At 72.1% G+C, this 56,242-nt stretch carries 43 protein-coding genes and 2 pseudogenes (1 of these 45 only partly in view); 16 read left to right on the forward strand and 29 right to left on the reverse strand.

The features are described from left to right. From ABGB17_RS10150 to fbaA, 3 genes are all read right to left on the reverse strand, one after another. Positions 1-1,055, reverse strand: the 5' portion of a protein-coding gene (locus ABGB17_RS10150) for a class I SAM-dependent methyltransferase (RefSeq protein WP_347627776.1). The gene continues 139 nt to the left of window position 1, outside the view; the window shows 1,055 of its 1,194 coding nt (coding positions 1-1,055); its start codon is at positions 1,053-1,055; its stop codon lies beyond the left edge, outside the window. A 57-nt stretch (positions 1,056-1,112) separates the two neighbouring features. Beyond that, positions 1,113-2,693, reverse strand: coding sequence for an asparagine synthase-related protein (locus ABGB17_RS10155; protein WP_347627778.1), 1,581 nt, complete (start codon positions 2,691-2,693; stop codon positions 1,113-1,115). Between the two features lie 232 nt (positions 2,694-2,925). Continuing rightward, the gene (gene fbaA, locus ABGB17_RS10160) at positions 2,926-3,945 is read right to left on the reverse strand and encodes a class II fructose-bisphosphate aldolase (RefSeq protein ID WP_347627780.1); all 1,020 of its coding nucleotides are present in this window, start codon (positions 3,943-3,945) and stop codon (positions 2,926-2,928) included. 227 nt (positions 3,946-4,172) lie between these two features. On the opposite strand from fbaA, the gene ABGB17_RS10165 reads away from it, so the two are divergent. After that, the gene (locus ABGB17_RS10165; protein ID WP_347627871.1) at positions 4,173-4,913 is read left to right on the forward strand and encodes a DedA family protein; all 741 of its coding nucleotides are present in this window, start codon (positions 4,173-4,175) and stop codon (positions 4,911-4,913) included. Positions 4,914-4,991: 78 nt separating this feature from the next. Then, complete coding sequence (locus ABGB17_RS10170; RefSeq protein ID WP_347627782.1) at positions 4,992-5,432, forward strand: RodZ domain-containing protein; 441 nt, start codon at positions 4,992-4,994, stop codon at positions 5,430-5,432. Between the two features lie 25 nt (positions 5,433-5,457). On the opposite strand, the gene pyrE is transcribed toward ABGB17_RS10170, so the two are convergent. Then, a complete protein-coding gene (gene pyrE, locus ABGB17_RS10175; RefSeq protein WP_347627784.1) occupies positions 5,458-5,994 on the reverse strand; it encodes an orotate phosphoribosyltransferase in 537 nt (178 codons plus the stop codon). Between the two features lie 287 nt (positions 5,995-6,281). Here pyrE and ABGB17_RS10180 point away from each other — a divergent pair. The 4 genes and pseudogenes from ABGB17_RS10180 to ABGB17_RS10195 form a co-directional block, all read left to right on the forward strand. Next, positions 6,282-6,662 (forward strand): annotated as a pseudogene (locus tag ABGB17_RS10180) (NYN domain-containing protein); the annotation flags it as partial. Positions 6,663-7,941: 1,279 nt separating this feature from the next. Continuing rightward, positions 7,942-8,433, forward strand: a complete 492-nt coding sequence (locus tag ABGB17_RS10185; protein ID WP_347627877.1) for a hypothetical protein — start codon at positions 7,942-7,944, stop codon at positions 8,431-8,433. Positions 8,434-8,615: 182 nt separating this feature from the next. Further along, positions 8,616-8,858 (forward strand): annotated as a pseudogene (locus ABGB17_RS10190) (NYN domain-containing protein); the annotation flags it as partial. Positions 8,859-8,947: 89 nt separating this feature from the next. Next, on the forward strand, positions 8,948-10,690 hold the full coding sequence (locus ABGB17_RS10195) for an HD domain-containing protein (protein ID WP_347627786.1): 1,743 nt from the start codon (positions 8,948-8,950) through the stop codon (positions 10,688-10,690). 14 nt (positions 10,691-10,704) lie between these two features. Here the strand turns inward: ABGB17_RS10195 and ABGB17_RS10200 are convergent, their stop codons facing one another. Then, on the reverse strand, positions 10,705-11,331 hold the full coding sequence (locus tag ABGB17_RS10200; protein ID WP_347627788.1) for a response regulator: 627 nt from the start codon (positions 11,329-11,331) through the stop codon (positions 10,705-10,707). After that, positions 11,331-15,515 (reverse strand): HAMP domain-containing protein, encoded by a 4,185-nt coding sequence (locus ABGB17_RS10205; RefSeq protein ID WP_347627790.1) that lies wholly within the window; start codon positions 15,513-15,515, stop codon positions 11,331-11,333. The genes ABGB17_RS10200 and ABGB17_RS10205 overlap by 1 nt, the downstream gene beginning before the upstream one ends. A 121-nt stretch (positions 15,516-15,636) precedes the next feature. Between ABGB17_RS10205 and ABGB17_RS10210 the strand changes: the two genes are divergently transcribed. Then, complete coding sequence (locus ABGB17_RS10210; RefSeq protein ID WP_347627792.1) at positions 15,637-17,214, forward strand: SpoIIE family protein phosphatase; 1,578 nt, start codon at positions 15,637-15,639, stop codon at positions 17,212-17,214. Between the two features lie 22 nt (positions 17,215-17,236). Here the strand turns inward: ABGB17_RS10210 and ABGB17_RS10215 are convergent, their stop codons facing one another. The 5 genes from ABGB17_RS10215 to ABGB17_RS10235 form a co-directional block, all read right to left on the reverse strand. Next, positions 17,237-19,027: a prolyl oligopeptidase family serine peptidase gene (locus ABGB17_RS10215; RefSeq protein WP_347627794.1), complete on the reverse strand. Its 1,791-nt coding sequence runs from the start codon at positions 19,025-19,027 to the stop codon at positions 17,237-17,239. A gap of 114 nt (positions 19,028-19,141) precedes the next feature. After that, a complete protein-coding gene (locus tag ABGB17_RS10220) occupies positions 19,142-19,963 on the reverse strand; it encodes a putative RNA methyltransferase (protein ID WP_347627796.1) in 822 nt (273 codons plus the stop codon). A gap of 78 nt (positions 19,964-20,041) precedes the next feature. Continuing rightward, positions 20,042-22,132, reverse strand: coding sequence for a 3-hydroxyacyl-CoA dehydrogenase NAD-binding domain-containing protein (locus ABGB17_RS10225; RefSeq protein WP_347627798.1), 2,091 nt, complete (start codon positions 22,130-22,132; stop codon positions 20,042-20,044). Beyond that, positions 22,129-23,328, reverse strand: coding sequence for a thiolase family protein (locus ABGB17_RS10230; protein WP_347627800.1), 1,200 nt, complete (start codon positions 23,326-23,328; stop codon positions 22,129-22,131). Before ABGB17_RS10230 ends, ABGB17_RS10225 begins: the two co-directional genes overlap by 4 nt. 96 nt (positions 23,329-23,424) lie before the next feature. After that, the gene (locus ABGB17_RS10235) at positions 23,425-24,033 is read right to left on the reverse strand and encodes a helix-turn-helix domain-containing protein (RefSeq protein WP_347627802.1); all 609 of its coding nucleotides are present in this window, start codon (positions 24,031-24,033) and stop codon (positions 23,425-23,427) included. Between the two features lie 102 nt (positions 24,034-24,135). On the opposite strand from ABGB17_RS10235, the gene ABGB17_RS10240 reads away from it, so the two are divergent. Then, on the forward strand, positions 24,136-24,771 hold the full coding sequence (locus tag ABGB17_RS10240; protein ID WP_347627804.1) for an NAD(P)H-binding protein: 636 nt from the start codon (positions 24,136-24,138) through the stop codon (positions 24,769-24,771). A gap of 334 nt (positions 24,772-25,105) precedes the next feature. On the opposite strand, the gene ABGB17_RS10245 is transcribed toward ABGB17_RS10240, so the two are convergent. Beyond that, positions 25,106-25,540 (reverse strand): ATP-binding protein, encoded by a 435-nt coding sequence (locus tag ABGB17_RS10245; RefSeq protein WP_347627806.1) that lies wholly within the window; start codon positions 25,538-25,540, stop codon positions 25,106-25,108. A 174-nt stretch (positions 25,541-25,714) separates the two neighbouring features. On the opposite strand from ABGB17_RS10245, the gene ABGB17_RS10250 reads away from it, so the two are divergent. After that, the gene (locus ABGB17_RS10250) at positions 25,715-26,956 is read left to right on the forward strand and encodes a transcriptional regulator (RefSeq protein ID WP_347627808.1); all 1,242 of its coding nucleotides are present in this window, start codon (positions 25,715-25,717) and stop codon (positions 26,954-26,956) included. 94 nt (positions 26,957-27,050) lie between these two features. Then, the gene (locus ABGB17_RS10255) at positions 27,051-27,794 is read left to right on the forward strand and encodes an MBL fold metallo-hydrolase (protein ID WP_347627810.1); all 744 of its coding nucleotides are present in this window, start codon (positions 27,051-27,053) and stop codon (positions 27,792-27,794) included. A gap of 363 nt (positions 27,795-28,157) precedes the next feature. Here ABGB17_RS10255 and ABGB17_RS10260 read toward each other — a convergent pair whose 3' ends face one another. After that, positions 28,158-30,416 carry an MMPL family transporter gene (locus ABGB17_RS10260; protein WP_347627812.1) on the reverse strand — a complete coding sequence of 753 codons (2,259 nt, stop codon included), beginning with the start codon at positions 30,414-30,416 and terminating at the stop codon, positions 28,158-28,160. A gap of 171 nt (positions 30,417-30,587) precedes the next feature. Between ABGB17_RS10260 and ABGB17_RS10265 the strand changes: the two genes are divergently transcribed. Further along, positions 30,588-31,052 carry an NUDIX hydrolase gene (locus ABGB17_RS10265; protein ID WP_347627814.1) on the forward strand — a complete coding sequence of 155 codons (465 nt, stop codon included), beginning with the start codon at positions 30,588-30,590 and terminating at the stop codon, positions 31,050-31,052. A 69-nt stretch (positions 31,053-31,121) separates the two neighbouring features. On the opposite strand, the gene ABGB17_RS10270 is transcribed toward ABGB17_RS10265, so the two are convergent. Next, complete coding sequence (locus ABGB17_RS10270; RefSeq protein WP_347627816.1) at positions 31,122-31,589, reverse strand: MarR family transcriptional regulator; 468 nt, start codon at positions 31,587-31,589, stop codon at positions 31,122-31,124. A 20-nt stretch (positions 31,590-31,609) separates the two neighbouring features. Here ABGB17_RS10270 and ABGB17_RS10275 point away from each other — a divergent pair, with 20 nt between their 5' ends. Further along, positions 31,610-32,896, forward strand: coding sequence for a glycosyltransferase (locus tag ABGB17_RS10275; protein WP_347627818.1), 1,287 nt, complete (start codon positions 31,610-31,612; stop codon positions 32,894-32,896). A gap of 12 nt (positions 32,897-32,908) precedes the next feature. Here ABGB17_RS10275 and ABGB17_RS10280 read toward each other — a convergent pair whose 3' ends face one another. The 13 genes from ABGB17_RS10280 to ABGB17_RS10340 all read right to left on the reverse strand — a co-directional run bounded on the left by ABGB17_RS10280 (position 32,909) and on the right by ABGB17_RS10340 (position 51,658). Further along, entirely contained in the window at positions 32,909-35,212 is a 2,304-nt protein-coding gene (locus ABGB17_RS10280; RefSeq protein ID WP_347627820.1) for a cellulose binding domain-containing protein, read from the reverse strand. 238 nt (positions 35,213-35,450) lie between these two features. Further along, on the reverse strand, positions 35,451-36,410 hold the full coding sequence (locus ABGB17_RS10285) for a UDP-glucuronic acid decarboxylase family protein (RefSeq protein ID WP_347627873.1): 960 nt from the start codon (positions 36,408-36,410) through the stop codon (positions 35,451-35,453). 28 nt (positions 36,411-36,438) lie between these two features. Next, the gene (locus tag ABGB17_RS10290) at positions 36,439-37,119 is read right to left on the reverse strand and encodes an SDR family oxidoreductase (protein WP_347627822.1); all 681 of its coding nucleotides are present in this window, start codon (positions 37,117-37,119) and stop codon (positions 36,439-36,441) included. 111 nt (positions 37,120-37,230) lie between these two features. Next, positions 37,231-38,583 carry a D-glycero-beta-D-manno-heptose 1-phosphate adenylyltransferase gene (gene rfaE2, locus ABGB17_RS10295; protein WP_347627824.1) on the reverse strand — a complete coding sequence of 451 codons (1,353 nt, stop codon included), beginning with the start codon at positions 38,581-38,583 and terminating at the stop codon, positions 37,231-37,233. Positions 38,584-38,615: 32 nt separating this feature from the next. Further along, positions 38,616-39,167 (reverse strand): SIS domain-containing protein, encoded by a 552-nt coding sequence (locus ABGB17_RS10300; RefSeq protein WP_347627826.1) that lies wholly within the window; start codon positions 39,165-39,167, stop codon positions 38,616-38,618. A gap of 4 nt (positions 39,168-39,171) precedes the next feature. Next, complete coding sequence (locus ABGB17_RS10305) at positions 39,172-40,362, reverse strand: glycosyltransferase (RefSeq protein ID WP_347627828.1); 1,191 nt, start codon at positions 40,360-40,362, stop codon at positions 39,172-39,174. Next, complete coding sequence (locus tag ABGB17_RS10310; RefSeq protein WP_347627830.1) at positions 40,359-41,480, reverse strand: glycosyltransferase family 9 protein; 1,122 nt, start codon at positions 41,478-41,480, stop codon at positions 40,359-40,361. The genes ABGB17_RS10305 and ABGB17_RS10310 overlap by 4 nt, the downstream gene beginning before the upstream one ends. Beyond that, the gene (locus ABGB17_RS10315) at positions 41,477-42,436 is read right to left on the reverse strand and encodes a glycosyltransferase (protein WP_347627832.1); all 960 of its coding nucleotides are present in this window, start codon (positions 42,434-42,436) and stop codon (positions 41,477-41,479) included. The genes ABGB17_RS10310 and ABGB17_RS10315 overlap by 4 nt, the downstream gene beginning before the upstream one ends. Before the next feature lie 88 nt (positions 42,437-42,524). After that, complete coding sequence (locus ABGB17_RS10320) at positions 42,525-44,165, reverse strand: carbamoyltransferase C-terminal domain-containing protein (RefSeq protein ID WP_347627834.1); 1,641 nt, start codon at positions 44,163-44,165, stop codon at positions 42,525-42,527. A 107-nt stretch (positions 44,166-44,272) separates the two neighbouring features. Then, positions 44,273-45,526, reverse strand: coding sequence for a PQQ-binding-like beta-propeller repeat protein (locus ABGB17_RS10325; protein ID WP_347627836.1), 1,254 nt, complete (start codon positions 45,524-45,526; stop codon positions 44,273-44,275). A gap of 1 nt (position 45,527) precedes the next feature. Then, a complete protein-coding gene (locus ABGB17_RS10330) occupies positions 45,528-46,748 on the reverse strand; it encodes a serine hydrolase (protein ID WP_347627839.1) in 1,221 nt (406 codons plus the stop codon). A 100-nt stretch (positions 46,749-46,848) separates the two neighbouring features. After that, the gene (locus ABGB17_RS10335; protein WP_347627841.1) at positions 46,849-50,490 is read right to left on the reverse strand and encodes a CARDB domain-containing protein; all 3,642 of its coding nucleotides are present in this window, start codon (positions 50,488-50,490) and stop codon (positions 46,849-46,851) included. Between the two features lie 286 nt (positions 50,491-50,776). Then, entirely contained in the window at positions 50,777-51,658 is an 882-nt protein-coding gene (locus ABGB17_RS10340; RefSeq protein ID WP_347627843.1) for a glycosyltransferase family 2 protein, read from the reverse strand. 137 nt (positions 51,659-51,795) lie between these two features. Between ABGB17_RS10340 and ABGB17_RS10345 the strand changes: the two genes are divergently transcribed. The 3 genes from ABGB17_RS10345 (at position 51,796) to ABGB17_RS10355 (ending at position 54,302) form a co-directional block, all read left to right on the forward strand. After that, entirely contained in the window at positions 51,796-52,584 is a 789-nt protein-coding gene (locus ABGB17_RS10345; RefSeq protein ID WP_347627845.1) for a CPBP family intramembrane glutamic endopeptidase, read from the forward strand. 96 nt (positions 52,585-52,680) lie between these two features. Continuing rightward, the gene (locus tag ABGB17_RS10350) at positions 52,681-53,490 is read left to right on the forward strand and encodes an alpha/beta hydrolase (protein ID WP_347627847.1); all 810 of its coding nucleotides are present in this window, start codon (positions 52,681-52,683) and stop codon (positions 53,488-53,490) included. 365 nt (positions 53,491-53,855) lie between these two features. Beyond that, entirely contained in the window at positions 53,856-54,302 is a 447-nt protein-coding gene (locus tag ABGB17_RS10355) for an HNH endonuclease family protein (protein ID WP_347627875.1), read from the forward strand. Between the two features lie 18 nt (positions 54,303-54,320). On the opposite strand, the gene ABGB17_RS10360 is transcribed toward ABGB17_RS10355, so the two are convergent. After that, positions 54,321-55,337, reverse strand: a complete 1,017-nt coding sequence (locus tag ABGB17_RS10360) for an NBR1-Ig-like domain-containing protein (RefSeq protein ID WP_347627849.1) — start codon at positions 55,335-55,337, stop codon at positions 54,321-54,323. Positions 55,338-55,601: 264 nt separating this feature from the next. Between ABGB17_RS10360 and ABGB17_RS10365 the strand changes: the two genes are divergently transcribed. Further along, entirely contained in the window at positions 55,602-55,940 is a 339-nt protein-coding gene (locus tag ABGB17_RS10365; protein ID WP_347627851.1) for a DUF2690 domain-containing protein, read from the forward strand. A gap of 85 nt (positions 55,941-56,025) precedes the next feature. Here ABGB17_RS10365 and ABGB17_RS10370 read toward each other — a convergent pair. Further along, positions 56,026-56,242 (reverse strand): SHOCT domain-containing protein (locus ABGB17_RS10370; RefSeq protein ID WP_347627853.1); only part of this gene is annotated, 217 nt, incomplete at its 5' end.

The raw sequence follows: 56,242 nt of genomic DNA on the forward strand, positions 1-56,242 counted from the left end.
TCCGCCGAGCAGTGCGGCAGCAGCACCGGCACCGCCGGGTACCGCGCCGCGGCCGCCGTGGCGCCGGGCGGCCCGTCAACGAACACCAGCCCGATCTCGGGGAGGTCCTGCACGGCCCGCACGTCGTACCAGGGGATGCTCTCCCCCTCGTGGGTCCAGGAGGTGAGGGGCGCGAGGCGTACCTCCGCGACGTCCTGGAGGCCGTGGGCGAGGATGAGGTCCCGGGTGGCCTGGGCGAAGCGTTCGTCGTGTTCCAGCGCGACCACGTGGGCGCCGGCGAAGCGCTGGGCGGCGTAGGCGAGCCAGATCGTGGAGGAGCCGCTGCCGCACTCCAGGATGGTCTTCGGGTGGGTGGCGGCGATCCTCTCGACCAGCAGGCGCAGGACGTCGGGGGAGGCGGCCCAGCCGCGCAGCGGGGGCAGCGGGGCGTGAGGTTGCAGCAGGGAGCGCAGGTCGATGAGGGCTTCCAACTGCGCGTAGGTCTGGCGGGTGGTGGCCGTCAGGGCGCCCCGGGTCTCGCGGACGGCCGCGGTGAGCGGGGGCAGGTGCTCGGCCACGGTCCGGACGTCGGCGGCGGTGGTCCGGTGGTCGCGGGCCAGGCCGGCCAGGGCGGCGGCGACGTCGGTGGCCGCGGCGTCCAGCCGGGTGACGGCGCCGGCCAGGTCGGTGAGGCGGCCGGCCTGGGCGGTGAGCTCCATGCGGTCCTCGCCGAGGGCGGTGAGGACCTGGCGGACGTGTTCGCGGGCGCTCTCGTCGAGGCGGGAGGCCAGGCCGTCCAGGGTGGCGGCGACGCGGGCGAGGTCCGAGCCGGTCTGGGCCAGGGCGGCCTCTTGGCGCTTGGTGCGGGCGTCGATGCGCTGTGCCTTGCCGTCGGTGCGGCGGACGTTCGCGACGAGGACCGCGGCGACGGCCAGGGTCACGACGGAGACGGCGAGCTGGACGGCCTGGAGAGGCTCGACGAGTCCGGACGCGGACAGCGGCACCAGCGCGAGCACCGCGAGCCCGGCCGTCGCCGCGCCGGCGGCCAGCAGCAGGCGTGGAGGTGGTGTCCGCATTTTTACCCTTTCTTTGAGAGTTTTCGCAGGCAAAGGGCTATTTCACGATACGGGAATTCAGTCAAGGGGGCGCCATTCGATACGGGACCCGTACCGCGCACGCCACCGCGCGAGCAGCCCGGCCCACTGGAGGACGTACAGCGGCCCGGACCACCGGGCCTGCCGCGCCCGCGTCTCCGGGTCGTCGAGCACGGCGAGCATTCGCGGGCCGAGCAGCTCACGCACCTCGGCGCAGCCGGCGACGTCCCGCGCCAGCGCGGCCAGCGCCGCCGGGCTCGTCGCCCGCCGCGGCCCGGGAGCGGGGCGCTCGCCGGGGTCGTTGGTGGAGGGCAGCCCGGCCACCCGGGGCGCGCCGTACGCCAGCATCGCCCGGTAGTAGGCGTGGTCCTCCCGCGCGGCGAGCGGCACCCGCAGGGCGCCCGCGATGATCTCGGGGTCGGCGAACGGCAGCACGACCTCCGCCTCGGGCCCGAGCAGCCAGTTCGGCGAGGCGTAGATGCCCCGGTACCGGGTGAGCAGCCGGGCGAGGATCGGCAGCGCCGGATGGTCCTCCACCGGCCGCGTCACCCGGTCGAACGCCGCCGCGCTGAGCGCCGCCACGGCCTCGCCGATCCCCGGCGCCCAGATGCCCTCGTGCCGGGGGAAGTGCGGCGACAGGGCCCGCCAGGACACCCGCCGCGCCTCGGCGGGACCGGCCGCCGCCGCGACGTCCCCGTGGTCGGGACGGCGGCGCAGCAGCGCGTCGCCGAGGCAGCCGTCCACCAGCGGCCCGCGCAGTTCGTGGACGGCGCGGGCGTACGGCATGGCCCACCCGTGGTGCAGCGTCTGGTACTGCGTTCGCCGCCACACGTGCCGGTACTCCTCCAGCCACGCCTCCGGTCCTGGCGTCACCACGCGGTGCGGCAGGCCGAGCTCGGCGGCGACCCCCCGGGCACAGGTGACGTCGAGGTCCGTGCCGTCGTCGGTGCTGGTGGTCCAGGCCTGTGCCCGCACGCCGCGGCGCACGGCGAGCGCGGCGAGCAGCCGGGAGTCCCAGCCGCCGCTCAGCCCGACGGTGACCGGCCCCGCCCGGCGCGGGACGCGGGCCGCGATGAGCTCGGTCATCTCCTGCGGCGAGGGCGGCGCCCCCGGCGCCAGCCAGGCGGGCTCGAAGCGCTCGCGCCGGGCGGGCCCGGAGGAACGGGCCGGGACGTGCCACGCGGTGGCGGGCTCCAGGCGCCTGATCTCGGCGAACGGCGTCTCGTCCCCGATCGGGGTCATCAGCACCAGCAGGTTGGCGAGCGCCGACCAGTCGGCGCGCAGCGGCCGGTCGTCCAGGTGGACCAGCGGATCGACGCGGACCGAGAAGTACAAAGCGTCCCCGTGCGCCCGGACGTTCAGCTCGTTCAGCCCGAGCGCGTCGGTGTGCAGGACCACGCCGCCGGGGTCGACCACCAGCCCGGCGGCCAGGCGCCGCTCGGCGGCGTCCCGCCACGAGGAGGGCTGCGGGGGGCCGCCCGCGGCGGGCCACCACAGGTAGCCGGACCGCGACCCGGCCGACCAGTTCTCCGGCTCGCCCGTGGACCACAGGACGGCCGTGGGGGATCGGTGCACCTCGTCGAGGCTCGGGGGAGAGGCGGCCAGCATGCGGTCCGCCACGCGTGCATCCCACTTACCGATGGCACCGCAGACATATGGCCGCGCCCGGTAGGAGATGAACATTTCCATGAGGCTAGCGAGATGATTGGGGCATGAGTCCGCTTATTACCGCTTTTTCCAGCCTTTCTCATGGAACTCACAAGGAAGGGGCAGGTCATGAGACCTGCCCCTTCTCTCGCATATCAGACGCCTTACCGGCGTGGCGCACCGCCCCGCCGGAAGCGCGCCATGATCAGAGCTTGTTGCCCGCCGACAGCAGGTCGTCGCACGCCTGGGCCACCCGGGCGGCCATGCCGGCCTCGGCCGACTTGCCCCACGCGCGCGGGTCGTAGTCCTTCTTGTTGCCCACGTCGCCGTCGACCTTCAGCACGCCGTCGTACTTGCGGAACATGTGCTCGGCCACCGGGCGGGTGTAGGCGTACTGCGTGTCGGTGTCGATGTTCATCTTCACCACGCCGTAGGCGATCGCCTCGCGGATCTCGTCGAGCGAGGAGCCGGAACCACCGTGGAACACCAGGTGGAACGGCTTCTCGGCGCCGTGCTGGGCGCCCACGGCGTCCTGGATCTCCTTGAGGACGCTCGGCCGCAGCTTCACGTGACCCGGCTTGTACACGCCGTGCACGTTGCCGAACGTCGCCGCGAGCAGGTACCGGCCGCGGTCGCCGACGCCGAGCGCCTCGGCGGTGGCCAGGGCGTCCTCGGGCGTGCTGTACAGCTTCTCGTTCATCTCGCCGACGACGCCGTCCTCCTCGCCGCCGACGACGCCGATCTCGACCTCCAGCACGACGTTGGCCTCGCGGGCCTTCTCCAGCAGCTCCTGGGCGATCTGGAGGTTCTCGTCGAGCGGGCACGCCGAGCCGTCCCACATGTGGGACTGGAAGATCGGGTCCTTGCCCTCGGCGACACGCTGCCGGGAGAGGTCGAGCAGGGGGTTCACGAACCCGGCGAGCTTGTCCTTGGGGCAGTGGTCGGTGTGCAGGGCGATCTGCACGGGGTACTTGTCGGCGACGGCGCGGGCGTAGCCGGCCAGCGCCAGGGCGCCGGTGACCATGTCCTTGACGGTGGGGCCCGAGAGGTACTCGGCGCCGCCGGTCGAGACCTGGATGATCCCGTCACTCTCGGCCTCCGCGAAACCGCGGAGCGCGGCGTTCAGCGTCTGCGAGGACGTCACGTTGATCGCCGGGTATGCGAAACCATTGGCCTTGGCCCGGTCGAGCATCTCGGCGTAGACCTCTGGGGTCGCGATAGGCATCGGAAGTCATCTCCCTGAACGGATCTTGATGGCCGCGCACGGGCCAGGACGAGCATTACGGGGCAGACAGCAAGTATTGCGAAGTAGCGGCGAGTCGGGAAACCACGGACCGGCCTGGTGCCGGAGTGCCGTGGCATCCGGCGCCGCCGGAGGCCGGCGCTCGCTCGATATACCTCGTCGTACCCGTTCGCGCGCGGAACCCGCTCGCCAGGATAGTCTCGTCCGTGATGGACCTCACGAATCTTCTGGACGCCCAGTGGTGGATCGTCACCTTCGGGCTGATCGGCATCCTGGCGATCATCTTCGCCGAGACCGGGCTTCTCATCGGGTTCTTCCTGCCCGGTGACTCCCTGCTGGTCGTCGCCGGCATGGGCGCATCCTCCGCCGTGGCGGCCTCCGTCGGCCTCGACGCGCCGTTCCCGCTGGCCGTGCTGCTGATCGGGGCGCCGTTCTGTGCCATCGTGGGGGCCCAGCTCGGCCACTACATCGGCGCCAAGACCGGCCCCCGGCTGTTCTCCCGGCCCGACTCCCGGCTGTTCAAGCAGGAGTACGTCGAGAAGGCCGAGCACTACTTCCAGAAGTTCGGCCCGGCCAAGGCCGTGGTGCTCGCGCGGTTCATCCCGATCGTCCGCACGTTCCTCAACCCGGTGGCCGGCATGCTCCGCATGCCCGCGCCGAAGTTCTTCCTGTGGAACGTGATCGGCGGCATCCTGTGGACGGAGTCGCTGCTGCTCTTCGGCTACTTCCTCGGCAGCTCGATCCCCAACGTCGACCGGTACATCCTGCCGGGCGCCGCGGTGATCATCCTGCTCTCGATCATCCCGATCATCCGAGAGATCATGAAGGGTCGCAAGGAGGCCCGTGCCGTCCCGCTGACCGGGCCCGTGAAGGGCGCCGGGGCCGTGCCGCCCGCCGCCGGCGAGCAGCCCCGGGGGCGTCACCACCGGGACCCCGCCTCTCCCATGTAGCGGGGCCGCGGGCCGTCCGTCAGACGATTGTCCTGATGAGCGGCCGTTCACCGCCACGGAGCGGCTACCCTCCGATATGTGGGACGCCACAGAACCGACCCCATGGGGCTCGCCCGCCTGCTGCTCGCGGGCGTGGCCGTCCTCGTGGTGGTGGCGCTCATCGTGCTCGGCGTGCTGGCCCTCATCGGGTCCCTGAGCTCCGACCCTCCGGCACCGAAGGACGCCGTGTCGTCCGCCCCGTCCGCGAGCGTCCCCTCGGCGCCTCCGGCCACCGGCACGGCCCCCACCCTGTTCGTGGAGTGCCGCGCCGACCGCTGCCCGCTGTTCGTGCGGGTCAGCGGCGGCGACGTCGTGGAGGACCGCGACCTCAGCCGCGGCCAGCAGGCGATCTACGACCAGCCCCGGCTCGACGTGGTGCTGGGCGACGCCGCCGGCGTGTACGTCGAGGTGAACGGCGAGCCTCGCAAGCCCGGCAAACCCGGCGAACGTCAGACCTTCACCGCCGAACGCGACGGCTGATCCGATCCGCCGCCAGGTGAAACGTTCAGGACAGACCGAGATCGGCGAGGGTGTAGGCGGTGCGGTAGGGGAAGCCGGTGGCCTCGATGGCCGCGGCGGCGCCGCGGTCCACGATGGTCGCCACGCCGGCGATCTCCGCGCCCGCCTCGCGCAGGGCCTCCACGGCGGTCAGCACCGAACCGCCGGTGGTCGAGGTGTCCTCCACCGCGAGCACCCGGCGGCCCGCGACGTCCGGGCCCTCGATGCGGCGCTGCAAGCCGTGCGCCTTGCCCTCCTTGCGCACCACGAACGCGTCCAGGCGCCGCCCGCGCGCCGCCGCCGCGTGGAGCATCGCCGCGGCCACCGGGTCCGCGCCGAGCGTCAGGCCGCCCACGGCGTCGTACCCGAGGTCCTCGGTGAGGTCGAGCATCACGCGGCCCACCAGAGGGGCCGCGGTGCCGTCCAGCGTGATCCGGCGCAGGTCCACGTACCAGTCGGCCTCACGGCCGGAGGACAGCACGACGCGGCCGTGCACGACCCCCTTTTTGATGATTTCGTCCAGCAGATTCGCACGGTCGTTCATGGGGCCAGCCTAGAGAACACCGCCGTGTGGGGGCCGTCCGGGCACCGCCTAATCACTGCAGGTCGGGCTTAAAGAACAAACTGGTACGGTCGGCGTGGACGTCCATAGATATGGTCATGCGCGGGCCGAATCGCCGGGATTCACCCGCGCGCGATCAGAGGCTTCATTACCCTGAGATAGGGCCGGGCTTCGGCTGCCACCGGGCCTGACCCACGTAGAAAGGGCGGTGTCGCGTGGATCGCTGCGCGCTGTTCGTTGACGCCGGCTACCTGCTGGCGGACGGCGCGATGGCCGTGCATGGGACCCGCCATCGCGAAGCCGTCACCTGGGACTTCCCGGGGTTGCTGCAACTGCTGTCCACTTTGTCGCGTGAACGCACCGATCTTCCGTTGTTGCGGTGCTACTGGTACGAGGCCACGGTCGAGGGGCGGCGCACACCGGAGCACGACGCGCTGGCCGACATCCCCGGCCTCAAGCTGCGGCTCGCCCGCATCCGGCCCGGCCGCCGTGAGGGTGTCGACGCCCAGGTGCACCGGGACCTCATGACGCTGGCGCGCAACAACGCCATCTGCGACGCCGTGGTGGTCAGCGGGGACGAGGACCTGGCGCAGGTCGTGAGCGACGCGCAGGACCTCGGCATCCGGGTCACCGTCATCCACATCGCCGCCGAGGGCAGCTGGGCGGTGTCGCGGACTCTGCAGCAGGAGTGCGACGATCTCATCGAGATCAGCGGCGGGCATCTGCGGCCGTACGTCAATCTCGTCACCGGCAACGTCGCGGGCCCGGCGGACACCGGCAACGGGCACGGCAACGGCCGTTCCGCCTCCGGCCTGTCCACCACGTCGTCCCACGGGTCACCCGGGTACGCCCAGGGGGCGCTCGCGCCCGGGCCGAGCGGCTCGGCGCCGCCCGCCGGGCGGGCGGCCAGTGGGCAGAGCCGGCCCGGTGAGCAGGGCGGCGACGCTGCTCCCTATGGCGGGGAGTCCACCTACGGCGCCTACGGTCCCGGTGGCGCGTACGGCCAGGCCGCCGCCGCGTACGGCACCGGGCAGGGCGGGCAGGTGGGGGCCCACGGCCTCACGCAGGACTCCCCCCAGAGCACCCCCGCGCACGGTTCTCCCGGTCCGGGCGGGTACGCCGCGGAGTCCCCCGGCGCCGGCTCGCCGGCCCAGGGGTCGTACGGCCTCGGCGCTTCCTACGGACCAGCCGGCCGGCCTCCCGCTGAGCCCCACGTCTCCGGCACGTTCATGGACGCACCGCCCGCTGCCGCCGTCCCCGGCGAACCGGCCGGCGCCGGTTCCCCGGGCACGGGCGGCCTGGGCCCGGCGGCCGGCCCCGGTGCCGGGGGCCCCGGATCGGGTGGTCCCGGTGCGGGTGGTCCCGGGTCCGGCTCAGGTGGGCTGGGGTCCGGTGGGCACAGTGCGGGTGGTCCCGGGTCCGGCGGGCATGGCTCCGGTGGGCTCGGTTCGGGTGGGCACGGTTCGGGTGGGCTTGGTACGGGAGGGTCTCTCGCCGGTGGCGTGCACGGTGCACGTGGGGCGGGTGAGAGCGGCTCCATGGGTGGCATGACGCCGGGGGGTTCTCTGGGTGGGGCGCCGGCTGGTGGTTCTCTGGGGGGTGGGACGCAGGGGGGTTCGCTCGGCGGTGGCACGGCGGGCGGTTCGCTCGGTGGTGGTGTCGCGGGTGGTCCTCACAGTGGCGGTGCGCATGGAGCAGGGACAGGGGGGGCCGCCGGGGGTGGTGGCCCGCTTGCCGGAGGGGGCGTTTCGAGCGGTGGTTACGGGGCGGGAGGCCTTCACGGCACGGGGGACGTGAACGCGTCGGGTCAGGCCGGAACGGGTGGGCACGCCGGGGGGGCGGCGAGTCGTTCTCCCGGGGCCAGTGGTCACGCACCCGGCGCCGGTGGCCACGGCACCGCGACGGATGGCCACGCCGACAGTGCGAGCGGTGCGACCGGTCTTGGTGGGGCGGGTGGTCCTGCGGGCGGAGCCGGTGGGCACGCGGGCGGTGCCGGTGGGCACGCGGGCGGTGCCGGTGGGGCCGGTGGGCATGCGGGTGGTGCCGGGGGTCACGCTGGTGGGTCCGGTGGGCATGCGGGTGGTGCCGGGGGTCACGCTGGTGGGTCCGGTGGGCATGTGGGCGGTGCGGGTGGGCACGCCGGTGGGTCCGGTGGTCTCGCGGGTGGTGCGGGTGGGCACGGCGGTGGGGCCGGTGGGCATGCGGGTGGTGCCGGAGGACATTCGTCGGCGGGGGCGCGAGGTGGGGGGGCGCATCAGGCCGGTGGGCAGGCCGGGGCGCACGGAGGGCGGTCCGGTGGGGGGCATGGGGCCGCGCAGGACGGTGGGACGGGGCAGCGGGGGGCGCAGGCGGCGTTGCCCGCGGCGGGGTATTCGGGGGGGTTCTCGGCGGATCCGGGTGGGCCGGGGCCGGGGCCGCTGACCGGGCCCATGCCGGCGCCGGTGCCGCCTCAGGCGGTGCCGGGGCAGTACAGTCCCGGTGGCCACGCGGGCGGGGCCGGTGGGCACGCGGGCGGGGCGCCGCCGTACTCGGGGGGGCAGCTCGGGCCCTACACGGGGCCGCAGCCGGCGCCGGTGCCGACGCACACGCCCCCGGGGACGACCACGCTGGCGGACGCGGTGAAAGCCGCTCACAAGGAAGGCCACGATTTCGGGGAGTCCGTCGCCCGGGACGCGCCGGCCCTCTGGCTGGAGGCGGTGCTCGCGCGGAAGCCACGTATGCCGTCTGACCTGGAGGCACGACTGCTCCAGGGATCGTCGCTCCCCATCGACTTCCTGCTGCACGACGAAGTGCGCCACGCGTTGCGCCGGGGTTTCTGGGATGCCTTGGAGCGTGCCCGGCGCTAACGTGGGCGTCATGCGCGTGCGCGCACACAATTGCTCATAGTTTGCTTGGAGTTGCTCAAGGACTCAGGTACACCGGCGAGGGGGTACCCATGGGTGAGGAGCGGCCTTCCGGGCGGCGCGGCGGACGGAGCCTTCGGGATCCGGTTCACCGTGCGGCGCGGGCGGACGATCAGGTCGACATCGACGTGGTGCTGCGTGCGCACCGCGCGGGCTATCCGCGGCCCCGGCCGGGCCCGGTGCGCCGGGCGTACGACACCGCCGAGCTGGCGCACCGCGGCCAGGTCCGCAAGTCCGGCGAGCCGTACATCATCCACCCGCTCGCGGTCACCCTGATCCTCGCCGAGCTCGGCATGGACACCGCGACGCTCCAGGCGGCCCTGCTGCACGACACCGTCGAGGACACCGACTACACCCTGCCCGAGCTGCGCGCCGACTTCGGCGACGAGATCGCGGTGCTGGTGGACGGCGTGACCAAGCTGGACGGCTCCAAGTGGGGCGAGCGCGCCGAGGCCGAGACGTTCCGCAAGATGGTGCTCGCCGCCGCCGCGGACCTGCGGGTGCTGCTCATCAAGCTGGCCGACCGGCTGCACAACCTGCGCACCCTCGGTTTCCAGCCGCCGCACAAGCAGCGGCGCATCGCGCGGCAGTCGCAGGAACTGCTGATCCCGTTCGCCGAGCGCCTCGGCATGTACGAGCTGAAACGCGAGATGGACGACCTGTGCTTCTCGGTGCTGCAGCCCGAGACGCACCACGAGATCAAGGCCGCGCTCGACGCCCGCGAGGCCGCCGGCCGCGACCTGCTGCGGCCCGCCGTGGACCGTCTGCGCGAGGCGCTCAAGGAGCACAAGGTCGCGGGTGAGGTGATGCTGTACCGCCGCCACCTGTGGGCCGTCCACCTGGACGTGGGCGACCGTCTGGACACGCTCCAGCCCGCCGACCAGTTCCGCCTGCTGGTGGTGGTGGACGGCGAGGACCGCGACTGCTACATCGCGCTCGGCGCCGTGCACGCGTGCATGAACCCGGTGCCCGGCCGGCTGAAGGACTTCATCTCGCTGCCGCGTTTCAACCTCTACCGCGCCCTGCACACCCGGGTCATCGCGGACGGCCGCAAGGTGATGGACGTCATCATCCGCAACCGCCGCATGCACCGCCTCGCCGAGCGTGGCCTCGCCGCGCACATCCACGAGATGGCGCGCGGCCCGGGGGCGAACGTCGCGGGCCGCATCGACCTCGAATGGCTGCGCCGCCTGCTGGCCTGGCAGAACGACGCCACGTCCGCGGACTTCCTGGAGTCGCTGCGCGGCGACCTGCGGCCCGACGGCATCGCCGCCTTCACCACCGGGGGCGAGCTGATCCCGCTGCCGCCCGGGGCGACGTCCATCGACTTCGCCTACGCCCTCGGCCCGCAGACCGGCGACCACGCCATCGGCGCGCTGATCAACGGCAGGCTGGTGCCGCTGCACGCCCGGGTGGACAACGGCGCGGTGGTGCACATCCTCACCGACGAGACCGCTTCGCCGTCCGCGGCCGGCCTGGACGCCGCCACCACCCCGATGGCCCGGCTGCTGATCCGGCGCCACCTGGCCACGCAGGGGGACGACGCCGCGGACAAGGGCCGGCGCATGGTCGCCGAGGCGGTCGCCGCCGAGGGCCTGGACCTGCTCGACCTGGAGTGCCAGGGGGTGTCCCGCAGCGTCGCCGAGCATTTCGGCCACCGCGAGCTGGACGACCTGTACGCCGCGGTCACGGCGGGCACGGTGGACCTCGACGACCTCGTCACGCGTCTCGCCAAGGAGAACGCCCACTCCACCGGCCCGGAGGAGACCACCTGATCGCGATGGGGCCGTCAGGACAGGGCGTCGAAGCCCGCCCGCAGATGCAGCACACGCTCGGACAGGTCGCGCAGCGGGCCGGTCAGGGGGTTGGTGCCCTGGGTCTTGGCGGCGAGCTCCTTGACCCGGGCGAGCTCTTCCTCGACGGCGGTGAGCCGGCGGGACAACTCGGGCAGCACCTCGGTGCCGGTGCCGTCCGGCAGCTCCACGGCCAGGCGGTCGCGCAGCAGGGCCGCCTGGTCGGAGAGACGGCTGTTCATGTTGTACAGCTCGACGAACACCGACACCTTGGCGCGCAGCACCCACGGGTCGAACGGCTTGGTGAGGTAGTCGACGGCCCCGGCGGCGTACCCGCGGAAGGCGTAGTCGGGCGCGCTGTCGACCACGGTCAGGAAGATGATCGGGATATTGCGCGTGCGCTCACGCCGCTTGATGTGCGCGGCGGTCTCGAAGCCATCCATACCAGGCATGCGCACGTCCAGCAGGATGAGCGCGAAGTCGATGGCCAGCAGCGCCTTCAGCGCCTCCTCGCCGGACCTCGCTCGCACCGCCACCACGTCCAGGGAGCTGAGGATGGCCTCCAGGGCGATCAGGTTCTCCTCGCGATCGTCCACGAGAAGGATCTTCGCTCGCTCAGCCATCAACCGCGTCCCTCCTTGGCCTCTCCCGAGCCCACGCGGTGGCGGGTCAGCCAGCCGCGCAGGCGCTCCAGCAGCCGGTCGACGTCCACCGGCTTCGGCACGTAGTCCGAGGCGCCCGAGGAGATGCTCTTCTCCCGGTCGCCGTGCATAACCTTGGCGGTCAGCGCGATGATCGGCAAGTCGGTGAACTGCGGCATGCGGCGGATCGCGGACGTCGTGGCCCAGCCGTCCATCTCGGGCATCATGATGTCCATCAGCACGAGCGCGACGTCCTCGTTGCGTTCGAGCTGCTCGATGCCCTCGCGGCCGTTCTCGGCGTAGACGACGGTGGCGCCGTGGCGCTCCAGCACGCTGGTCAGGGCGAAGACGTTGCGGATGTCGTCGTCCACGATCAGCACCTTGGCGCCGTTCAGCGGGTCCTCGCCCTGCCAGGTCTTGACGGCGGGGTTCAGGTTGAGCGACGGCATCTGCAGGTCGTCGCTGAGCGGCGGCTCGATGACCAGCTCGGGCACCTCCGGCTCAAGCGGACGCCCGTTGTCCTCCGGCACCACACTGACGGCCGCGCCGCCGTCGCCGTCCGCGAGCGGCCCGGCGTAGTTGATCGGCAGGTGGAGGGTGAAGGTGCTGCCGCGCCCCGGCTCGCTGGTGGCGTGGATCTCGCCGCCGAGCAGCCGCGCGATCTCGCGGCAGATCGACAGGCCGAGGCCGGTGCCGCCGTACTTGCGGCTGGTGGTGCCGTCGGCCTGCCGGAACGCCTCGAAGATCACGTCCAGCTTGTCGGCGGCGATGCCGATGCCGGTGTCCACCACCGAGAAGGACAGGATGTCGTCGGCGCCGCGCAGCGTCTCGTCGATGTACGGCACCTCGCCCGTGGCGCGGGTGATGCGCAGCCGCACCTCGCCCTTCGGGGTGAACTTCACCGCGTTGGACAGCAGGTTGCGCAGCACCTGCTGGAGGCGCTGCTCGTCGGTGAGGAGCTCCTCGGGCACCGAGGGGTCCACCTCGACGCTGAACGACAGGCCCTTGTCCCTGGCCAGCGGCGCGAACGTCGCCTCGACGTAGTCGACGAGCTTCGGCATGGACAGTTGCTGCGGGTGGACGTCCATGCGGCCGGCCTCGACCTTGGACAGGTCGAGGATGTCGTTGATGAGCTGCAGCAGCGCCGACCCGGCCCCGTGGATGGTGCGGGCGAACTCGACCTGCTGGGACGTGAGGTTGCCCTCGCTGTTCTCGGTGAGCAGCTTGGCCAGCACCAGCAGGCTGTTCAGCGGGGTGCGCAGCTCGTGGGACATGTTGGCGAGGAACTCGGACTTGTACCGCGAGGAGACGGCGAGCTGCTCGGCCCGCTCCTCCAGCGTGCGCCGCGCCTGCTCGATCTGGAAGTTCTGGATCTCGATGGCGCGGTTCTGCTTGGCGAGCAGCGCCGCCTTGTCCTCCAGCTCGGCGTTGGACCGGCGCAGTTCCTCCTGCTGGCGCTGCAGCTCGTCCGACCGCTCGCGCAGCTCGGTGGTCAGGCGCTGGGACTCGGTGAGCAGGCCCTCGGTGCGGCTGTTGGCGATGATGGTGTTCATCGTGACGCCGATGGTCTCGACGAGCTGGTTGAGGAAGGCCAGGGAGACGTCGTCGAACCGGCCGAGCGACGCCAGCTCCACCACGCCGAGCACCTGGTCCTCGAAGAGCACCGGGAGCACGACGATCTGGGCCGGGGTGGAGCTGCTCAGCCCGGTGTCGATGGTGAGGAACCCGGCCGGCACCTCGTCCAGCACGATCGGGCGGCCCTCGGCGGCGGCCTGGCCGACGATGCCCTCGCCGAACTGGAAGCTCTGCCGCGCCCGGCCGCCGGGACGCACGCCGTACCCGGCGATCAGCCGCAGCCGGCCGTCCCGCGGCCCGGTGACCATGTAGAAGGCGCCGTGCGCGGCGGACACCAGCGGGGTCAGCTCGCTCATGATCAGCTTCGCGACCTCCATGAGGTCGCGGTGGCCCTGCATCAGCCGGGAGACGCGCGCCAGGTTGGACTTCAGCCAGTCCTGCTGCTGGTTGGCCTTGGTGGTGGCGACGAGGTTGGACACCATCGTGTTGATGTTGTCCTTCAGGTCGGCCAGCTCGCCCTGCGCCTCCACGCTGATGGAGCGGGTCAGGTCGCCACGGGCGACCGCGCTGGTCACCTCGGCGATGGCTCGCACCTGGGTGGTCAGGTTGCTGGCCAGCTCGTTGACGCTCTCGGTGAGCTGCTTCCAGGTGCCCTCGACGCCCTCGACCCGGGCCTGGCCGCCGAGACGGCCGTCGGAGGCGACCTCGCGGGCCACGCGGGTGACCTCGGAGGCGAACGACGAGAGCTGGTCCACCATCTTGTTGATGGTGGTCTTCAGCACGAGGATCTCGCCCTGGGCGTCCACGTCGATCTTGCGGGACAGGTCGCCGCGGGCGACGGCGGTGGTGACCTCGCCGATGTTGCGCACCTGGTAGGTGAGGTTGGTGGCCATGAGGTTGACGTTGTCGGTGAGGTCCTTCCAGACGCCCGACACGCCTCGGACGCGGGCCTGGCCGCCGAGCTGGCCCATGGTGCCGACCTCGCGTGCGACGCGGGTGACCTCGTCGGCGAACAGCGAGAGCTGGTCGACCATGGTGTTCACCGTGTCCTTGAGCTGCAGGATCTCGCCCTGCGCGTCCACGGTGATCTTCTTGGACAGGTTGCCCTGCACCACGGCGGTGGAGACGGCCGCGATCTGGCGCACCTGGGAGGTCAGGTTGTTCGCCATGAAGTTGACGTTGTCGGTGAGGTCCTTCCACACACCGGACACGCCGTGCACCTGGGCCTGGCCGCCGAGCTGGCCCTCCGAGCCGACCTCGCGGGCCACCCGGCTCACCTCGGAGGCCACCAGCGAGAGCTGGTCGACCATGGTGTTGATCGTGGACTTGAGCTCCAGCATCTCGCCCTGGGCGTCCACGTCGATCTTCTTGGACATGTCGCCGTCGGCGACGGCCTTGGTGACCTGGGCGATGTTGCGGACCTGGTAGGTCAGGTTGGCCGCCATCGAGTTGACGTTGTCGGTGAGGTCCTTCCAGACGCCCGACACGCCCTTCACGTCGGCGCGCCCGCCGAGCTGGCCCTCGGTGCCGACCTCGCGGGCCACGCGGGTGACCTCGTCGGCGAACAGCGAGAGCTGGTCGACCATGGTGTTGAGGGTCTCCTTGAGCTGGAGCACCTCACCCTGGGCGTCCGCGGTGATCTTCTTGGACAGGTCGCCCTGGGCCACCGCCGTGGCCACGGTGGCGATGCTGCGCACCTGGCTCGTGAGGTTGGACGCCATGACGTTGACGTTGTCGGTGAGGTCCTTCCAGACGCCGGACACGCCGCGCACCCGGGCCTGGCCGCCGAGCTCGCCCTCGGTGCCGACCTCGCGGGCCACACGGGTGACCTCCTCGGCGAACGCCGAGAGCTGGTCGACCATGGTGTTGACGGTGTTCTTGAGCTCCAGCATCTCGCCGACGGCGTCGACGGTGACCTTGCGCGACAGGTCGCCGCGTGCCACGGCCGTGGTGACGACCGCGATGTCGCGGACCTGGGCGGAGACCCGGCTGGACATGGTGTTGACGGCCTCGGTGAGGTCGCGCCAGCTTCCTGACATGCCGCGCACGTTGGCCCGCCCGCCGAGCTGGCCCTCCGAGCCGACCTCGCGGGCGACGCGGGTGACCTCGGAGCTGAACAGCGCGAGCTGGTCGACCATGCCGTTGATGGCCTTGCCGAGGCGGCGGACCTCGCCCCTGGCCGTGCGGTCCATATCTATACGGCGCGACAGATCGCCCTGGGCCACCGCGTCGAGCACGTCCGCCGCGCTGCTGACCGGGCCCACCAGGGCGTCGATGAGATCGTTGACCGAGTGGACGCTCTCGGCCCAGGAGCCGACGCCGGGGCCTGGGGTCAGGCGGACGCCGAACCGTCCTTCCTTGACCACTTCCCGGCGCACGCGCAGGAGCTCGTTGGCGAGGTGCTCGCGGCGGTCGGCCACTTCGTTGATCAGAAGCCGGACCTCGCTGAGGATGCCGGGCGCCGCATGGGGGACGCGCCGCCGGAAGTCGCCGTCACGCCACGCGACGAGGGTCTCCAGCAACGGCCGGAGATCGGACTCGGTGTAAGACCGCTCCGAACCGGACCCCGCAAGTGTCGCGGTGCCTTTCATGAAGCCTCCTTCACGCTGTTCGGGCGGGACATGGAGTAGTGCCAGTCTGGCATGAAGGACACTATGCGGTCGCCTGCTCCGCCGACCGCATGTGACGGCCATCTGTGGTATGCACGGTGTGATGACGAATTCTTCCCGAGGTGTGCTGGCCGCGTCGTTCGTGGCGGGCAAGGCGGCCCTACCCGCCGCCAAACGGTTCACGCACGAGGTGCTCACCGCGTGGGCCGCCACGTCGATCCTCGCGGACGCCGAGCGGCTCACAGGAGAATTCGTATCAGAAGTAGGCGATGTCCCGTTTGAGATTGTATGGGACCATCAGGGGGATACCGTCCAGATCGAGGTCCGGCAGAGGGCGGACGACGACCGCGCCCCCGCCGCGCCCGCCACCCCCGTGGCCACGTGGGGCATCACCTTCACCGGCACGCAGCGCACCACCTGGGCCCGGCTCGAGCTGCCGGAACCCCTGCCGCTCCCCGGGGACGACGACCGGGACGACGAGCCCACCGTCCGCGGCCCCGGCTGGCTCGGCTACCTCGCCGACGCCAGCGACCTGCTGGCCGGCACCCTCGACCCCGACATGGTCCCCGCGCTGATCGCGCAGATCGTGGTGCCGCGCCTCGCCACCTGGTGCGCCGTCTACACCGCCGACGCCGGCGGGGGCGGGGACCAGAGCCTCGCCTATCTCTGGCACGCCGACGAGTCCAAGATCGACACCCTCCGCGAGCAGCTCGCCGCCGCGGCGATCCCCTCGGCCGACGATCTGCGGCCCCGGCCGATCTCCCTGGCCGCCTGGCAGTCGCTCGCCTTCCCGCTGGTGGCCAAGGGCCGCAGCCTCGGCGTCATGTGCCTCGGCAGGGGCGGCCGCTTCCCCGACGACATCGCCCAGCTCGCCGAGGACCTCGCGCGCCGGGCGGCGCTCGCCATGGACAACGCCCGCCTGTACGCCCAGCAGGCCGACGCCAACCGCGCCCTGCAGCGCAGCCTGCTGCCGCCTGGCGTCCCCGCGGTCACCCCGGGCCTCGACTACTCGGTGGTGTACGAGCCCGCGGGCGAGACCAACGAGGTCGGCGGCGACTTCTACGACCTGTTCGCCACCCGTGACGGCACGTGGCGGTTCGCCATCGGCGACGTCTGCGGCACCGGCCCGGAGGCCGCCGCGGTCACCGGCCTGGCCCGTCACACGCTGCGGCTGCTCGCCCGCGAGGAGTACGACGTGGCGGCGGTCGTCTCCCGGCTCAACCGGGCGATCCTGGAGGAGGGGGAGCGTGCCCGGTTCCTCACCCTGCTGCACGGCGAGATCACCCGCACCGACGCCGGCCTGGAGCTGTCCCTGATCTCCGCCGGGCACCCCGAGGCGCTGCGGCTGCGGCCGACGGGCGTGGTGGACGCCGTGGTGACCGCGCAGTCGCTGCTCGGCGTCTTCCCCGAGGCCGAGTTCGAGGCCGAGAAGGTGTTCCTCGCGCCGGGCGACGTGCTGCTCGGCGTGACCGACGGCGTCACCGAGCGCCGGTCGGGCTCGCGGCTGCTGGACGACGAGGGCGGCCTCGGCAAGCTGCTCGCCGAGTGCGTCGACCTGTCGGCCCGCGCGGTCGCCGAGCGCATCCACCGCGCCGTCCAGGACTTCGCGATCGAGCCGAGCGCCGACGACCTCGCGATCCTCGTGCTGCGGGCCGAGTGGCCGGACCCTGCCGTCCCGTGACCCTGTGAGCCCGTGATCCCGGTCAGGACCGGCGGGGCACTTCCTTGTCCAGGCCGGTGTGCTTGCGGGCGAAGTCGATCTGGATGGTCATCTGCTTGATCCGCTCCTCGATGACCAGGGTGCCGTGCCCGGCGTTGTAGCGGTAGACGTCGAAGTCGTGCTTGCGCTCCTTCAACCCCGCGAGGTACTGCTCGATCTGGCCGATCGGCGAACGCGGGTCGTTCTCGCCGGCCAGCACGAGCAGCGGCGCCTCAAGCGCGTCCAGGTAGGTGATCGGGGAGGAGCCGGCGTACCGGTCGGGCATCTCCTGCGGCGAGCCGCCGAACAGCGCCCGGTGGTAGGCGCGCAGGCCCTCGGTCTCGTCGCGGTACGTGGCGGCGTGGTCGGCGATCGGGACCGCGGCGATGCCCGCCGCCCACGCCTTCGGCATGGTGCCGAGGCCGAGCAGCGTCAGGTAGCCGCCCCACGAGGCGCCCGCGAGGATCAGACGCTCGGGGTCGGCCCCGCCCTGGTCGACGGCCCAGTCGCGCACCGCCGCCACGTCGGCCAGCTCGATGTGGCCGACGTCGCCGCGCAGCGCGTCCCGCCACGCCGAGCCGTACCCGGTGGAGCCGCGGTAGTTGACCCGCACCACGGTGAACCCGGCGTCCACCCACGCCGCGACGTTCGGCAGGAAGGAGTCGTCGTCCTGGGCGGCCGGGCCGCCGTGCAGCAGGAACACCGTGGGGTTGGGGTTCGCGGCGGTCTCCGGCCGCGACACCAGGGCGTGGATGCGCCCGCCGGGGCCCTCCACGAACACGTCCTCCAGCGGGACCGACGGCGGCGCGGACGGCCCTGACTGGTTCATCACCACGTGGCCGCCGCTCGACCTGATCACCGGCGGGTGGGCGGCGCTGGACCAGGAGTACTCGACGACGCCGTCCGGGCGGGGCAGCGCGTCGTGGATGACGCCGTGCGGCGTCTTGATCGGCGTCAGGTCGCCGCCCCCGAGGTCGTAACGGAACAACTCGGTCCGTGCCCGGTTGTTGTGGCCGATCAGCAGGGCCCGCCCGTCGTGGTACCAGTCCGCGGTGATCTCACCGGGCACCCGCAGCCAGATCTCGCGCTGCTCGCCGGTCATCGGGTCCCAGATCAGCGGCTCGCGGCGGCCGCGGCGCTCGTGCAGGGCCAGGATGCGCCGGTCGGTGAGGGACGGCGCGAAGCGTACGCCGGAGAAGCCCTTGCCGGGACCGTCGTGCAGGTCGGCGACCACCCGGCCGTCCGGTCGCAGCACGCGCAGGGCCGGGTGGCGCGAGTCGCCGTGCTCGCTGTGGCTGACCGCGATCAGCGAGCCGTCCAGGGACACGCCGGCGACCTGCGCGAACTCCCGGGACTCGTAGATGACGGCCGGCTTCTCCCCGCAGTCCTTGGCCAGCAGCACCTGGAACCCGTGGCGGCTGCTGCGCCCCACCGCGGCCGTGCCGGTGGCGGCCAGGGCGAGCCCCGTCGGGTGGCCGGGGGCCAGATCGGGGTGGGCGGGCCTCTCGTCGCCGCCCGCGAACGGCTGGCGCATCCAGATGCCGTACTCGTCGCCGTAGGTGTCGGCGAACCACCAGATCCACTGCCCGGTGGGGTCGATCGCCGCGTGCGAGGTGCCCCGGGGACGGCTGGTGACCTGGCGGGTGGAGCCGACCGAACGGTCCCAGGCGTGGATCTCCCACGTGCCGGAGCTGTTGCATCGATACACGGCCCTGGCGGGTGCCAGCCGTGCCCAGATGGGCAGCGTCATACGTGCCGCTCGGAACCTGGCCTGCCAGCGTTCCTCGGCCTTCATGGGGGTGCCCCTCCCTCACGCTCTCCCGGTCGGGATCGGCGGGTTGCCGTTAAGTATGTCGCTTCTAAACAGAAGATGGCCTACAAAGTCGGGGAAAATCTCACTTCTTGGCGTTCAGGTGATCTTACGGAACATGGAGATCCTGCACGACACATTCACGGCGAGGACGCCGGGCAGCCGCGCTATCTCGATCTTCCGTGCCACCGGGTCAGTGTGCCAGGCGCTCGGTCCCATGCCCACGGCGGCCTCCACGTCTTCATGGCCCAGCATGATCTCGTACTCCTCGATCATGTGCCCGGCCTCGGCGAAACGGCCGGCGAGGGTCTCGCCGAGGCGCCGCTCCTTGTCCTCGCCGACCGACAGCAGGCCCAGCTCGCCGACCAGGGGCTCCAGATGGCGGGAGGTGGGGGTCACGACGGCCAGCGTGCCGCCGGGGGCCAGCACCCGGGCGAACTCCGGGCCGTTGCGGGGGGCGAAGACGTTGAGCAGCACCCCGGCTCTGCCGTCCTTCACCGGCAGCGGGCGCCACACGTCGGCCACCACGGCGCCGATGCGGGGATGGGCCCGGGCCGCCCGCTTCAGGGCGTGCTTGGAGATGTCCAGGGCGATGCCCACCGCGTCAGGCCCGAGCGCGGCGGCCAGGTAGTGCCCGGTCCCGGCGCCCGCGTCCAGCACGACGCCCGCCGTCCCGGCCACCTCACGCAGGCGCTCGGCCACCGGGGCGAAGTGCCCCGCCCCGAGGAACCGTGCCCGCGCCTCCACCATGGCCGGGGTGTCCGCCGTGCCGGCCGGCGCCGACCCGGTGCGCAGGCTCACGTACCCCTGCCGGGCGACGTCGAAGCCGTGGCCGTTCGCGCACCGCGCCGTCCCTCCGGACAGGACGAGATCTCCCCGGCACACCGGGCAGGCGAGATGCTCGATGACGTCGGCCAGCATGCCCCAATCATCCCGGACCCCGGGAACGGCTCCGGCCCCGGCCACGCCCGGACATGCGTGACCGGGGCCGGACCGGGCTCAGGCCGGGACCGAGGCGACCCCGGGGGCGAGGAAGGGGCGGCCGTTGACGGCGGTGGAGACGCCGGTGCGGTCCAGGTACGGGGTGATGCCGCCGGTGTGGAACGGCCAGCCGGCGCCGAGGATGAGGCACAGGTCGATGTCCTCGGGGGCGGCGACCACACCCTCGTCGAGCATCAGCCGCACCTCCTCGGCCAGCGCACGCAGCGCCCGCTCCCGCACCTCGTCGGCGTCCGGCCCTGTGCCCTCCCCCGCGAAGATCTCCCGCGCCTCGGGGTCGATGCTCAGGTCCGGGGCGTACACCCCGGGCTTGCCCGCCTTCACCAGCTCGGCGAGGTTCCCCGACACCCGGAACCGGGACGGGAACGCCTCGTGCAGCGTCTCGGCGACGTGCAGGGCGATGGCGGGCCCGACGAGCTGGAGCAGGGTGAACGGCGACATGGGCAGCCCGAGCCGGTCCAGCGCGTGGTCGGCGACCTCGATGGGCGTGCCCTCGTCCACCGCGCCGATCACCTCGCCCATGAGGCGGACGAGCAGCCGGTTCACCACGAACGCCGGGGCGTCCTTCACCAGCACGCTCGACTTGCGCAGCGCCTTGCCGACCGCGAACGCGGTGGCCAGCGTGGCGTCGTCGGTGCGCTCGCCCCGCACGATCTCCAGCAGGGGCAGCACCGCCACCGGGTTGAAGAAGTGGAGCCCGACGACCCGCTCGGGGTGCCGCAGGTCGGCCGCCATCGCCGTGATCGGCAGCGAGGAGGTGTTGGTGGCGAGCACGCACTCGGGCCCGACGACGTCCTCGACCTCGGCGAACACCTGCTTCTTGACCTTGAGGTCCTCGAACACCGCCTCGATCACGAGGTCCGCCCCCGCGAAGGCGTCCTTGGTCAGCGACCCGGTTACGAGGCCCTTGAGCCGGTTGGCCTTGTCGGCGTCGATCCTGCCCTTGGCGAGCAGCTTGCCGATCTCGTCGTGGACGTACGCCACGCCCTTGTCCAGCCGCGTCCTGTCCAGGTCGGTCAGCACGACCGGGACCTCCAGGCGGCGGGCGAACAGCAGGGCGAGCTGGGAGGCCATCAGGCCCGCCCCGACCACGCCGACCTTGGTGACCGGCCGGGCCAGGGCCTTGTCCGGAGCGCCCGCGGGCCGCTTGGCTCTCCGCTGCACGAGGTCGAAGGAGTACAGCCCGGCGCGCAGCTCGTCGCCCATCAGCAGATCGGCCAGCACGCGGGTCTCGGCCGCGAAGCCCTCGTCCCTGCTCGCCGTGCGGGCCAGCTCCACGAGCTCCAGGGCCCGGTACGGCGCGGGTGAGGCGCCGCGCACCTTGAGGTCGAGGGCGCCGCGTGCCGCGTCCACGGCGGCCTGCCAGGCGCCGGCGTCCGACGTGAACGGCGGGCGGGCGACGGCCGCCTCACCGGTCAGCACGCGGGCCGCCCAGCGCAGCGACTCCTCCAGGAAGTCGGCGGCGTCGAAGATCGCGTCGGCCACGCCGAGCCGGTACGCCTCCCTGCCGTCGATCATCCGGTTCTGCGCGAGCGGGTTGTCGATCATCAGCTTGATGGCGTTGGTGGGGCCGATCAGCCGCGGCAGCAGTTGCGTGCCGCCCCAGCCGGGCACCAGGCCGAGGAAGCACTCGGGCAGCGCGACCGCCGTGACGCCCGCCGAGATCGTGCGGTAGTTGCAGTGGAGGGCGATCTCCAGCCCGCCGCCCATCGCCGCGCCGTTGACGAACGCGAACGTCGGCAGCTCCATCTCGCCGAGGCGCCGGAACACCTCGTGCCCGAGCCTGCCGAGCTCCTCGGCCTGTTCCCGGGCGCGCACCAGCGCCGCGCCCTTGAGGTCGGCGCCGACGGCGAAGATGAACGGCTTGCCGGTGACGCCGACCGCGGCGAGGTCGGTGCGCTCCTCGACGGCGTCCAGCGCGGCGCCGAGCTCGGTCAGGCCGCGCGGCCCGAAGGTGCTGGGCTTGGTGTGGTCGAAGCCGTTGTCCAGCGTGATCAGCGCCATCGTGCCGGCGCCGCCGGGCAGCTTCACGTCGCGCACCAGCGCGTGGGTGACGACCTCGTCGTCGAAGATCTCGGTGATGCCGCTCACTTGGCGCCCTCCCAGGCGAGGTTCTCCCAGACGACCGTGCCGCCCATGCCCATGCCGACGCACATCGTGGTCAGGCCGTACCGCACGTCCGGCCGCTCGCCGAACTCGCGGGCGAGCTGCGTCATCAGGCGCACGCCCGAGGAGGCAAGCGGGTGGCCGAACGCGATGGCCCCGCCGTACGGGTTGATCCTCGGGTCGTCGTCGGCGATGCCGAAGTGGGACAGGAAGGCGAGCACCTGCACGGCGAACGCCTCGTTGATCTCCACCAGGCCGATGTCGTCGACGGACAGCCCGGCGAGGCGCAGCGCCCGCTCGGTGGACGGGATCGGCCCGACGCCCATGACCTCGGGGTCCACCCCGGCGAAGGCGTAGGAGACCAGCCGCATCTTCGCGGTCAGGCCGAGCTCCTCGGCGACGTCCGCCGCGGCGACCACGCAGCCGGTGGCGCCGTCGTTCAGGCCCGCCGCGTTGCCCGCCGTGACCCGGCCGTGCGGGCGGAAGGGCGTCTTGAGTGCGGCGAGGCCCTCCATGGTGGTGCCGGGGCGCGGCGGCTCGTCCTCGGTGGCGAGGCCCCAGCCGAGGGCGCCGGTGCGGATCGCCATGGGCACCAGGTCGGGCTGGATCTTGTTGTTGGCGTACGCCTTGGCGACCTTCTCCTGCGAGGCGACGGCGAAGGCGTCGGCGCGCTCCTTGGTGATCTCGGGGTAGCGGTCGTGCAGGTTCTCCGCCGTCATGCCCATGACCAGCGCGGAACCGTCCACCAGCTTCTCGGACAGGAACCGGGGGTTCGGGTCCACGCCCTCGCCCATCGGGTGACGCCCCATGTGCTCCACACCGCCCGCGATGGCGACGTCGTAGGCGCCGAACGCGATGCCGCCCGCGACCGAGGTGACCGCGGTCATCGCACCCGCGCACATGCGGTCGATCGCGTAGCCGGGCACCGACTTCGGCAGGCCGGCGAGCACGGCGGCGGAGCGGCCGATGGTGAGGCCCTGGTCGCCGATCTGGGTGGTGGCGGCGACGGCGACCTCGTCCACCCGGTCCGGCGGCAGGCCGGGGTTGCGGCGCATGAGTTCACGGATGACGCGCACCACCAGGTCGTCGGCGCGTGTCTCGGCGTACAGGCCCTTCGGCCCGGACCTGCCGAACGGTGTGCGCACGCCGTCGACGAACACGACGTCACGAGACGTTGGCACGGGCTGGCTCCTCGCTGTTGAGCGGCTTCACGGCTAGATGCTACTCGCGGGTAACATCATGCCACGCCGCTGCTCGGAGGCGTACCCGGCGGCCGGTCAGGCGATGCCGCGCAACACGGTGCGGGCGAGACCCGCCGTGAAGTCGTCCAGGGGCCGTTCGTGCACCTCAGGGCCCATGAAGTGGCCGAGGAACGCGCGCTGGTAACAGGCGCCGAGCAGCAGCGCGGCGGCGGACTCCACGTCGGCGTCCTCATGGAAAGCGCCACGTGACCGCATGGTGCGCAGCAGATCGGTGAGGAACTTCAGCGGCTTGTGCGGCCCGGCGTCGATCTTGCGCAGCCCTTCGCGGTGGCGTTCGAGCAGGGCCGGCTCGGCGAACAGCGACGAGCCGACGGGCATGGTGGCCTCGTAGAACCGCGTGGCCGCCTCCGCGATCTCGGTGAGGCACTCCAGCGGGGTGCGGTCGCCGGAGTCCTCCGACATGCGGGCGAGCAGCGCGGTGAACGGAGGCATGCGCTCCAGCAGCACCGTGACGAACAGCTCCTCCTTGCCGGAGAAGTGGCGGTAGAGGGCGGCCTCCGAACAGCCCGCGGCCCTGGCGATCTCCTTGGTCGTGACCCGCGCCAGCCCGAGCGTCCGCATGAGTTCGACGGCGGCGTCCAGGATGCGGCCCCGGGTGAGGGCGCCACTGCGCTCGTGAGGCATCGTGCGGATTCTGCCTTTCACCGGACGGAACTTTGAGACGCGCCAGAAGTACCTCCATCCTAGGATGTAAGTGAGTACTCACCAACCATGGGGAGACGACGTATGAAAATCACCGTCTTCGGCGGCACCGGCCGCACGGGCCAGCACATCGTCCGCCAGGCCCTGGACGCCGGCCACGAGGTCGCCGCGGTCGTCCGCGACCCGGCCCGGCTCCCGATCAGCCACTCGGCCCTGGAAGTCATCACCGCCGACCTCACCGCCCCCGCCCCTCTCCGCCCCGCCCTGACCGGCCGCGAAGCCGTGATCTCCGCCATCGGCCCCCGCACCCGCAAAGACGTAGGCGTGACCTCCAACGCCACCCGCGTCATCCTCCGCGCCATGGACCAGACCGACATCCGCCGCATAGTCCTCCTCAGCGCCGTCCCCGTAGGCCCCATCCCCGAAGGCGAAAACCCGATCTTCCGCGTGATCCTCTACCCACTCCTCCGCCGCCTCCTCCGCGACGCCTACGCCGACCTGGCCGCCATGGAAGAAGAAGCCCGCCGCAGCACCACCGAATGGACCGTCATCCGCCCACCCCGCCTCACCGACAAGCCCCTGACCGAGCGCTACCGCCGAGAAATAGGCGGCAACGTCCCAAGAGGCCACTTCCTCTCAAGAGCCGACCTGGCCCACGCCATGCTCGCCGCCCTGGATGACCCCGCCACCGTCAAACAACCCGTAGGTGTCGCCTACTGACCGACCCCACCTCGCCGAGGCGCGGGCCACCCTTCGCGCAGCCCGCGCCTTCCCCCCGAGCCGCAGAGATCACATTTCCTCCTGCCGGCCGCGTCGTGCCCCTCGTGACTCGGCCACGCCCCTCGAAATGGTGCCTTCGGCGCGCTTTTTCTGAGGGCGACCCTCGCCGCACCCACTACCCGCCGTCGCGCGACGAGCGTGGGGCCTGAAGAACACTCCGGCCGGTGTTGTGTTGATGCTTGCGGTGTCCTTCGAAACGGTGCCTTCGGCGCGGATTTTTCTTGGCGCGACCTCACCGACCTGTCGCCGCCGCACGCGGTGGGAGGCGGCGCCCTCATGTCGGTGTGCAGGGCACCTGGAACCACAGCGTCCGGCCTTCCTCACGCTCGACGACGGCCCAATGCTGTGAGATCGCGTCCACCAGCATCAGTCCGCGCCCGCCCTCGTCGAGCAGGCCGCCGCGCACGTGGGGAATCGTCGTACCACCCGCGTCGGCCACGTCGATATGGATGAGGTCGTTGCAGTCGATGAGCGTGAGGGTCACCCGGCCGCCGTCCCTGGAATTCGAATGGATCACCGCGTTCGTGATCGTCTCCGAGACCAGGAGCACCACTGCGTCCAGCGCCGGATGATTCGCGCCGAGGGCCTGCTTGACGAAATCCCGTGCTGTACGTGCTGATTCGGGAGCGCCGACTAGATGGATTACGCCGAGAACATTACCCTTTGCCCCATTATTGTGATGGGGCAAAGTGGGCTTAGGTTGTGTCAACAGATCTCACCTCCGCTGTGCGGATCAGGAACCCGTGGGCACCGCTAACGCCTGTGGGGCCCCGCCTTTCCACCGTCGCACTCATCCCACAGCTCCATACGCATGCGCCGACAGTGCGGATAGGGGAAACTGAGGGAAAGACGCGTGTCCCGTCGTTTCCCCGAGGAGCATGCGATGAGTGACGTCCCGGCCTGGGCCGCGCGGCTTCGTGCCGGTCGGCGCGACAGGCTGTGGTCGCAACGGGAAATGGCCAAGCGACTCGCCGACGCTGCCGACGAGCACACTCGCACACGCCTTCCTGAACGAGACTCGATGACCCGTATGATCAAATATTGGGAGTCGGGCAAGCATCGGCCTAAAGACCCCTACCCAGTGCTCTACTGCAGAGTGTTTGGTATGGATGAAGATGAACTGTTCAGTGATGAAGTGGCTTCGCCTCGCCGTCCACCCGCTGACGTTCTCAAGCAGTTGCTTCGCAAGGGAAACCCTCTGGTGCAGAACGGGAACCGCAGAGGTCGTCGTATCGGCACGGAGACCCTGACCGATCTGTCGGCGCGAGTCCACGGCTTGCGGCTCGCCGACGACGTGCTCGCCGGACGAGACCTGATCCAGCCCGCGTTTCGCGAACTCCAAGCGGCCGTACGGATGTATCGCCAATCGGTTTACACCGAAGACGTCAGCCGAGGTTTGCTGGTGGCGATCGGGGAGTTCGCCCAGATCGCCGGATGGGTCGCCAGCGACGCAGGACATCTCGGTCAAGCGGCAGAGACCTATCGGCTGGGCATAAGTGCGGCACATAACGCCGGAGATGCGAATCTTTCAGCGAACCTCATCGGATCGCTCGCATACCAGGTGGCCAACTCCGGCGACCCGAGTGAAGGCGTGGCACTCGCTCACACGGCACTGGACGCGGCGGGACCACATGCGTCCCCTCGGGCACGCGCGTTGTGCTGGGATCGTCTGGCCTGGGCATACGCACGCGCGGGAGAAGCGCAAGCGACGATGCGCGCGCTCGCCGAAGCGGACGAGGCACTCGCCGGCCACAACGAGGAAGCCGAACCGGAGTATCTGTACTGGGTGGACGACGGTGAACTCCAGATCATGAAGGCGCGTGCGTACACCGAGTTACGACGGCCGTTGCGCGCCGTCCCGATACTGACCGACGTACTCGGCCGTTACGACGCCACCCACACCCGCGAACTGGCCCTGTACCTGTCCTGGCTCGCCGTCGCGTTGGCTGATGCCAACGAACCGGAAGAAGCGGTACTAGCAGCCAGGCGGATGCTCGGCCTGTCCGCGGAGGTGGCCAGCGATCGGACCGCCCACCGCACACGGGTCGTCCTCAACCGGCTCGAGCCCTACCGCGACGTACCGCAGGTACGCGAACTCATGACCGACTATCGCCGGCATGCCTGATCGAGCCGGTGTCGAGATCGGCGATGATCTAGTCTGGGCGGGTATGCCGATCCGTGGGGGTTCCATGTCGTACGCGCCCAGGCTGGTGGACGGGGTGGAGGTCACGCCGCTGCTGGATGCGGTGGGGCCGTTGGGTGGGGGGTTGCGGCGGCCGTTGACTGAGTTGTTTCCCGGTGGGGCGGCGGAGGATTGGGCTGTGGCCGGGGACGGGGAGTGGGTGTTGCACTTCCGGTGTTATCTGCTGCGGGATCGGCATGGGCGGGTCGTGCTGGTGGACGCGGGGATCGGTGGGGTCGATTCTCCGGCTTCCACCTGGGCGCCTGTGCCGGGTGGGCTGGTGGCCGAGCTGGCGGGGCATGGGGTCATGCCTGGTGACATCGACACCGTTGTGCTCACGCATCTGCACAGTGATCACGCGAGTGGGACGATCGCCGAAGGGGTGCCCGTTTTCCCGAATGCTCGGCATGTCATTCAGCGGGCTGAGATCGACTGGATCGAGAACGGTGGGCCCAACCCGACCTTGGAGCGGGTCGTGCGGCCGCTCACCATGCTGATCGACGCGGTGGACGGCGAGGCAGGCGTCATGCCGGGGGTGCGGGTGGTGGCGGCGCCGGGGCACACGCCGGGGCATCAGGTGGTCGAGGTGGGGGACGTCACGCTGACCGGGGACCTGGTGGTCCATCCGGTGCAGGTGGTCAACCCGGGGGTCTTCTACGCCAACGACGAGGACCCGGAGCGGGCGGTTGCCAGCAGGCGGGCCGTGCTGGACGGCGTCCGTGCCAAGGGCGGATCCATCGGCACCTCTCACTTCGCTGAGCCTTTCACTGAGCTGGCGTGACAGGTGCCGCAGGGGTGCCCCGCTTGTGGGGTGTCTGATACGTCGGCCTCCGGCCTGTGACGAAGACGGCTCACGGATCTTTTGTCGGTTCTTCCACTTGGGTGGACAGTCGCCCTACCTCCGCAGGCATCACGCAGACGGGGGGCGGGGGTGTGGGGGCAGCGCCCCTGCCTTGGGGTTCGGGGCGGGAGCCCCGAAAAGAACAGTCCGAGCGGAGCGAGGGCCATGGTCGTCCGGGGTGCGCTTTGCGGCGCCCTCCGGTGTCACCTTCCCCTCGTAGGTGACGCCGGAGGGTGCCGGCCCCCGTTGTGGAGTTGTGGGCCCCGGGAGGACGTCGGTGTCCGTCCCGGGGCGGTTCTTGGGTCAGCCGACCGGCAGGGGTTCGCGGCGGGGCTGGACGGGGTCGGGGTGGTCGTCATCGTCGTCGTCGCCGTGGGAGAGCTGGGGGAGCCAGTTCAGCCAGCGGGGGAGGTACCAGTTCCAGTCGCCGAGCAGTTTCATCGTGGCGGGGAGCAGGACGGCGCGGATGATGGTGGCGTCGATGAGGATGGCGGCGGCGAGGCCTACGCCCATCTGCATGAAGGTGAGCAGGGACAGGGTGGCGAAGGTCGCGAAGACGGCGACCATGATCAAGGCGGCGCTGGTGACGACGCCCGCGGTGGTGCGGATGCCGAAGGCCACGGCGTCCTCGGTGCGCATTCCCCGGTCGAAGGCTTCGCGGATGCGGCTCAGGATGAAGACGTGGTAGTCCATCGACAGGCCGAACAGGATGACGAAGAGGAACAGGGGGAGCCAGTCGGTGATGGTTCCCGTCGAGGTGAAGCCGAGCAGGTCCTCGCCGTACCCGCGCTGGAAGACCAGGACCAGGACGCCGTAGGCGGCCGCCACCGAGAGCAGGTTGAGCAGGATCGCCTTGACGGCCACCACCAAGGAGCGGAACGAGACCAGGAGCAGCAGGAAGGCCAGCAGCAGGACGAAGCCGAACACCAGGGGCATGGTGCGGGCGAGTTGCTGGTTGAAGTCCATCGAGCCGGCGATCTCGCCGGTGACGTGCGCCGAACCCACCCCGGCCAGGGTCGCGGGGATGACCTGTTCGCGCAGGGTGCGGATCGCCTGTTCGGCGGTCGCGCCTTCACCCTTGATGCCGATGGTGACGCGGGCCACGGTCTTGTCGGGGTTGACGTCCACGTTGAACGGCTCGTTGGCCTGGCCGGTGGCCATCGCCTTGTCCTTGAAGGAGTCGATGGCGCTCTTGACCTCGGGTGTGGTCACGTCCGCGGCCTTGAGCACCACGACCGCGGGGGCGTTGCCGCCGGGGAACGCCGCGTCGATCCGCTTGTAGGTGTCGGCGATGGCGTAGTTGCCCTGCAGGTCGTCGATGGACTGCGGACCGGTGCGCAGGCCGAACGCGGGGATGGCGAGCGCGATCAGCAGGCCGCCCGCGATGACCACGGACACCAGCGGGTGACGCAGCACGGGGGTCAGGACGGCGTTCCACAGACGGCCCTCGCCGCCGCGCCCGAGCCGGCGTTCCCAGGTGACGCGGCCCCGGGTGACGGTGCGCACGGTGCCGTGGATCAGGCGAGCGTTGATCTTGTCGCCGATCAGGGACAGCAGCGCGGGCAGCACGGTGAGCGAGCCCGCCATGGCGACCAGCACCACGAGGATCGTGCCCTCGGCGAAGCCCATGAAGATGCCGTTGCCGGTGAGGAACATGCCGGCCATCGCGACGATCACCGTGATGCCGGAGATCAGCACGGCCCGTCCCGAGGTGGCCGCCGCGATCTCGATGGCCCGCCGCTTGTCGCGGCCCTTGGCGCGCTCCTCCCGTTCCCTGCGGATGTAGAACAGCGAGTAGTCCACGCCGACCGCGAGGCCGATCAGCAGCATGAGGTTCGGCGTGGCGGCGTCCACGTGCAGGAGCTGGCTGGTCAGCGCGAGCAGCCCGGTCGCGGCGATGATCGCGGTCATGGCCAGCGCCAGCGGCACCAGAGCGGCGAGCAGCGCGCCGAAGGCGGCGAGCAGGATGCCGAAGGTGATGGGCAGCGAGAGCTGTTCGGCCCGTACGAAGTCCTTGTCGATGGCCTCGCCGATGAGCTTGTCCCCGCTCGCCGAGCCCGCCTGCTCGATACGCAGGTCAGGGAAGCTCTTCTGCACACCGGCCACGGCGTCGAGCACCGGCTGCACCCGGTCGGCCGCCGTCTTGTTGTCGCCCTTCATGTCGAACTGCACGAGCGTGGTGTGCTTGTCCGGCGTGACCGGCGACGGCGGGTCGTCGTACGGCGTGCGGACGTTGGTGACCTGCCCGGTGGCGGTCACGGCGTCCTTCACCAGCGTGACGGCCTCACGGAACCGCGCGTCGGTGACCACCGGCCCGCTGCTCCCGGTCTGCACGAGCACGACCTCGCTCGCGACGTCCGGGAACTTCGCCCCGTCGAGGATGCGTCCCGCCTCGCGGGAGTCGCCGTTCGCGGTCTCGTACGCCTTCATCTGCGCCGTGCCGACGGCACTGCCCGCGATGGTGGCCACCGCGACGAACGCGATCCAGATCATGATCGCCGCCCACCGGTGCCGGGCACTCCACCCGCCCACGGACGCGGCCAGGTTTCTCCGCCGTCTCATCGTTGCTTTCCCCCAGCTCTGTTTTCTCCTGAAGGTAGAAGTGAGAAATGGGGGATACATCAGCCGAGAATGGCAATTGGCGGGTACTGCCCCAGGGGTAGGGCTCCGCACGCCGTCCGCCTGGAGACCTACGGGACCATCCCTAGGGGGAGACGGGGATACCGTCGGATCATGAATTTTCTGCCGGCGCATGTCTTCTACGCGCAACTGAACAAGACCGTCGCCGCCGCCGGCGCGCTCATCACCGACCCCGAGGGCCGGGTGCTCCTCGTGAAGCCCAACTACCGCGACCACTGGGGCTGGCCCGGCGGCCACGTGGACGAACACGAGACCCCTGACCAGGCCTGCGCCCGCGAGGTGACCGAGGAGGTCGGCCTCACCCTCCCGGTGGGCCGCCTGCTGGTCGTCCACTGGGTGGCCCCACGCGACGACCGCCCGATTCCCCTCATCCACTTCCTGTTCGACTGCGGTGAGGTGCCCGGGGACGAGGAGATCATCCTCCAGGAGGAGGAACTCGACGAGTACCGCTTCTTCGAGCCGAGCGAGGCGGCCGCCCTGCTCCCCGGCCACCTCGCCAAGCGCCTGCTCGCGTCCCTGACCGCCAGGAGCCAGGGGAGCACGATCTACCTCACCTGAGCGCGCAGGGCCGCCACATCAAGATCGGAGTCCCTGTCCCCGCGAGCGGCGCCAGGGCGAAGGCGGGGGTCAGCGGGCGGTGTCCAGTGCGGACACCAGCCGGTCGGTCAGCGCCACGAAGGTGGCCAGTTCGTCGTCGGACAGCGCGGCGAACCAGTCGGCCACCGCGGCGTGGTCGCCGTCGTCGCGGCCCGCCCAGTAGGCCCGGCTGGCGTCGGTGACCGACAGCAGCCTGCGCCGGCCGTCGGCGGGGTCGTCGAGCACGTCGAGCAGGCCCTTGCGCTGCAGTGCCTGCGCGAGCTGGGCGATGTTCTGGTGTGTGGTGCCCAGGGCGGCGGCCGCCTGTTTGAGTGACGGCGTGCCGAGCGCGGAGACGACCGTCAGCAGCGCGGCCTGCTGGGTGGTCAGGCCGTCGGCGCGCAGCCGTTCGTCCATCAGGTAGCGCAGGCGCTGAGCCAGGTAGAGGGTGGCGCGGAAGGCGTGGACGGGGGTGGTGAGCTCCTCGCCGAACAAGCCCGTATTGTCACGTCGGGACATAGTCAATATATTACCTATTCATGGGCGTCGAACACCAGATCGTGGTGATGCCGCACTGCGGCTACCTGTCCGAGACCTCCCGCATGATCGAGATCCACCGGGCGCTCGCGCGACGGGGCGCGAGCGTGCGGATGGCCACCCATGGAGGCACCTACGAGCCACTGCTGAGCGCCGCCGGGATCGAGTACGACATCGTCGGGCCGCACATGAGCCCGCGGCGTTCGGCCGAGGTCGTCGCCAACGCCACCGGCCTGGGCGACGTGCGGCAGAGCATCTACCCCGACGACGAGATGGAGACCTACGTCCGCGCCGAGGCGGAGTACTTCCGCACGCACGGCACGCGCACCGTCGTCACCGGATACACGCTGACCACCATGCTGTCGACCCGGCTGGCCGGCGCGGCGCTGGTCACCGAGCACGCCTGCTGCTGGGTGCCGGCCGCGTTCGAGCGCGGCCTGGTGCCGGCGCCCACCTTTCGCGCGGCCCGGTTCCTGCCCGGGCCGGTCGGCCGGTCGCTGGCCAACCGGGTGCTGCCGCGGACGCGGTTCTACTGCTCGGGGTTCAACCGCGTCGCCGCGAAGCTGGGCGTGGAGGGCGTGCCGAGCCTGGGTGCGCTGGTGCTCGGCGACCTGGCGCTGGTGCCCGAGGTTCCCGAGGTGTTCGGTGTGCCCGCCGCCGAGCTGGAGGCCTGGCGTCCGTCCGGGCGGCACCACCGGCGCACGACCCGGCTGCGGTACAGCGGGCCGCTGTACGCCCACCTCGACGTCCCCATGCCCGAGCACGTGCGGGCGTTCCTCGACCGGCCAGGCCCGGTCGTGTACGTCGCCGTCACCTCGACCTCGCCGCGCTTCGTCCGCCGGCTCGTGGCGGCGCTGCGGCCCCTGGACGTGCGCGTCCTGGTCGCGGGCACCGTGCACGACCTCGGCGACCTCGCCGACGAACAGGCGTGCGTCGGCGGGGTGCTGCCCAGCCACCTGGTCATGCCACGGGTGGACCTCGCCGTCACCGCGGGCGGCCAGGGCAGCGTGCAGACCGCCCTGGCCGCGGGCACACCGCTGGTGGGCCTGCCGCTGCACGCCGAGCAGGACCTCAACGTCGCGCTCGCGCAGCGGTGCGGCGCCGCTCTCCTGGTCGAGCCGTGGCGCGCGGGAACCGACCGGCTCACCCGGGCAGCCGGCCGGGTGCTGGCCGAACCGTCGTTCCGCGCCGCGGCCGGACACGTCCGCGACCTGTACGCCGCGGTGGACGGCCCCGGCAACGCCGCCGAGGCCGTGCTGGAGCTGACCGCGCACCGCTCGCCGGTATAGGTGCTCCGGCGGTCAGGGGGTGTAGACGTTCGGCCTGGGGGGCTCGGACATGCCGTTGCCGATGAAGAAGCTCGGGTGGGGAGGCTGGTTGTAGGCGGTGTTCTGCCAGGCGATGGCCACGCGGTACTGGGGGTCGTGCATCAGGGTGGTGATGCGGCGGTCGGTGGTCGAGGTGGTGGAGTAGACGCGGAGGGCACGGTTGTCGGAGGTGGGCCAGACGACCTCCTCGCGCCAGTCGCCCAGCAGGTCGCCGGAGAGGGACGGGGTGGCCTTGGTGCCGTTGTTGCTGTGGACGCCTGAAGCCGTGAGCAGGCGGGTGTCGCCGCCGGTGCCGTACTTGGCGATGTAGGTCTGGTCGAGCAGTTCGCGTACCGGGTCGCCGTCCCACCAGGCGAGGAAGTTGGCGGAGCCGGGCTTGTTGCCGATGTTGCGGCCCCTTGTGTCGAGGAGGCCGCTGGAGGCGGAGGACCAGGATTCGGCGCCTGCGCTGCCGGCGTAGACGTCGCCGGAGACGCCGCGGCCGTTGTCGCCGCTCGCGGGGGTGGTCCACAGGATCTGGCCGGTGCGGGCGTCGGCCATCCAGGAGCTCGGCTTGCTGGCGTCCTCGCTGACCTTGAAGACCTCCAGGCCGGAGCGGGACGGGTCCAGGTCGCCCACGTGCATGGCGTCGCCGTGGCCGTGGCCGGTGTTCCACAGGCCGCGGCCGGTGTCGTCCAGGGCCATCGCGCCGTAGATGATCTCGTCGCGGCCGTCGCCGTCCACGTCGGCGATCGAGAGGTTGTGGTTGCCCTGGCCGGCGTAGGCGCCGTTGCCCGACGAGTTGGAGTCGAAGCCCCAGCGGCGGGTCAGGGCGCCGCCGCGGAAGTCCCAGGCGACGATCACCGTGCGGGTGTAGTAGCCGCGGGCCATGATCAGGCTGGGCCGGCGGCCGTCCAGGTAGGCGGTGGCGGCGAGGAAGCGGTCCACGCGGTTGCCGTAGTTGTCGCCCCAGGACGAGACGGTGCCGCGGGGCGGGTCGTAGTTGACCGTGGACATGGCGGCGCCGGTCTGGCCGTTGAACATGGTGAGGTACTCGGGGCCGGCGAGCACGTAGCCGGAGGAGTTGCGGTGGTCGGCGGAGGAGCTGCCGATGACGCGGCCGGTGCCGTCCACGGTGCCGTCGGCGGTCTTCATCGCGACCTCGGCGCGGCCGTCGCCGTCGTAGTCGTACACCTGGAACTGCGTGTAGTGGGCGCCGGCGCGGATGTTGCGGCCGAGGTCGATGCGCCACAGGCGGGTGCCGTTCATGCGGTAGGCGTCCACGAAGACGTTGCCGGTGTAACCGGACTGCGAGTTGTCCTTGGCGTTGGACGGGTCCCACTTGAGGACGAACTCGTACCGGCCGTCGCCGTCGAGGTCGCCCACGCTCGCGTCGTTGGCGCTGTAGCTGTAGCTGACGCCGTCGGGAGTGGTGCCGCCGCCGGGCGGCTGGATGGGGACGTCGAGGTAGGAGCCGCCGGTGAAGCGCAGCGACGCCTCCGAGGCCGCCTGTTCGGCGCCGTTCACGACGGGCCGCACGGTGTACGACGCGTCGGACGCGGCGCCGTTGTCCAGATAGCTGGTGGCGCCGGTGAGGACCGAGGAGTTCACCTTGGTGGCGCCGCGGTAGAGGTTGAAGCCCACCCCCGCCGGGTCGGTGCCGAGCACCCGCCAGGAGACGAGGTTGCCGCTGCCGGAGCGCACGCTGATCAGGCCGCGGTCCAGCCGCTCGACCTGCTTGCCGTTGCTCGGTGTCGGTGTCGGGGTCGGCGTCGGGGTGACCGTCGGCGTGACGCTCGGCGTGACGGTCGGCGTCACCGTGGGGGTCACGGTCGGGGTCACGGTGGGTGTCGGGGTGGTGGTGGGGCCGGAGCCGCCGTCGCACAGCACGCCGTTCAAGGTGAACGATGCGGGCACCGGGTTGCTGGAGTTGTTCCACGAGGCGTTGAAGCCGAACGACACGTTCCCGCCGCTCGGGATGGAGGCGTTGTACCCGGCGTCGGCCGCGGTCACCTGGGCGCCGCTCTGGGTGACGGTGGTGTTCCACGCCTGGGTGACCTGCTGCCCGGCGCCGAAGCTCCACACCAGGCGCCACCCGCTGACCGGGTCCCCGAGGTTGTTGATGGTGACGTTGGCGCTGAACCCGCCGCCCCACTGGGTGGCGACGGTGTAACGCACCTCGCAGGCCACCGCGGCGGCGTTGGCGGTTAGTGACGTCACCGTCGCGGCCAGGGCGACGGCCGCGGCGGACAAGGTGACGGCCAGCCGGCGGACGGGGTGTTTCGCGCTCTCGCGCATGGCGATCCTTTCCGCGGCGCAATCGAAGCGCTTCGATTCGGGGAACCGGGAAGTCGGCACGAACGCCTACCAGCCGGTGATCTGCGCGAAACATAAGCGAAACCCCTGGAGGGCGCCATGGACGCCCCCCGCCGCCGCCACGGCACGCCGCGGGGTGCCGGGCTCACCTGGCGCTATCGCCAGGCCCGCCACCGGCGGAAACTGAAAATTACAGCGGCCCGTTCAGCGGGCTGGACGTTCAGGACGCCGGAAGGGTCTCCAGCAGTTCCCGCTCGAACCACGCGATGGTGCGGCGCAGCCCGGTCGTGACGTCGATCTCCGGAGTCCACCCGAGCCGGGCCGCCGCCAGCGAGGTGTCAGGCCGCCGCACCTCCGGGTCGTCCACCGGCCGGTCCACGAACGCGACGGGTGAGCGCGACCCGGTGAGCCGCCGGATCGTCATGGCCAGCGTCAGCATGGACAACTCCGCCGGGTTCCCGATGTTGACCGGCCCGGGGAAGTCGCTCGCGGCGAGGGCGAGCACGCCCCGCACGGTGTCGTCCACGTAGCAGATGGACCGGGTCTGCGTGCCGGTGCCGGTGACGGTCAGCGGCTCGCCGTGGATGGCCTGCCGCACGAACGTCGGGATGGCCCGGCCGTCGTGCGGCCGCATCCGGGGGCCGTAGGTGTTGAAGATGCGCACGATGGCGGTGTCCACGCCGTGGGAGTTGCGGTAGGCCGTGGTCAGCGACTCGGCGAACCGTTTGGCCTCGTCGTACACGCTGCGCGGCCCCACCGGGTTCACGTTCCCCCAGTACGTCTCCCGCTGCGGGTGCTCCAGCGGGTCGCCGTACACCTCGCTGGTGGACGCCAGCACGAACCTGGCGCCCTTCTCGCGGGCGAGCCCGAGCGCGTGCAGCGTGCCGACGCTGCCCACCTTGAGCGTGGCGATGGGGTGGCGCAGGTAGTCGGCGGGGGAGGCGGCCGAGGCGAAGTGCAGCACCAGGTCCACCGGGCCCGGCACGTGGACGTACCCGGTGAGGTCGCACTCGACCAGCCGGAAGCGCGGCCGGCCGAGCAGGTGCTCCACGTTGGCGGGTGACCCGGTGAGGAAGTTGTCCATGCAGACGACGGACGCCCCCTCGGAGAGCAGCCGCTCGCACAGATGCGACCCGAGGAACCCCGCGCCCCCGGTCACCAGCACCCGCCGCGCGCTCATCGGGACCCCGCCGGCCACGTGCCGCGCCTCATGGCCAGGACGTCTCTGTGTCGGGGCACACCACCAGCTCGCGGACCTCGCAGCCCGGCGGCTGGCCGAGGGCGAACACGATGGCGGCGGCGACGTCCTCGGGCTGGTTGAGGCGGGCACCGGGCCCCGGCCGGTACTGTTCCTCGCGGCCGTCGAAGAAGCCGGTGCGCATGCCGCCCGGCACCAGCAGCGTCACCCCGACCCGCCCGGCCGTCTCGGTGGCGAGCGCCCGGGTGAAGCCGACGACACCCGACTTGGCGGCGCAGTACGCGGTCGCGTCGCCCACCGCGCGCAGGCCTAGCGTCGAGGCGACGGTCACCACCCGCCCGCCCGAGCGTTCCAGGTACGGCAGCGCGGCGCGCACCACGGACACGGTGCCGAACAGGTTGACCCGCACGACGCGCTCCCACTCCTCCCCGGGCACCCGCTCCAGCGGCCCGCACCGGTCGATCCCGGCGGCCGTCACCACGCCGTCCAGCCCACCGGCCCGTTCGGCCAGCTCCCTTACCGCCCGTTCGGCCTGCTCGCGGTCGCCGACGTCCGCGACGACGTGATCGGCGCCGTTCTCCGCCGGTGCCAGGTCGATCACCAGCGGGCGCCCGCCGGCCTTGGCGACGGCGGTCGCGGCGGCCCTGCCCAGGCCCGACGCCCCGCCGGTGATCAGCACGTTCCCGATCATCCGATACTCCTTCGGTCGCGGGGGCCGGTCCGACGGCCGTGATCGCCGTCACGTCCCAGCGTGGCGGGCGGTCCCCGCCGCGGGCACCCCCGTAAGGGCGGGTCTAGGGGGTCACATCACTTCCTGCGCGGCGGCGATGAGGCCGGTCGTGGAGTGGCCCGGCACGCTGGGCAGCACCACGACGTCGCCACCGCACCGGCGGACCGCCGCGGCCTCGGGCAGCTCGAGGCCCGTGTAGTCGCCGCCCTTGACCCACACGTCGGGGCGCAGCCGCTCGATCAGGACGTTCGGGGTGTCCTCGGTGAACACCGCTACCCCGTCCACGCAGCCGAGCGCCCGCAGGATCTCCACCCGGTCCCGCTCGGCCACCACCGGACGGCCGGGGCCCTTCAGCCTGCGCACCGACTCGTCGGAGTTGACGCACACGATGAGCGCGTCCCCGAGGGCCCGTGCCTGGCGCAGCAGGCTGACGTGCCCGGCGTGCAGCAGGTCGAAGCACCCGCCGGTCGCGACGAGCGTGCCGCCGGACGCGCGGGTCACCGCGGCGAGCTCCAGTGCCGTGCGCGGCAGCTCCGGCGGCGCGGGCTCGGGCAGGCGGATCGCGGAGGCGCCGCCCGTCCGCACGAAACGGGTGGCCTCGGCGACGGCCTCACGCACCGCCTCCTCGGCGTCCGCGCCGTCGCGCAGCGCGAGCACCGCGGCGGCGGCGAACCGGTCGCCCGCTCCGCAGGTGTCGTACCCGGTGGCGGGCGCCGGCGAGGGGACGCGCAGGGTGTGCCCGCGGGCGGTCGCGAGCACGGCGCCCGCGCCGCCGAGCGTGACGGCCACGGCCGCCGCGTGCAGTTCGCGGGCCAGTCCGCGTGCCGCCAGCTCCGGCAGGGGGTACGGCCGGGCGCACAGCTCCGCGGCCTCCCTCTCGCTCGGGGTGACCAGGGCGCAGCCCGGGACGGGCAGCGACCCCGCCGGGTGCGGGTCCCACACCAGCGGCATGGTCAGGCAGCCGAGCAGGTCCCGCACGGCCTCCGCGGTGCCCCGGCCGTAGTCGGACACCAGCACCGCGCCCGCGTGCCGCAGCACCCGCGCGGCCCGCCCGCCTTCAGGGCCGCACCACGCGCGGCCGTCCCCGGTGTCCACCCGCAGCAGGGTCTGGCCCCGGGCGCGCACCCGCGTCTTGCGCGCGGTGGTGCCGCGCAGGGGCAGCCGTACGACCTCGGCGAACCCCGACAGCAGGCCGCGCAGGCAGCGTCCCGCGCCGTCCTCCCCGAGCGCGGTGATCAGCACGACGTCGGCGCCCGCGCGGGCCGCGAGCAGCGCCGCGAGGCCTGCCCCGCCGGGCCGCCGCCGTTCCGCCACCCCGCGCACCACCGGCACCGGCGCGTCCGGGCAGAGCCGGTCGGCGTCCCCCTCGACGTCCACGTCCAGCAACGAGTCCCCGACCACCACGATCGGCCCGACGGCGCTCACGCCGCCTCCTCGCGGGGCGCGCCTCGGCCCGCTCATGCCACCGCCTCCTCGATCACGTCGCACAACATGTGGATCACCGCCAGGTGGACCTCCTGGACGGTCGCGGTGTCCCGGGACGGCACCGCGACGGCCTCGTCGCACAGCGAGGCGAGCGGGTTCGGCGCCTTCCCGGTGAGCGCCCACGTCAGCAGGCCCTCGGTGCGGCCCGCGGCCGCCGCGGCGAGCACGTTGCCGCTCGACCCGCTGGTGGACAGGCAGATGAGCACGTCCCCCGGCCTGCCGTGGGCGCGCACCTGCCGGGCGTACACCTCGTCGGCGCCGAAGTCGTTGGCGATGGCCGTCGCCGCCGAGGTGTCGGCGTGCAGCGGGATCGCCGCGTAGGGTGCCCGGTCGGCGCGGAACCGGCCCACGAGCTCCGCGGTGAGGTGCTGCGCCTCGGCGGCCGACCCGCCGTTCCCGCAGGCCAGCAGCCGCCCGCCCCCGGCGAGCACGGCCGCGAGCTTGCGGCCCCAGATGTGGATGCGCGGCGTCTCGACGCTGACCGCGGCCAGCGCGCCTCTCAGCCGCACCAGATGCGGATGCATGGCCTCACCCCTCCGCCGTCGCGAGGCGGCCGGTGCTCATCCCGGCGAGACTCCGGTACACCGACTCGGTGCGCGCCGCCACCTGCGGCCAGCCGTACCGCGTCCGCGCGCGGCGCAGCCCGGCGGCGGCGAGGGCCGCGCGCCGCTCCGGGCAGCCGAGCAGGTCGCGCAGCGCCTTGGCGACGGCGCGGGGACGGCGGGGCGGCACCAGCACGCCGCACCCGGTGACGGTGTCCAGGTGGCCGCCGACCGCGGAGGCGACCACCGGCACCCCGCAGGCCATCGCCTCCACCGGGACCATGCCGAACGGCTCGTACCACGGCACGGTCACCACGACCCGCACCGACCGCATGAGGGCGGGCACGTCGGCCCTGGCGACGCTCCCGATGAGGCGCACCCGCCCGGCGAGGCCGGACGCCGACGCGAGGGCCCGCAGCCGCAGCCACTCGGCGTCCCCGGGTTCGCCGCCCGCCACGATGAGCCGTGCCTCCGGCACCCGGGGCAGCGCCTCGATGACGGTGTCCACGCCCTTGCGTGGCACCAGCCGGCCGATGCTCAGCACCTGCTGGCCGGCGGGCCGCGCGGCCGGGCCGTCCGGGCGGAACAGCGCGAGGTCCACGCCGCACGGCACCACGGTGACCCGTTCCGGTGGCACGCCCATCGCGACCAGCTCACGTACCTCGTCGGTGCAGGTGGCGATGATCGCGGCCGCCCGGCGGCCGATGTCGCGTTCGACCGCGAGCCGTTCTGGCGGGCTGGTGTCGGCGGCGCCCTGCCAGCGGCGCTTCACCGTGCCGAGGGCGTGGAAGGTCTGCACCACGGGCACGCCGAGCCAGGTGGCGGCGTTGAGCGCGGCCATGCCGCTCATCCAGAAGTGCGCGTGCGCGACGTCCGGCCGCTCCCGGCCCCAGCGGCGGGCCAGCCAGGCGGCGAACGCCGGCATGTGCGGCGGCAGCGCGTCCTTCGGCAGCGGCTCGGGCGGCCCGGCGGGCACGTGCTCCACCACGGCGCCGGGCGCCAGCGGCACCGGGGCGTCCTGGCCCCTCGCCGTCCTGCGGGTGTACACCGTCACCTCGTGGCCGAGGGCGGCGAGCGCGGTGGCGAGCCCGGCGACGTGCACGTTCTGCCCGCCCGCGTCCACCCCGCCGATCGCGGCCAGCGGGTCCGCGTGTTCCGACACCATGGCGATCCTCATCGCACCCCCTCGGGCAGCGCCCCCGCCGTGCCGTCCCCGCCGTCCGCCGGGATGAGCGTGGGGGCGGTCGCGTGGCGCAGCACGCCGGGGGCCGAGGTGGCGACGAGCTCGCGCACCGTCGCCACCACCTGCTCGCTGGTCACCGAGGACAGGCAGGGGTGGCCGGGCACCGGGCACACCCGGGCGCGGGTGCCCCGGCACGGCGCGTCCTGGTCGCCGAGCAGCGCCACCGGCACCCGGTACGGCGCCCAGCGCGCCGCCGGGACGACCGGGGCGAACAGGCTGACCACCGGCGTGCCGACCGCCGCCGCCAGGTGGGCGGGGCCGGTGTTGGCCACCACGACCGCCGCCGCGCCGGCGAGCACCGCGGCGAGCTCGTGCAGCGTCGTCACCCCGCCGAGGTCCGCGCCGTACGCCCCGGCGACCTGCGCGGTGAGCGCCTGCTCGTCGGGGTCGCCGGTGACGACGACCCGCAGGCCGCCGAGCACCAGCTCCCGTACCGCGCGGGCGTGGTGCCCGGCGGGCCAGGCGCGGGCCGGGGCCGAGGTGCCCGGGTGCACGACCACGTACCCCGGCGGGCCGGTGAGGTGCTCCACCGGGGGCAGCGGGCGCCGCACGTCCAGCGCGCCGTCGTCGCCGGCGGGCAGCTCGAAGCCCGCCTCGCGCACCAGGGCCAGCATGCGCAGCGCCTCGGGCACGTCGCCGGTCTCGTCCACGATGTGCCGGACGTCGAGCAGCGAACCGGGGTAGTCCTCGCTGATGGCGGCGATGCGGGGCACGCCCGCGAGGCGCAGCAGCAGGGCCAGCGGCAGCGACGACTGGTGGAACGACGTGAGGATCACCGCCGTGTCCGGGGCCACGTCGCGCACCATGGCGACCAGGCCCTCGGCGTGCTCGGGCGTCAGCGGCCGCGGGTCGGGGTCGATCCATGGCGCCCGCCACTCCAGCACCTGGTCCACCCCCGGCAGCAGCCCCGCCGCCGCCGTCCCGTTCGGCCCGGTCAGCACCACGACCCGCTCGGCACCCGCCGCGACGGCCCGGATCGCCGGGCCGGCAAGCAACACGTCCCCGGCGTTGTCCAGCCGCGCCACCAGCACGGTCCCCGCGCCGCGCGTCACCGGCGCACCCGCAGTTCGCCGCGCAGCCGGTGGACGCAGGCGAGCGGAGGGATCACCACGCTGGTGACGGCCATCCGCACCACCTCCTCCGGGGTACGGGGCCCCGGCGCGAGCCGTGCCCAGGCGAACTCGGCCGTCAGTCCCAGCCACCCGGCCCACGCCACCAGCGCCCCCACGGCGGCCCTGCGTCCCCGCTCGCCGTCGCCGCGCGAGGCCGCGGCGGCCACGCCGAGGACGCACGAGAGCACACCGAGCGCGGTGGTCGCGGCGTGCCGGGCCAGCCTGCCGGGGACGCCGCCGACGGCGGCCCGCCAGCCCGCGCCGTGCACCCGGCGCATCAGGGCGTCGTCGGCGTTGCCCCGCTGGGCGCGCACGCTGGTCCAGAACCCGTCGTCCCGCACCGGGTGGTGGGTCACCCGGCGGCCCTTGACCAGGCGGTACCCGGCGCGCATCAGCCGCAGCGCCAGATCGGCGTCCTCGCGGTACGCCCGGGGGAACCGCTCGTCGAACCCTCCGGCCCGCTCGAGCGCGACCCTCCGGTACGCCATGTCCGCGGTCACCCAGCCCGCCCCGGCCAGGCCCGCCGTGTTGCGCTCGGCGTCGTTCGGCCGCCGTCCCTCAGGCAGCGGCACCACCAGCCGGCCCTGGCTGCCCGCGACGTCCGGCGGCAGGTCGGCGAGGTCGGCGGCCAGGTCCCGCACCCATCCCGGCTGCGGCACCACGTCGTCGTCCAGGAACGCGATCCACCGGGTGCGGGCCGCCCGCCACCCCGCGTTGCGCGCCGCCGCCGGGCCACGGCCTCCCGTGCGCAGCACCTGCACGTGGCCGGGCACCTTCAGCTCCGGGCAGAACCGCGGCCGGTCGTCCACCACGATGACCGGCGTGCCGGAGCCGAGCGCGGCCAGTGTGCGGCTCAGGCTGCGCCGCCCGACGGTGGGGATCACGACGGTGATCACGGGGCACCCCGGCTCACGCCGGCCGCCCGCGCGGCGCGCCGGTCCTTCTTGCGGACGCCTCTGGCGACGCTCCGCGTGCGTACGTCGATCATGCGGAGTACACCTCCCCGCGGCGCACCAGGTACGGCCCGAGCACGAGCACGTCGACCGGTGCGGATCCGAAACATTCGAGCGCGTCGCGGGGGTCGTCCACCATGGGGCGCCCCGCCGTGTTCAGGCTGGTGTTGACCAGCACCGGCAGGCCGGTGCGGGCCTCGAACTCGGTGAGCAGCCGGGCCAGCAGCGGCTCGGACGCACGGTCCACGGTCTGGGCCCGCGCCGTGCCGTCGACGTGCACCACGGCGGGCAGGCGGTCGCGCCACTCGGGGCGCACGTCGTGCACGAACAACATGTACGGGCTCGGCAGCGGGCCGCGCTCGAAGACCTCCCCGGCCCGTTCGGCGAGCACCATGGGGGCGACCGGGCGGAACGGCTCGCGGCCCTTGACCGCGTTCAGCCGGTCGCTGTTCGCGGCCCGTCCCGGGTGGGCGAGCAGCGACCGGTGGCCGAGCGCGCGGGGGCCGTACTCCGACCGCCCCTGGAACCACGCCACGACGCGGTCCGCGGCCAGCTCGGCCGCCACCGCCGCCGCGAGGTCGGCGGGCCGCCGGTGGGGGACGCCCGCGGTGGTCAGCCACGCGGCGAGCTCCTCGTCGGTCCACTCCCGTCCGAGGTCCGCCCCCGGCATGGGCGCCACCGGCTCGCCGTGCAGCCGCGCCAGGTGTAGCGCCCCGCCGAGCGCCGTCCCGGCGTCCCCGGCCGCCGGCTGCGCCCAGACGTGCTCGAACGGCCCCTCGCGCAGCAGCCGCGTGTTGGCCACGCAGTTGAGCGCCACGCCGCCCGCCATCGTCAGGCACCGCTCGCCGGTGCGCTCGTGCAGCCACCCCGCCAGCTCCAGCAGCACCTCCTCCAGCCGCCGCTGCACGCTGGCCGCGAGGTCCGCCTGCTCCGCCGTCCAGTTGCCGTCGCCGGTGCCCGCCTTGGCGTAGACGCTCCAGTCGACCGGCTCCACGCGGAACCCGCCGTCCCCCGTGGTGTGGATCAGCTCACGCAGCTCGCCGAGGTGGCGCGGCTCGCCGTACGCCGCGAGCGCCATGACCTTGTACTCGTCGCTTGACCGCTGGAACCCGAGGTGCGCCGTCACCTCCTCGTACATCAGCCCGAGCGAGTGCGGCAACTCCTGCGCCGCGAGCACGCTCAGGTCCCCGTCCCGGTACACCCCGGCGAGGTGCGACACGGCCTCGCCCCGCCCGTCGCACACCAGCACCGCCGAACGCCGGTACGGCGCCGCCAGCCCCGCCGACGCCGCGTGCGCGACGTGGTGCGGCACGAACGTCACCCGCGCCCCGTCCAGCCCCGGCAACGCCGTCGCGAGGAACGCGGGGGCCCGCCGCGCGTAGGTGGTCCGCAGCTCCTCCCACCCCGCGTCCAGCCCGGCCGTCCCCTCCCGCACCAGCTCCGGGTCGTACGAGTACGCCACCCCGTCCAGGTCCTCCGCCCGCAACCCCGCCCGCTTGAGGCACCACGCCGCCGCCCGCTCCGGCAACTCCCACGCCGAGAACGCCACCGGCCTCTTGCCGTGCTTACGCCGGCTGAACCGCTCCTCCTCCGCCGCCGCGACGACTTCCCCGTCCACGACCAGCGCCGCGGCTGGGTCGTGGAATATGGCGTTGATCCCGAGAAACCGCATCGGCATACCTCCGTAAGGCCGCGATGGTCTGGTTACCGAGAGAAGCGGTGGTCAAACGCCGCTTTGCGCATACCACGAGGTAGAAAGGCCGAGAATCTTGAACTTAGTCACTCTAAGTGATTATTTCTGGTTTCCCTGCCCTTGTTCTCCTGATCGCCCCGGCCCGTCGCGGCCTCCATCGCGTACACATGGCCGGTCCCGTCCCCGACGTACACGGTGCCGTCCGCGACGGCCGGACCGGACACGGCGGCTCCCCGGGTGTAGGTGTGCCAGCGCGCATGACCGGTGGCGGCGTCCAGCGCGTACACCGCGCCGCCGGTGGTGGCGGCGTGGACGATGCCGCCCGCCACCACCGGAGTGGTCCACCCGCCGCTGAACCGGCTGATCGGGGTGTAGGTCCACAGGGAACGGCCCGTGGCGGCGTCCAGCGCGTACAGCGAACGGTCGTCGCTGCCGGCGTAGACGGCACCGCCCGCCACGCGGGGGCCGTGCTCCACTGCCGCTCCGGTGCCCAGGCTCCAGCGCACGGCGCCGGTGGTGGCGTCCAGCGCGTACACCCGCCGGTCGTGGCTGCCGACGTACACCGTGCCGTCCGCGACCGCGGGCCCGCCGCCGACGGCCCCCGCCGTGGCGCTGATCCAGCGCACGGCGCCGGTCGCGGCGTCCAGCGCGTACACGTGGCGGTCGTGACTTCCGGCGTAGACGACGCCTCCGGCCACCGCCGGACCGCAGGACACGACGTCCCCGGTGGTGAAGCTCCAGACGCCCTCGCCGGTCGTGGCGGCGAACGCGTGCACACGACGGTCGTCGCCGCCGACGTAGACGACGCCTCCGGCCACCGCCGGGCCGGAGCGGACGGGGCGACCGGTCGTGCGGGACCAGACGACCCGGCCGGTCGCGACGTCCAGCGCGTAGACCTTGCCGTCGTCACTGCCGACGTAGAGGAGATCGTCCGCCACGGCCGGGCAGGACCGCACCGTGCCCGCCGTCCTGCGCGTCCACACCACGCGGCCGTCGGCGGCGTCCAGCGCGTACACCTTGCTGTCGCAGCCCACGTAGACGGTGCCGTCCGCCACCGCCGGGCCGGCGTGGACGGCGCCGCCGAGCTTGCGTGTCCACCCGGTCCTCCGGGCACTCGGCGCTGGGGTGGCGCGCGGCCGTGGCGGCGGGGTGACGGGCCGGGGCGGGGCCGGGACCCGTCGCCCTCCCGCCCAGCCGACGATCGCCGCGGTGACCGGCACCAGCAGCGACGCCAGGCCCGCGAGGTCGGCCGCGGTCTCCAGGCCCCACGCGCGCAGGGCGAACCACAGGGCCGCTCCGAGGGCGCAGAACGCCAGGGCCGCGGCCGTCCACCGCCACATGTCAGGAGGTCCCTCCGGTGAGGGCCCCGGTGACGATCTCGGCGGTGTGCTCGGGGCCGTAGCCCGTGCGTCGGTCACCTGACCCGAGGCGGACGACGACGGTGTCGGAGGACGGGTCGACCTGGATGATCTGGCCGCCGAGGCCGATGGCCCAGTACATGTCCGGGGGCGCGGACGGCACCAGCCGGGAGGGGCTGGTGCGTTCGCTCTCCTGCCGGGTGGTGGCGCGGAGCGGGCCCGCGACCGTGCCTTCGGCGTTGATCCACCACAGGTACCCGTAGGCGGCGTTGATGTCCTGGGACGGGCGGGTGGTCGCGGCCCTCACCCAGCTCTCCGGCACCAGCCGTTCGCCGTCCCACTTGCCGCCGCGCAGGAACAGCAGGCCGAAACGGGCCAGGTCCTCGCAGGTCGACCGCAGGCCGGTGTACATGGTGGTGTTGCCCGACAGGTCCCGCGTCATCTCCGAGTGACGCATGCCGAGCGGGCCGAGGAGCCGCTCGCGCGCGTAGTCCGCCGGGTCCTTGCCCGTCGCCTGGCGCAGCACCGCCTCCAGCGTCTGGATCGCGGCGTTGTTGTACGCCCAGACCTTCCCGGGTGCGGCGTCCTGCGGCAGACCGATCGCGAAGCCCGTGCGGTCGGCCGCCCGGCCGAGGCCGCTGTAGTCGGTGGTCAGGTCCCAGTGGCGGCCGGAGTCGTTGCCGAGGACGTTCCTGACGCGCACGTCCTTCGCCGCCGTCTTCCTCCACCGGGGGATGTACCGCGCCATCGGGTCGTCGATGTCGAGCAGGCCCTCCTCCTGCGCGATGCCGACCAGGGTGCTCGTGTACGACTTGGTGACGGAGAAGACCTCGTGGGCGGACGTGGCGGCGCCGTTCCAGTACCAGTCGGCCACGATCTGTCCGTGGCGCACCACGACCAGGCAGTTCGACTCCATCGCACGGGCCCGCTCGGCGATCCCGGCCAGCTTCCGCGGGTCGAAGCCGGCCTCCCGGGCGTCCCCCCGTGCCCAGGCGGGCCCGGGATAGCCGGAGCCGGGGGCCGGGTGCGGGGACGCCGCTGTGCTCGGCGTCGTGCGCGCGGCCGGTGTGCTCGGTGCCGTGCGCGCGGCCGGTGTGCCGGCGCGGGCCCCTGGATCAGGAGCCGTGCATCCGGTCGCGGCGAGCAGGAGCGCCACGACCGCCGCGGCCAGGCGACGGTGAGGCGGTGACGCCGGGTGTTCCATCACCCACCTCTTCCGGTGAGCACGACGGCCGTGCGACGTGTCCCCTGATGTCTGGGGGCACGCTACACGGCCGACGGTCCCGGGCGAAGAGCCTTTCCGGCTAGCCGCCGGTGATCACGAAGCCCGTGCCGGGTTCTCTGACGATGTCGCCCGTCGCGGAGTTGGTGATGGTGACGCCGGTCAGCGTGGCGCTGCCGCGGGCGCCGCCCTGGGCGAGGATGCCGGCGCCGTTGTTGGACCTGTCGATGCGGACGCCGGTGATGACGACGCCCGGCATCGCGCTGCCGCCGGACTTGAACTGGATGCCGTCGTAGGTGGAGTCGGAGATCTCGGTGTCGCGGATGGTGACGCCGGGGATGTCGCCGTTCGGGGCGAACAGGGTGATGGCGCCGAACTTCTGCTGCTCACCCCAGAACACGCCGCCGCAGCGGTGGAGACCGTTGTTGGCGAGCAGGGTCTGCCCGGAGAACGGCAGCGGGTCGTGGTCGGTGGCCAGCATGATGCCGGGGTAGTTCGCCGTGTCGTAGATGAGGTTGTTCTCGGCCTTGTTGCCGTAGCCGCCGTAGATGGCGATGCCGTTGGCGCGCCACGGGAGCTGGATCGTGTTGTTGACGAAGCTGTTGTCGTGGGCGATGTCCACCGAGGGGTTCTTCACGTACCGGTTGGCCCAGACGGCCAGCGCGTCGTCGCCGGTGGTGCGGAACGAGGAGTTGAACACCCGGGAGTTGCGCGTGCCGTTGGTGAAGTTGATGCCGTCGGCGTAGGTGTTGCGGATCCGCATCCCGCTGAACTCCAGCCCGTCGCCGGGGCCCCACAGGTCGGGGATGTTGTCGTAGTCGCGGCCGACCCAGGCGCCGACGTTGGCGTGCTCGATCCAGACGTTGCTGATCCGGGTGTTCAGCCCGAACCGGCCGTTCAGGCCCACGCCGCCCTCGGCGCCGCCGGGGCCGCCGCGGATCCGGCCGGAGCCGAAGATCGCGATGTCGGAGATCTGCACGTTGTCGTCGATGTCGAAGCCGAAGTTGCCCTCGTGCGGGTGATTGATGCCGCCGGTGGCGAGGTGCGGCTCGGTCAGCGTGTAGAGCTGCGAGTGCCACATGCCCGCGCCGCGGATGGTGACGTCGCTGATGCCGACCTGGTTGTACTGGCCGCGGTTCAGCGGGTCGTCGGTGAGGATCTTCTTCTCCTGGCGCCACTGGCCCGGCGGGATCCAGACGCAGGAGATGACGCCGTTCTGGTCGTCGGTGACCGCGCGCTGGATGGCGGCGGTGTCGTCCACGCCGTCGTTGGGCACGGCGCCGTACTGGGTGATCGGCACGCACCCGGCGGGCCGGCTCGTGGCCGGCGCCACCTGCTCCAGGTCGATCATGTCGATGATGTAGAAGGACGCGGTGTCGGTGGCGTCCCGCTGCAACCGGAACTTCGTGCCGGGCGGATAGGAACCGGACAGCAGGGCATGCGACTCGTCGAACAGCCGCCGCGCGTCGGCCTGCGGGGTGTTGGTCAGCGCCTCCGAGCCGTCGGTGTCGCCGTACAGCCAACTGTGGCGGGACGACAGCGACAGCTTCTGGGCGAAGGTGCCGTTGATGTACAGGCTGATGGTGGCGTCGATGCCGCCGCCGCCCGGCGCGTCGGGGATCGAGTTGCGCACCACGATCGAGTTGGCCGGCACGGTCGAGGTGAACTCGACGTACTGACCGGTGCTGTTGAGGCGCACCGACCGGCGGCCGGACGACTCGGTGGCGAAGTTGGTGTGGCCGAAGGTGCGCAGCGGGTCGGCGACCAGCAGCGTGCCCTGGTAGGAGGCGGCCTCGGCCTCGTAGGAGGTGTACGGGACGGCCGCGCCGCGCCCGACCACGATGGACCTGGAGAACGAGTTGTTGTTCTCGTTGGTCTCGGTGACGACACCTGTCGCGTCGGCGGTCGCGGTGAGGGTGGCGCCGCCGCTCGTGGCGGTCCAGCTCCCGCTCACGGCCACGTCGACCGTGGCGCCCGCCGCGATCGACGGGGTGCCGGTGTCGAGCGTGGCGCCGCCCACCGTCAGCCGGGTGACCGTGGTGGCGCCGGTCGCGGTGGTGCCCCGGTTGTTCACCGCGACGGTGAAGGTCACCGCCGCGCCGACCGCCGGGTTCGGCGGGTTGGCGGTGACGCCGGTCACCCGCAGGTCCGGCCCCGGCGCCTCGGAGACCACCAGCGGGGACGGCGCGGTGAAGGCGTTGTTGGTCTCGTTCTGCTCGAAGACCGTGTTGTCCTCGTCCACCCGGGCGATCACCGGGTAGCTGCCCGCGGCCCGTGTGCCGATGGTGTGGGTCACCGTCGTGGACGCGCCCGCGGCGAGGCCGGGGACGGCGGCGGTGCCGGCCAGGATGCCGCCGAGGTAGAGGTTCACGGTGTCCGCGGCGGACGCCGCGGTGCCCGCGTTGCGCACGGTGGCCGACAACGTGATCGAGCTGGTCTCGACGGGGGAGGCCGGGGTCCACGACAACGCGGTGACGGTGAGGTCGGGGTTCGGCGCGGGGACGCCGAAGACCTGGAACTCCGCCACCTGCCCGCCGGGTGCGCCGCTGTTGCTCGCGAACCTGAGCTGCACGTCGGCGACCGACCCTGACACGTTGATCGTCACCGTGTTCCCGGTGGCGGGGTCGAAGGTGTGGTTGGTGGCCGAGGCAAGGCTCTGGAACGTCCCCGAGCTCTGCTCACGGCCGAGCACCTGGATGTTCTGCGTGCGGGTGCCCCAGGCCGCGTCGGGGTTCAGCTTCAGCACGACGGAGCTCACGCTCGCGTTGGCGCCGAGCTTCACCGTCAGCGTGTTGGGGAACGCGCCGGAGTTAGCCTCCCAGTACGTGCTCAGGTTGTTGTCGTTGGCGTTGGACGCCACGTACGTGTGCACGTGCCCGGACTCGACCATCTCCTTGCCGATGGCGAGGTTGGTGCCGGTGCCGCCGGTGCCGTTGCGGGTCACCGAGTTGCTGTCGGCCGACTGGTTGCCCGCCGCGTCCCTGGCCCGCACGAAGTACGTCACGGTCGCGCTCGCCGGCTGGGAGTCGGTGTAGGTGGTGACGCCGCCCGCGACGCTCGCCCGCAACCGGTTGTCGGCGTAGACGTCGTAGCCGGTGACGCCACGGTCGTCACTGGAGGCGTTCCAGGTCAGCCGGATCTGCCCCGTGGCGGGCTGGGTGTAGGCCAGGTTGGCCGGCGCGCTCGGCGGTTGGACGTCGCCGCCCTGCCCCGACCCGTAGATCTCGAACTCGGAGATCTGCGCGGCCGGCCACCCGGTGTTGGCGGTGACGTCGACCCGCCAGTACCGGTGGCTCGCGGCCGGGAAGTTGATCGTGACCGAGTTGCCGGTGGCCGGGTCGAACGTGTAACCCGCCGAGGCCACGACCGTCGAGAAGCTGGTCCCGTCCGCGCTTCCCTGGACCGACAGCGTCTGCGTGCGGGTCTGCCACGCGGCGGGCGCCGGCACCTTGAGCACGATCTGGTCCACGCTGGTGGCGACCCCGAGATCGACCCGGGCCCACTGCGGGAAGCTGTTGTTGGCGCTCTCCCAGTAGGAGTTCTGGTCACCGTCGTTGATCGCGGAAACGGGGTACCCGGCCTGGGTGCTGGCGGCCGACGTCGCCTTCCCCGGCGACAGGTTGGGCCCGCCCGCCGCGGTGGCAGGCACGACGGTCCCGACGACGAACAGGCCGGCGGCGGCCACCGCCGCCACAAGCCGTAATGGTCCGTGCGACTTTCTCATGAGATCTCTATCTCTCGTCAGGCTCGACAGGGTCGGGGGGTGCGAAGGCGACTGCCTTCACCGCACACGGATGGGGGCAGGTGCACGGACGCAGTGCATCCCTGAAGTTGCGAGGAAGAGCGAGAAAAAAACACTGATCTGCAAAATTCTTGCGCAGCGCTGGCCAAAGGTTACATAGGCACAACAGTGCCGTCAACGGGTGGAAAACACCTTTGTGAAGCGGCCGCCGGAGAACGTCACGGCGCCGCGCCGCCGGAGCACGTCACGGCGGGGGAGGGGGTGCCGGTCAGACGGCGGTGCGCTCGGAGGCGCGGTCGGCCGGGACGAGGGCCGGACGCTGCTGCGGCACCGGGGAGGCGATCACCGGGAGGGGGCTCAGCGGAGCCATGGGCGCGGGGATCGCGGCGGCGGCCGGGCGGGTGCGCTCGCGCAGGAGGGTCTTCAGCACGCGCCAGCCGTCGCGGACGGCGTGGAGGTTGCTGGTGCCGTGGATGCGGCTGTGCTCGTGGCTCGGGATCTCGTGGACGGTGAGGCCGGCCTGGGCGGCGCGGATGTTCATCAGGGTCTCGATCTCGAAGCCGTCGCAGTCGAGGGCGAGGGCCGGGAGGTGGCGGGACCAGAACGCGTTGTAGCCGTAGCACAGGTCGGTGTAGCGGGTGCCGTGCAGGCGGTTGGCCAGGGCGGTCAGCACCCGGTTGCCCAGGGAACGGGTGGGGCTGATGTCGTCGGAGCCGGCGCCGGAGGCGTAGCGGGAGCCCTTGGCGAAGTCGGCCCCCGCGACCAGGGCGGAGACGAAGCGGATGATCTCGCGGCCGTCGGTGGAGCCGTCGGCGTCGATCATGACGATGATGTCGCCGGTCGCGGCGGCGAAGCCCTCGATGAGGGCGTTGCCCTTGCCCCTGCGGGTCTGGGTGACGACGCGCAGCCCGGGGCGGAGCGCGCGGGCGACGGCCACGGTGTCGTCGGTGGAGTGCCCGTCCACCAGCACCACCTCGTCGATCCACAAGGGCAGGGTGGCGAACACGTGCGGCAGGTTCTCCGCCTCGTTCATCGCGGGGACCACCACGCTGATCGTGACTCCGAGCGCCAGGTCCTCGCTGACCGGGGTGTAGCCGGTGCGGCGGACGTGCTCGGTTCGCGGCGTGGAGACGATCCCGTGCGTTGTCATGGGCGAAGTGTGCGCCAAGCCGCCTGCACGTCACTTGACGGCGCCTTGCAGGCCATGATCAGCGATCTTTCGGCGCCTTTCGCGGAAGAGGGGACACGCGGCCGCGGCTCCCAGGTGGCGCGGCTAATCTGCGGGGCATGCGAGACTCTCCGCCGCACACCGCCGAGGACGCGCGGGCCTTCACGCCGCGGCTCGTCGGCACCGAGATCGTCGTCGTCTTCGCGGTGTCGCTCGGCGCAAGTGCCCTGCGTTCACTGGTGTCCCTCATCGGGTCCCTCACCGCGACCCGCGATCTGAACGCCCAGCGCGCGGTGCTGGTCGGCACCATGGCGCCCGGCCGCCCCTGGCTGGACCTCGCCTACCAGCTCACCGGCATCGTCATCTCCCTGGCGCCGGTCGCCCTGGTCGGCTACCTGCTCGCCCGCTCCGGCGAGTCGATGCGCACCATCGGCGTGGACCGCCGCGAGCCGGGCCGCGACCTGGTGCGCGGCGCGGCCCTCGCGGCCCTGGTCGGCGGCACCGGCCTGGTCTTCTACCTCTTCGCCTTCCAGGCCGGCGTCAACCTCGACGTCGTGCCGGACCGCCTGCCGGACACCTGGTGGCGCGTGCCGGTGCTGGTCCTCGCGGCCGCCGAGAACGGCATCCTGGAAGAGGTCATCGTCGCCGGCTACCTGCTGCACCGCCTGGACCGCCTCGGCTGGTCCCCGTGGCGCGCCGTCGCCCTGTCGGCCGTGCTCCGCGCGTCCTACCACCTGTACCAGGGCTTCGGCGGCTTCGTCGGCAACCTGGTGATGGGCCTGTTGTTCGGCCGCCTGTACCAGCGCTGGGGCCGCGCGATGCCGCTGATCGTCGCCCACACCCTGATCGACGTCGTGGCCTTCGTCGGCTACGGGCTGCTGCGAGGGCGGGTGAGCTGGCTGCCGTGACCCGCCGATCGTGAGATGTCAATGCAGGTTGACGTGATCATGTATGTCAACCTACATTGACACTCGCACGCGATCCGACGCGGAAGGGGTGGACCCATGAGGACGGCGACGCTTGAGGTGCCAGGGGCGCGCATCTATCACGAGGCGCACGGCTCGGGGCCGACGTTGCTGCTCATCGCCGGCGGCAACGGCGACGCGGCGGGTTTCACGGGCCTCGCCCGCCTGCTCGCCGGCCGGTACACCGTGGTGGCCTACGACCCGCGGGGCAACTCCCGCAGCGAGCTGACCGAGCCCCCCGGCCCGCAGCGGATCGAGACCCACGCCGAGGACGCGCACCTGCTGCTGAAGGAGGTCGCCGGGGAGCCCGCGTACGTCTTCGGCAGCAGCTCCGGCGCTCTGGTCGGCCTCGACCTGGTCACCCGCCACCCCGAGCAGGTCCGCACCCTGGTGGCGCACGAGCCGCCCGCCGTCACCCTGCTGCCCGACCGCGACCACTGGCTGTCCTTCCTGGACGACGTGCGCGACACCTACACCGCCGAGGGCGTGGACGCCGCGGCGGCGAAGTTCGCCGGGGCCATGGGCCGGCGACCCGTCATGGAACCGCAGGGCGAGCTGCCGCCCGGCGTGCGGGAGATCGTCGAGCGCATCCGCAGCAACTTCGACTTCTTCTTCGCCCACGAGGTCACCACGTTCCCCCGCTACGAGCCCGACCTCGCCGCGCTGCGCACCGCCCCGGTCGTGCTCGCCGGCGGCGTGGAGTCCCGCGACCAGATGCCCTGCCGCGCCGGCGCCGAGCTCGCCGCGCGCCTCGGCCTGCCGGTTCTCGACTTCCCCGGCGACCACGTCGGCTACATCCCGCACGCCGGCGCCTTCGCCGAACGCCTCCACGAAGTGCTCTCCGAGTGATCATCAGTGTCGATGGCGGATTTCATGGGGATTACTTGACCAGACCATCGGCGTGAGGACTCCGGGAGGCGGCGCTGGGCGCGCGCGGGATCGTCGGTGTCTTCGCGACCGCGGCGGTCCTCGTCTCCCTCGCCGCCCACGGCACCCCCACCGACGCCCCGGCCCCTCCGGCGCGATCCCTGAAGCAGGCCAAGCCGCTGGACAACCCCGACGGCACCAAACGCGGCCTGTCCCCCCTCACGTCCCGGTCCGACCGCGCCGCCGCACGCAAGCTCATCAGGAAGCTCCGGGTCGGCACGTCAGGCTCCCTGACCGGCTACACCCGCACGAAGTTCGGCAGCAAATGGGCGGACGACGCCCGCGGCATCCCGTACGCACGCAACGGCTGCCGCACCCGGGACGACCTCCTCGCCAGAGACGGCCAGAAGGTTCGCCACCGCAAGGGCTCCGACTGCGTCGTCGTCTCCCTGCGCCTCACCGACCCCTACACCGGCCGCACCATCACCTGGCGAAAGTCCGACGCCGACCGCGTCCAGGTGGACCACGTCGTGCCTCTCTCCTACGAATGGCGCATGGGCGCCCGCACCTGGCCCATGGCCAAACGCCTGCGCATCGCCAACGACCCCCTGAACCTGCTCCCCGTCTCCCGCGAGATCAACATAGCCAAGGGCGGCTCAGGCCCCGCGGGCTGGCTCCCCCCGTCCCACCGCATCCGCTGCGCCTACGCCGCCCGCTTCGCCCAGGTCGCCCTCAAGTACGGCCTCCCGGTCACCGCGGCCGACAAACGGGTCATGCTCCGCCAGTGCCGCTGAACACGGCTCACTGACATGTCATGGTTCACTGGCCACTTTGACCACCAGGTAGAGCCCGGCGAGGTCTGGAAAGAAGTGGCGCCCGGTGGCGTCAGTCATCTTCCAGTCCACCCGGCAGGATCCCGGCCGTGCGGGTGCGGTCATGGGCACGCTGATCCTGATCCGCGAACCCGGATGAGTCAGGGGAATAGGCGTCCTGGTGGACGACGAACACAGACCTGGCCCGTCCGCGGGGCCCTGACGAGTGAGGTAGCGATTCCGCCAGACGATCACACCGGAATTCTGGATCTCCCACGTCTTCACGAACCGTTGTCCTGTACGCACCCGTGACCCATCGGGAATAGTGATATCGGCGATAAAAGTTGAGTCGTCGCCGGGAACCAGCGGACCGAAACCGGCATGTGGTGAAGCGGGCGTGGACATCGGCACCGCGGGCCGTTCGGGCGGCCCGGCGGCGATCACGGAGAATCGGAGCCACATAACCGCGACGAGAGAGAGAACGACGAGTAGTGCCGCCGTGCCCGCAATGGCGAGCCGTCGGTGTATCGATGGCCGGTGTACGGCGGACGGCTCTGGATCGCCGGGCGGTATGGCCTTGGGCCGCTCCCGCGTCGCCGGAACAGGTTCCGCGGGGGCGGTGGATCGGTGCGCTCCGGCTTCCTCCCATCGCTTCCTGGCTCTTTGCAGCAGTACCGCCGCGGCCCGGGCGTCGTTACGGGCGGAGGCGGTGACCAGTGCTTCGACGAAGGGCCATTCAGGGAGGGCTTCTCCGGTCAGGTTCTTTGAAATCGTGTCCCTGCTGTAAGAGATACGCTTTTCCGCTTCTCGTAACGTCATCCCCGCTTCGTCGCAGCGCTCACGCAGCCACGCGGCGAGGGCGCGGAGCTGAGGATCTTCCCCTTTAAGGGGCGCCCAGGGTCGTCCCCGTTTGGGCCGCTGCTGATCATTTGTCATGTTGTCCACCCGTCCATGGCAACGATCAACTGAATTGTCAGGGATGCACCTGCAGGAACACATTGTCGTGGTCCCTGACATTTCCCGCCACCCCACGATGATGACCGGCTCGGCGGATGAGCGCCGACGCCACGCAATTCAGTCGGCCAGTAGGAGGGAAACAACATGACCGCGATTCCCGCGACAGGTACGCGAGAAGTGGAGGCCCCTGGAACGAGGGCCCGGCGGCGCCGGCGTGGAAGGACCGCCAGTCTGGCGGTCGCCATGCTGGCTGTCATGGCCGGCATTACCCCGGCCGTCTCCGCGAACGCGGCGACGTCCGTGTTTGCCGCCTGTTCTGGATCCATGTGCCACGGACTCGACCCCTACTCCTCCGGTTGCGCGTCCAACGCCGCGGCGGTGCGCACTGCCGCGATAAACAACGGGAACGGGACCGGGCGGGTCGAGCTCTGGTATTCGTACAACTGCAACGCCAACTGGGCCGTCACCCGGTCGTATTCGGGGTCCCGCAGCCTGTGGTCGGGTGTCTGGGGCCGGGACTACGGGCGGATCAGCGGCCAGTACGAGAATCTGTCCGGGTACAACTGGATCTACACGAACATGATCAACGGTTCGTGGGTGACGTGCGCCGGTGGCGACAACTCCGGCGGCATGGGGCCTGAGGTCGACACCGCCTGCGTCTGACAGGCCGGTGGACGGCGGGACCCGCACCGGGACGGTGCGGGTCCCGCCAAGAGGCGGGACATGGCATCGGGACGGGGTGTGGTGGTCAGAGGCGGCGCAGCAGGGCCTGTTTGGCGGTGGTGAACTCCTCCTCGGTGAGGACGCCCTCGCGGTGGAGCTCGCCGAGTTCCCTGAGGCGGCGCAGGAGGGCGTCGGGGTCGTCGCCGGGGGCGGCGGGGGTGGCGGGGACCCCCAGCGGGGCGGCGCTGCGCCGCGCCGCGGGCCGCGGCCGGCCCCGCCGAGGATGGAGGACAGTCCACCCG

The sequence above is a fragment of the Sphaerisporangium sp. B11E5 genome (assembly GCF_039871875.1).
Lineage (GTDB): Bacteria > Actinomycetota > Actinomycetes > Streptosporangiales > Streptosporangiaceae > Sphaerisporangium.

Bases quoted from the DNA above. Each gene is read 5' to 3' on its own strand.
- fbaA (WP_347627780.1), bottom strand. From the start codon at position 3,945: ATGCCTATCGCGACCCCAGAGGTCTACGCCGAGATGCTCGACCGGGCC.
- ABGB17_RS10165 (WP_347627871.1), top strand. From the start codon at position 4,173: ATGGACCTCACGAATCTTCTGGACGCCCAGTGGTGGATCGTCACCTTC.
- pyrE (WP_347627784.1), bottom strand. From the start codon at position 5,994: ATGAACGACCGTGCGAATCTGCTGGACGAAATCATCAAAAAGGGGGTC.
- ABGB17_RS10195 (WP_347627786.1), top strand. From the start codon at position 8,948: ATGGGTGAGGAGCGGCCTTCCGGGCGGCGCGGCGGACGGAGCCTTCGG.
- ABGB17_RS10200 (WP_347627788.1), bottom strand. From the start codon at position 11,331: ATGGCTGAGCGAGCGAAGATCCTTCTCGTGGACGATCGCGAGGAGAAC.
- ABGB17_RS10205 (WP_347627790.1), bottom strand. From the start codon at position 15,515: ATGAAAGGCACCGCGACACTTGCGGGGTCCGGTTCGGAGCGGTCTTAC.
- ABGB17_RS10210 (WP_347627792.1), top strand. From the start codon at position 15,637: ATGACGAATTCTTCCCGAGGTGTGCTGGCCGCGTCGTTCGTGGCGGGC.
- ABGB17_RS10215 (WP_347627794.1), bottom strand. From the start codon at position 19,027: ATGAAGGCCGAGGAACGCTGGCAGGCCAGGTTCCGAGCGGCACGTATG.
- ABGB17_RS10220 (WP_347627796.1), bottom strand. From the start codon at position 19,963: ATGCTGGCCGACGTCATCGAGCATCTCGCCTGCCCGGTGTGCCGGGGA.
- ABGB17_RS10235 (WP_347627802.1), bottom strand. From the start codon at position 24,033: ATGCCTCACGAGCGCAGTGGCGCCCTCACCCGGGGCCGCATCCTGGAC.
- ABGB17_RS10240 (WP_347627804.1), top strand. From the start codon at position 24,136: ATGAAAATCACCGTCTTCGGCGGCACCGGCCGCACGGGCCAGCACATC.
- ABGB17_RS10250 (WP_347627808.1), top strand. From the start codon at position 25,715: ATGAGTGACGTCCCGGCCTGGGCCGCGCGGCTTCGTGCCGGTCGGCGC.
- ABGB17_RS10260 (WP_347627812.1), bottom strand. From the start codon at position 30,416: ATGAGACGGCGGAGAAACCTGGCCGCGTCCGTGGGCGGGTGGAGTGCC.
- ABGB17_RS10265 (WP_347627814.1), top strand. From the start codon at position 30,588: ATGAATTTTCTGCCGGCGCATGTCTTCTACGCGCAACTGAACAAGACC.
- ABGB17_RS10270 (WP_347627816.1), bottom strand. From the start codon at position 31,589: ATGTCCCGACGTGACAATACGGGCTTGTTCGGCGAGGAGCTCACCACC.
- ABGB17_RS10275 (WP_347627818.1), top strand. From the start codon at position 31,610: ATGGGCGTCGAACACCAGATCGTGGTGATGCCGCACTGCGGCTACCTG.
- ABGB17_RS10280 (WP_347627820.1), bottom strand. From the start codon at position 35,212: ATGCGCGAGAGCGCGAAACACCCCGTCCGCCGGCTGGCCGTCACCTTG.
- ABGB17_RS10285 (WP_347627873.1), bottom strand. From the start codon at position 36,410: ATGAGCGCGCGGCGGGTGCTGGTGACCGGGGGCGCGGGGTTCCTCGGG.
- ABGB17_RS10290 (WP_347627822.1), bottom strand. From the start codon at position 37,119: ATGATCGGGAACGTGCTGATCACCGGCGGGGCGTCGGGCCTGGGCAGG.
- ABGB17_RS10300 (WP_347627826.1), bottom strand. From the start codon at position 39,167: ATGCATCCGCATCTGGTGCGGCTGAGAGGCGCGCTGGCCGCGGTCAGC.
- ABGB17_RS10305 (WP_347627828.1), bottom strand. From the start codon at position 40,362: ATGAGGATCGCCATGGTGTCGGAACACGCGGACCCGCTGGCCGCGATC.
- ABGB17_RS10320 (WP_347627834.1), bottom strand. From the start codon at position 44,165: ATGCGGTTTCTCGGGATCAACGCCATATTCCACGACCCAGCCGCGGCG.
- ABGB17_RS10325 (WP_347627836.1), bottom strand. From the start codon at position 45,526: ATGTGGCGGTGGACGGCCGCGGCCCTGGCGTTCTGCGCCCTCGGAGCG.
- ABGB17_RS10330 (WP_347627839.1), bottom strand. From the start codon at position 46,748: ATGGAACACCCGGCGTCACCGCCTCACCGTCGCCTGGCCGCGGCGGTC.
- ABGB17_RS10335 (WP_347627841.1), bottom strand. From the start codon at position 50,490: ATGAGAAAGTCGCACGGACCATTACGGCTTGTGGCGGCGGTGGCCGCC.
- ABGB17_RS10340 (WP_347627843.1), bottom strand. From the start codon at position 51,658: ATGACAACGCACGGGATCGTCTCCACGCCGCGAACCGAGCACGTCCGC.
- ABGB17_RS10345 (WP_347627845.1), top strand. From the start codon at position 51,796: ATGCGAGACTCTCCGCCGCACACCGCCGAGGACGCGCGGGCCTTCACG.
- ABGB17_RS10350 (WP_347627847.1), top strand. From the start codon at position 52,681: ATGAGGACGGCGACGCTTGAGGTGCCAGGGGCGCGCATCTATCACGAG.
- ABGB17_RS10360 (WP_347627849.1), bottom strand. From the start codon at position 55,337: ATGTCAGGGACCACGACAATGTGTTCCTGCAGGTGCATCCCTGACAAT.
- ABGB17_RS10365 (WP_347627851.1), top strand. From the start codon at position 55,602: ATGTGCCACGGACTCGACCCCTACTCCTCCGGTTGCGCGTCCAACGCC.